This window comes from uncultured Tateyamaria sp. (assembly GCF_947503045.1).
Taxonomy (GTDB): Bacteria; Pseudomonadota; Alphaproteobacteria; order Rhodobacterales; family Rhodobacteraceae; genus Tateyamaria.
This window is the reverse complement of sequence record NZ_CANNCF010000002.1, coordinates 864,092-920,110: the sequence shown is the minus strand read 5'-3', so window position 1 is coordinate 920,110 and position 56,019 is coordinate 864,092. Positions and strand designations below refer to the sequence as shown.

The following is a 56,019-nucleotide window of genomic DNA, read 5'->3' as shown; positions in this document are numbered from 1 at the left end:
TGATGACGAATTCATGTGCCGGGACGAATTGCGCCCCGTCCGGTTGCAGCTGGAATTGCTCAAGCCGGAAATGCTGATGAACGAGGCGGGCATCGAATCCACCATCGTCATGTTCGGCGGCGCGCGCATCCCCGACCCCGTGGACAAGGACAAGGCACGCACCAAGACACTGGCGGACCTGTCGCATTTCTATGACGAGGCGCGCAGCTTTGCCCGGCTGATGACGGAAAAGTCGATGGAGTCTGGCGGCACCGAAAACGTCGTGGTCACGGGCGGCGGCCCCGGCGTGATGGAGGCGGGCAACCGCGGCGCCTATGATGCGGGCGGGCGGTCTATCGGACTGAACATCGTGTTGCCGTTCGAACAGGCGCCGAATTCCTTTGTGACTCCCGATCTGGCCTTCAACTTCCACTATTTCGCGATCCGCAAGATGCACTTTCTGATGCGCGCCCGGGCGATCTGCGTCTTTCCGGGCGGCTTTGGAACGCTGGACGAATTGTTTGAATCGCTGACCCTGATCCAGACCGGCCGGATGGAGCGTGTGCCCTTCCTGCTCTTTGGTCGTGAATTCTGGGAAAAGATCGTGAACTGGGGCGCGCTGGCCGATGCAGGCACGATTTCAGCCGACGATCTGGACCTGTTCCGATTTGTCGACAGCGCAGCCGAAGCCATCGACATCATCGACAATTGGGGCCCGACGGCAAAACGCGGCGAAGTGCCGGGCCGCTGACGCCCAATTCAGGTGTTCAGGCAGACAGTGCGGCGGGCAGGACGCAAATGTCCTTGGCCCCGATCAGGGATTGCACAACGTCGCCCGCGTCCGTTTCGCGGATAGCATAGCCAAAACCGGCCAGGCGGTGTTTCCACTCACGACGCGACAGGGTCTTGCTGCGCTCGGTGATGACAAATTCAAGGACTTGCGCCTGTGCAAATTCGTCTTGGTTCGAAATGATCGACATGGTTCTTCTCCAGATACGCAAAATGCGTGAAGGCACTTTTGCCGCGCAGCATGGCGACAATCGTTCACGTTCTGGAAATTGTTGGGACCAATTGTGTCCGGATCGGGAAGAATTTCAACCCAGGCCTGCATCCGCCGCAATTTGCGCCCGGCTTTTGCGGGCGCGTTCGGTCGCGGATTTCAACTGACCACAGGCGGCCATGATGTCCTCGCCCCGTGGCGTGCGGATCGGGCTGGCATAACCGGCCTTGTAGATGATGTCGGCAAAGGCGCGGATGCGGTTGTTTGAACTCCGAGTATAGGGCGCACCGGGCCATTCGTTGAACGGAATCAGGTTGATCTTGGCCGGAATGCCGTCGATCAGCTTGACCAGACGGCGCGCATCTTCGTCGCTGTCATTTACACCGTGCAGCATCACGTATTCGAAAGTGATCCGCTCGGAATTGCGCCCGCGTGGATAGGCACGCAGGGCCTCCAGCAGCACCTCGATATTCCAGCGTTTGTTGATGGGCACCAGCGTGTTGCGGACTTCGTCCGTGGTTGCATGAAAGGACACCGCCAACTGGCATCCGATCTCGTTTGCCGTGCGCTCGATTTCGGGCACGACGCCGCTGGTCGACAGGGTGATGCGACGACGGCTGAGCTGGATGCCCTCTTCGTCCATCGCGATCTTCATCGCGTCGCGCACGTTCTCAAAGTTATAAAGCGGCTCGCCCATGCCCATCAAAACGATGTTGGACAGCAACCGGGTTTCATCCTTGGGCGCGCCCGGCACGGGCCATTCGTTCAGATCATCACGGGCCATCATGACCTGCCCAATGATCTCGCCCGCCGTCAGGTTGCGCACCAGCTTTTGGGTGCCGGTATGGCAAAACGAACAGGTCAGGGTGCAGCCCACTTGGCTGGAAATGCACAACGTGCCGCGCCCTTCTTCGGGGATATAGACGACTTCAACCTCATGCCCGCCTGCGATACGGACCAGCCATTTGCGCGTGCCGTCCTCGCTCACCTGCTTGGACACGACCTCGGGGATTTCGATGACGAACTTCTCTGCCAGTTCGGCGCGATAGGCCTTGGACAGGTTGGTCATCACGGCAAAGTCGCGCACACCCCACTGATAGATCCATTGCCAGATCTGCCCGACCCGCATCTTGGCCTGCTTTTCCGGCGTACCATGGGCGATCAGCGCATCGCGCATCGCAGCACGTGTGAGACCGACTAGGTTCACGGGCCCATCCGGCAGTTTCCGGGGGATCGTCAAAACATCCTGAGTGATCGGCGCGTCAGCCATGGCAAAGGTCCAAACGGGTAAGGTGATGCGCCCCTATATAGGAATTCAGCGGACGATCAAAAGGATTCGCCGACAACACTTCGCGGACAACAGCGCCACAGGTCGGCGCGCGCCCAGACTGCAAAAGCGACCACACATGTCCGCACGACCGCTCACGCATCTGATATGTCAGAGGTGTCAGCCGCCGCAGCGGGACTCGGCATCCTCGACCGCCGCTGTAAAGCCAAGCAGCGAAAACGTGTCCTTGGTGGTGGTGCCGCGGCTGGAAACGCCGGTCACGATGGCATCCGCGCCACGTTTCATCGCGGTCACGATTTTGGAGTCATCCGCAGGGGTCGCAGGCCAAGCCCACTCACCGTCCGTGAACAGCTCGAACTCGTTGCCGCTGATGTTGACGTTGACGGTCGATCCCGACCGGAACGGATAGCCGCCGGTAAAGGCAACCTGTCCGTTGGCCTGCGCGGAGGGTCGGTAAAACACCATGAGCAGGATCTGCCCACGGGTGGCCGCAACAACGCGGCCCTCGCGGGTGTTGACCGTTTCCTTGGGCGTGGCGACGCCCCAGCATTCTGTCGGGTTGTCCTCGACAAACACGCTCCAATCCGTTTTTGCAGCGACACGATTGGTGCTCTGCTCCTGCGCGGCGGCGACGCAGGTCATAAGCGACAGCGCGCCCAACCCAAGTGCGATCTTTGAAATGAATCCCATTTTTACAGCCTCCAAGCTGTCCTAACCTCAACAACGGAACCGCGCATGTGGCACACCATTTTCGGTGCATTCTCTTGCATGGGCGGCAAATCTTCTCGACAAGTGGCACATTAGCGCGAAACGCGCGACGCGGGAATGGCCAATTGGCAGGTTTTCGCGCAGATGTGAGGGAAAATATGACACATCCGGCCCATGGCGCCGTCACACTGGCCGAAGTCTGGCGCGGCCCCTTTCTGGAAAGCGCCCATCAGGGCCATGCCGTTGTCTGTGACGAGACTGGGCAAATCGTGCAGGCTTGGGGTGTACCAGAGGCCGTAGTGCTGCCGCGATCCTCGTCCAAGATGCTGCAGGCGCTGCCCCTGATCGAAAGCGGCGCGGCGGCGGCTCATGAGCTGAACACCGAGCATCTGGCGCTGGCCTGTGCCTCGCATCAGGGCGCCGCGATCCACACCGAAAAGGTTGGCGCATGGCTTGATCATATCGGCTGCTGCGATGACGATTTTTGCTGCGGCCCGCAGGTGTCGCGCGATCACGAGGTCCGCGATGCCATGACCCGCGCCCACGAGGTGCCGCGCCGCATCCACAACAACTGTTCGGGCAAACACGCGGGCTTTCTGACCCTGACCAAGCATCTGGGCGGCGATCCGACCTATGTCGCTATGGATCACCCGGTGCAAAAGGCCTGCCTCGAGGCGTTTGAGCGGATGACAGAAGAAACCTCGCCCGGGCATGGGATCGACGGCTGCTCTGCCCCGAACTTTGCCTGCACCTTGCACGGCATGGCCCGCGCGATGGCGCGTTTCGCAGCCGCGCCCGATGACAGCCCACAGGGCCAGTTGCGCGCCGCCATGGCGCTGCACCCCGAGCTTGTCGCGGGCGAAGGGCGCGCCTGCACCCGGCAGATGCGCGCAGCAGGTGGGGGTGTTGCGATCAAGACAGGCGCCGAAGGCTACAACATCGCCATTCTCCCTGAACAGAGACTGGGTATCGCGCTCAAGATCACCGATGGCGGCACCCGCGCCAGCGAATGCGCCATGGCACAGATCCTTGTCAAATTCGGCGCACTTGACCCCAACCACCCCGAGGCGCTGGCCTATACAAACGGCCCGATCCAGAACTGGGACGGCCTGCACACAGGCTATCTGCGCGCAGCGCCCGCTTTGCTGTAGGGTCGCATGCGGGCTACATGTCGATTAGGGGCGCGACTTCGACCGACCCCGATCCATCCGCGACCATTGGACAGCCCTTGGCCATTTCACAGGCCACCTCCATCGAGGCTGTCTCGACCACCGTGTAACCGGACAAGGGGTTCGCACCGCCGTCACCCGCCACACCATGTGTCGAAACGGTCATCGACTGGCCTACAGGTGCGCCACCATCCACAACGGCATCGCCCATCTCGGCATACCAGTCATTCCACGCCGCCATGACGCGCGCGCCCTCTTCCGGCGTTTCCGGCATCCCACCACCGTGATAGGCAAATATGAATTTCGGCATGTTCAGGCTCCCTTCCCTGGTAAGTTTTGTGCAGTATATCACACATCATGCCGAAGCCACAGCACGGCCCTTGCCACTTCTCTGTTTTCAAAAAATCCCGGGGGAGTTCGCAGGACGGGGGCAGAGCCCCCTTCAGGCGCTCACAAATTCGGACCGCGCATAGCCCTGCAGGTACAAAAGTGCGGTCAGATCACCAAAGTTCACCCGCACGTCGCATTGGGCAGCAACGCTCGGCTTGGCATGCAGGGCCACACCCATACCTGCGCGATGCAGCATGCCCAGATCATTGGCCCCGTCGCCGACCGCTAGAACTTCCGCGTCCGCCAGTCCCAAACGGCCGGTGATCTGCGCCAGCGCGTCGACCTTGGCCTGCTGGCCCAGAATGGGCATGCCCACCTGCCCGGTCAGCACGCCGTCTTCGACCATCAAGGTGTTGGCGCGGTTCTCATCAAAGCCCAAAGTCCGAGCGACGGCGGCCGTGAACGCGGTGAACCCGCCAGACACGAGGGCGGCATAAGCCCCGTTGGCCTTCATCGTGGCAAGCAAGGTCGCACCACCGGGCATGTAGGTGATGCGGCTGGCCAGTACCTCGCTGATCACCGTTTCCGGCAGCCCTTGCAGCAAGCCAACGCGCTCGCGAATGGCTGCTTCGAAATCCAGCTCACCGTTCATGGCGCGGGCGGTGATGTCCTTGACCCGGTCCCCGACCCCGGCCACATCCGCCAGCTCGTCGATGCATTCCTGCTGGATCATGGTGCTGTCCATATCGGCCAGCAGCATCTTCTTGCGCCGCCCTTCGAACGGCAGGATCACCAGATCGACCCCCAGCGTTTGCAAATCACCCCAGACGTCCCAGCGATTGTCCGGCACAGTGGCGAGAGAAAAAGCCGCCGCCTCGTCCGGCGCCAGCCACTGCGCATCCCCCCCGCCCCAGGCATTGCGCAAGCTATCGACCAGCGCGGGGTCCAGCGTCGGCTTGGCAGGGTCGGTCAAAAGCGTGCAAACATACATCTCTGAACTGTCCGAAAGGCGACGGGCCATCGCAAAAGGGGTGCCCGAGCGGCGCTATAGCCGCCAATTCCACCCTGCACCAGCCCGCGCGGGGGCGCGCAATGACCAGAACCCGGGCTGACATGGTCCGCCTTTTCAGAAACAGTGGCACCAACACGGGCCCTAACGGACACCAAGCCACCATGACCGACGCAAAACACACCACCCACACCGCGGACGAGGATGCGCGCAACCGCGACATCAAGATCTATGTGAACGGCGATATCGTGCACCGCGACGACGCCAAGGTGTCGGTTTATGACAGCGGCTTCATGCTGGGTGATGGAATGTGGGAAGGAATGCGGCTCTATGAAGGGGTTTGGGCGTTCTTTGACGAGCACATGGACCGGTTCTTTGACTCCTGCAAATCGGTGTCATTGGACGTCGGAATGGACCGCGCAGGTATCCTCGACGCACTGACCCGCACCGCGGTTGCCAACAACATGACAACGGACGTGCATTGCCGCTTGATGCTGACACGCGGGATCAAGGTCAAACCGTTCCAGCACCCCTCGCTCAGCCAGTCGGGCCCGACGCTCGTGATCATCATGGAACATTCCAAACCAACCGAGGCTTTGCAATCCAAGGGCATCCGGCTGGCCACTGTCCCTCAGGTGCGCGGCCTGCCAACCAGTCAGGACGCCAAATACAACAGCCATTCGAAACTGAACTGCGTGATTGCCTGCCTGCAGGCCGAACAGGCAGGGGCGGACGAGGCGCTGATGCTCGATCCGTATGGGTTCGTGAACACCACCAACGCCTGCAACTTCTTCATCGTGCGCAAGGGAGCGGTTTGGACTTCAACGGGCGATTACTGCATGAACGGCGTCACCCGCCAAAAAGTGATCGACCTCTGCCGCGCCAATGACATCCCGGTGCTGGAAAAAAACTATTCGCTTTACGAAGCCTACGGCGCGGATGAGGCGTTTCTGACCGGCACGTTCGGCGCGCAAACACCCGTGGCCGAGATCGACGGCAAAGAGATCGGCAATGGTGAGCGCCCGGTGACGCAGCGCATCCGCACATTGTACAAAGAATTGATCGCACAGCACGTTGCCGAGAAGCGCTAGGTCAAAACACGCTCAGATCGCACGCGTTAGAGCCACTTTCAGACCGCGACCGTCACCAATAGATGCGCGGCACGCTTTGCAAAACCGCCTTGGTCACGAAACCCGCGCTCCACCCGGTCAGCTTGCGCAAGCGCGCCTCTTCCTTGCGCATCCGTGCCTTCTTGTCGCGCACATATCGCTGGCCTTCGGCGCATGTGATCTCGCCATCAAAGGGCTGGTTCATCACGTACCGGCCCTGAAAGTTGTTCCGATTGTCGGTCACCTTGAACACCACATCCTTGGGCATCTGATTCTTGGTGTATTGCGCATGATAGCGCGTCACATAAACGTCCTGCTGGGCCGTATTGTCCCCCTTGATCCACGATACCCCAAGGGCGCGCAAATCGTCATTGGGCAAGGGATCAGCCGCGCAAGGATCGCACCACGACATGTCCCAGGCGTATTCCATCGCAATCCCGCCACGTGACCCGACGGTGCGGTTGAACGCAGCCTTGTAGAACTGGGGAAAGTAATTCTCGACCAGTGGCGGCACGTTTTCGTCCGTGGGCAGGGCCTTGGCCTTGTAATTGGCCACCTCGACCCGGCCTTCGCGCGCCAGCATGAAAAACAGTGCATCCTGCGCCTTGTCCGCGTTCAGCTTGCCCAACTGGATCGGCAGCATGAACTTGTCTGCGCGAAAGCTGATCTGGAGCGGCGGCAACTCCTTCGTCTGTGACGCCGAATGACGGCCAAGGTTCACGCGGGCGACAAAGAACTTCATGCCCGCCTTGATATAGTCGCCCAGCACCGCCTCGGCCCCATCGGGTAATTTGTATCCTTCCTGCTTCAGAAAGATGGACAGACCATCGGATTGCTTGGCCTTCAGGATCAGGATGTCATAATTGCCAACGGCATATTCGGCAGCGATCCTGACGCCAAGTGCGGCAGCGCCAGCGCGCCGCGATGGTGCTGATCTGCGCGTTAACAAACCGGAATTAAACTCTGCGACAACGCCTCCTGGCTCGATAATGGGCCCGTCGCACGGGTCATGGTCAAAATACTCCACCAGACGTGGCGCAGTATAACTGTCCAGGTGGGCCACGATATCCGCGTCCACCGTATCAACCTGTTCACGGCGCAACACGCGCGGGGTCGGCACGATCATCGCGAAATCAGACGCCGCACCGCGATAATCCGACGACATGGTGATCGTCGATTTGCGACCATCGCGCACGAACACAACCTTGGAGGACTGATTGTAAAGCGACCCGTCCGCCTTTGCGACGTAAAAGCCGCAAAAGGCCTCTGCACTCAGCGAACACCCCAACACCAACGCAATGGCCAATACGATTTGCCTGAACATGACAGCCCCCAGTTTTACACAGCGTTCCATCAACCTGCCGCAGGCATACGGCCCCTGTCACCTCACGAATTGCGACCTTGGGTTACAGGCAAAGGTTTCCGATAGGCACCGAACCTGTCGAAAATTCTCGGCACATCGTCGGTTTCGGATCAATTGCCAGTTGCGCCCGCAGCGGCATCCGCATACCTCCATCCGCGGGACACCCTTCCCCAACGAAGGGCGATTATCTGTAAGGATAGCAGCAATGGCTACTCAAATACCGGCAACGCGGCCGGCGAATCCGCGTTTTTCCTCTGGCCCCTGTGCCAAGCCCCCCACACATGATCTGACCGCCCTGTCCGACGCGCCTTTGGGCCGTTCGCACCGCGCCGCCGTTGGCAAGGCCAAGCTCAAGCAGGCCATCGACGACACCCGCGACATCCTCGGCGTGCCAGACGATTACCGCATCGGTATCGTGCCCGCCTCGGACACCGGCGCCTATGAAATGGCCATGTGGTCCCTGCTGGGCGAACGGCCCGCAGAGATGGTCGCATGGGAGAGTTTTGGCGCAGGCTGGGTCACCGACGTGGCCAAACAACTCAAGATCGACCACACCGTTCACACCGCCGAATACGGGCAGATCGTGGATATGGCCGCGCTGAACTATGACAACGACGTCTGTTTTACCTGGAACGGCACGACATCGGGCGTACGGATGCCAAATGGCGATGCCATTCCCGCCAACCGCGCCGGTCTGACGCTGTGCGATGCGACCTCTGCCGCCTTCGCGATGGACCTGCCCTGGGACAAGCTCGATGTAACAACATTCAGCTGGCAAAAGGTGCTGGGCGGCGAAGCGGCGCACGGCATGCTGATCCTGTCACCCCGCGCCGTCGAGCGGCTGGAAAACTACACGCCGCCGTGGCCCATGCCCAAGATTTTCCGCCTGACCAAAGGTGGTAAACTGATCGAAGGGATCTTTGTCGGCGAAACCATCAACACGCCGTCCATGCTGGCGGTCGAGGATTACCTGTTTGCCCTCGACTGGGCACGTTCGGTTGGCGGGTTGCAAGGATTGATCGCGCGGGCAAATGCCAACGCAAACGCGATTTCCGCCTTTGTAGAGACGCATGACTGGATTGAAAACCTCGCTGCCGATCCGGCGACGCAGTCCACAACGTCGGTCTGCCTCAAGTTCACCGATGATCGGATCACTGACGGTGCTGCATTCGCCAAGGCTGTTGCAAAACGGCTGGCCGATGAAAACGTCGCCCTCGACATCGGGGCCTATCGCGACGCCCCTCCGGGCCTGCGCATCTGGTGCGGCGGCACAGTCGAAACCTCCGATATCGAAGCGATGTTGCCCTGGCTTGCCTGGGCGTTCGAGGCCGAAATCAACGCATGATCATTGGTGGGCAGATTGCCCACCGCCGACCCGCAAAAGGACCACCATAATGGCCCCCAAAGTACTCATCTCCGACAAACTCTCCGAAGCCGCCATTCAGATCTTCCGCGACCGCGGGATCGAGGTCGACTTCGAACCCGATCTCGGCAAGGACAAGGACAAACTGGCCGCGATCATTGGCGACTATGACGGCCTCGCCATCCGCTCGGCCACGCGGGTGACCCCGACGATCCTCAACAACGCCAAGAACCTCAAGGTCATCGGGCGCGCCGGGATCGGCACCGACAATATCGACAAGGAAGCGGCCTCCAAAAAAGGGGTGATCGTCATGAACACGCCCTTCGGCAACATGATCACCACGGCCGAGCACGCCATCGCGATGATGTTCGCCGTGGCGCGGCAAATCCCCGAAGCGTCGGCCTCGACCCACGCGGGCAAATGGGAAAAGTCCAAGTTCATGGGCACCGAACTGACCGGCAAGACGCTGGGCGTGATCGGCGCGGGCAACATCGGCGGGATCGTGTGTGACCGTGCACGTGGGCTCAAAATGAAGGTGCTGGCATTCGATCCCTTCCTCAGCACCGACAAAGCCAACAAGATGGGCGTAGAAAAGGTTGAGCTGGACGACCTGATCAGCCGGGCGGATTTTATCACCCTCCACGTGCCCAAAACCGAACAGACCGCCAACATGATCACCGCCGAACGTATCGCGATGATGAAACCGGGTGTGCGTCTCATCAACTGCGCGCGTGGGGGCCTCGTGGACGAGGTCGCGCTGGCCGAGGCGCTCAAATCCGGCCACGTGGCCGGGGCCGCCTTTGACGTCTTTGCCGAGGAACCGGCCAAGGACAACCCGCTGTTCAACCTGCCCAACGTGGTGGTCACCCCCCACCTCGGGGCCGCCACAACCGAAGCACAGGAAAACGTCGCCCTTCAGGTCGCAGACCAGATGGCGAACTACCTGCTGACGGGGGCGGTCGAAAACGCGCTCAACATGCCATCCGTCACGGCTGAAGAGGCCAAGGTGATGGGCCCTTGGGTCAAGCTGGCCGGCCACTTGGGCAGCTTTGTGGGCCAGATGACAGACGAACCGATCCGAGCGATCAACATCCTATATGACGGTGTCGTGTCTGACATGAACCTCGAAGCACTCAATTGCGGCGTGATCGCAGGCATCATGAAACGCGCCAACCCGGACGTGAACATGGTCAGCGCGCCTGTTGTCGCCAAGGAACGCGGGATCAAGATCTCGACCACCAATCAGGACAAATCGGGCACCTTTGACGGCTATATCAAGGTCACCGTGGTCACCAGCAAACGCGAACGCTCTGTCGCCGGAACCGTGTTCAGCGACGGCAAACCGCGCTTTATCCAGATCAAGGGCATCAACATCGACGCCGAGATCGGGGCGCACATGCTTTACACCACGAACGAGGACGTGCCGGGCATCATCGGCCTCTTGGGCAACACGATGGGCAAGAACGGCGTAAACATCGCGAACTTTACCCTTGGGCGGAACGCGGTCGGCGGTGAGGCGATTGCCCTGCTTTACGTCGACAATCCGATCCCTGGCGATGTGCTGAAAACGCTGGATGGCACCGGCATGTTCACGCAAGTGAAACCACTGGCCTTCGACGTCGCCTGACAGTGACTGCGCAAGGCGGGGTAACGCCCTGCCTTGCGTTCGGCATCTTCGCGGACAAGACTGCCCGCCATGCCTGGACCCGATGCCTATATCCTGTGCACCACACCGCGCAGCGGCAGCACACTGCTCTGTGGCTTGCTGCGCGACAGCGGCGTGGCGGGAAACCCGCAATCCTATTTCCACCGGCCCGATGTTGCGACATGGCGTGCGGATCTCGACCTGGACAAAAACGCAGCTCTCTCTGACATTCTGGCAGCGGCACAGCAGGCCGGGCGGCGGGGCACGGACATCTTCGGACTTCGACTGCAACGCCATAGTGCCGATTTCTTCTTCAGTCAGCTGTCCCAACTTCATCCGGGCAAGCACACCGACGCAGAGCGCGTCACCACAGCATTCGGTCTCACGCGATACATATACCTCACGCGCGATGACAAGGTGGCGCAAGCCGTGTCCCTGGTGCGCGCACAGCAAAGCGGATTGTGGCACCGCAATGCGGATGGCACCGAACACGAACGGACCGATCCCGGTGAACCTTTGCACTATGATGCGGACGCGATTGCGGCGGAGCTGGACACCCTAACCGGTTACGATGCTGCATGGCGGGATTGGTTCGTGCGAGAGGGTATTGAACCACTGCACCTCACCTACGCGGACTTGGTGCAAGATCCACAGAATACACTGCTGAAAATCCTGCATTTTCTGCAGATTGATGTGGCAGCCCTTCCGCCGGTCGCATTGTCCATGGGCAAACTGGCGGACGCAACCAGTGACGCGTGGATTGCCCAATTCAACGGCAACAGGGGCGGCATTTAAAAACTGTGGCATCCCACGCCTTACATCTGCCACCGAATCCGGATACGCGACAGACATTACACGTTCGTTGCCCGGTAGATCATGTCAGACCCCATTTACGCCATCGGAGATATTCACGGCCAACAGGCTGAACTGGACCGAGTCCTTGCATTGATCGAGGCGGATGGCGGGGTGGATGCGCCCGTGGTGTTTCTGGGCGACTATACCGATCGCGGGCCGGACAGCCGCGCCGTGCTGGACACGCTGGTCGCAGGCCAGCAAGCGCAGCGCAATTGGACCTTCCTCAAGGGCAATCACGACCGCATGTTCGAATGGTTCATGCAGCGCCCGATCCTGCATGACCCTTACATGATGGTCGAACTATACTGGCTGCACCCGCGCCTTGGCGGCGACACGACGCTGGCCTCTTACGGTGTCGATGCAGGTCCGCGCCGCCGCGAAAAGGACGTGCAGGCCGATGCGCGCGCCGCGGTTCCGAAATCGCACGTGACCTTCCTCGAAGGGCTGAAACTGTCACACACGGTGGGTGATCTGATGTTCGTCCATGCCGGGATTCGCCCCGGCGTGCCACTTGACCAGCAGGACGAAGAAGACCTGTTGTGGATCAGGAACGAGTTCCACGATGTCACCGCGCCGCACCCCAAGGTGATCGTGCACGGCCACACGCCGATCCGCACCGCCACGCATTACGGCAACCGCGTGAACCTCGACACAGCCGCAGGCTATGGCGAGCCGCTGACCGCCGCCGTTTTCGAAGGGACCGAGGGCTGGTTGCTGACCGAGACCGGGCGCAAACCGCTGCACCGCGAGGTTGTGGCGGCCTGAGCCGCGCTCAGGTCCAGTCCAGAACCACCTTGCCTGACGAGCCAGACTTCATTGCCGCAAAGCCTTGCGCAAAGTCGCGCGCATGAAAGCGGTGGGTGATGACGCCCGACACATCCAACCCGTTCTGCAACATCGCAATCATCTTGTACCAGGTCTCAAAAATCTCGCGCCCATAGACACCCTTTATGGTGAGGGCCTTGAACACGATACGGCTCCAATCCACGGGGCTTTTGCCCGGCGGGATGCCCAGCATCGCGATGCGCCCGCCCATGGTCATCGCCTCGACCATCTGATCAAGCGCCGCCTGATTGCCGGACATTTCAAGGCCGACGTCAAAGCCCTGCTTCATCTTCAGCCCCGGCATGATGCTGGCCAGATCCTGTTCCAGCACATTGACGGGCACCACGTCAGCCACGCGCGCCGCGAGCGCCAGACGGTCGGGGTTCACATCCGTGATCACCACGTTGCGCGCGCCCACATGGCGCGCGACGGCGGCGGCCATGATTCCGATGGGTCCCGCACCAGTGACCAGCACATCCTCGCCCACCAGATCAAAGCTGAGCGCGGTATGCACGGCATTGCCCAGTGGGTCGAGGATCGCCCCGATATCGTCACTGATCTCATCCGGCAGCGGTACCACGTTAAAGGCAGGCAGGCGCAGGTATTCGGCAAAGGCGCCCTGTTCATTCACCCCGATTCCGCGCGTTGCCGGGTCCAGATGAAACTTGCCCGCCCGGCTCTGGCGCGAGGTCTTACCAATCAGGTGCCCCTCGCCGGAACAGCGTTGTCCAAGAGCCAAATCCTGCACGTTAGAGCCGATTTCAACGATCTCGCCCGCAAATTCATGGCCCGTGATCATCGGCGTCGGTACAGTCTGCGCCGCCCAGTCATCCCAATTCCAGATGTGGATGTCGGTGCCGCAAATCCCGGTCTTGTTGATGCGGATCAGTACGTCGTCCGGGCCGATTTGCGGCACGGGGGCAGTCACCTGCCACAACCCTTCGCGGGGATGCGTCTTTTCCAGCGCGATCATTTCGTTGGTCATGACAACACGCCTACGGCCTTGCCCGCAGCCTCGAACGCGGCGAGGCCCCGGTCCAGATCATCCCGCGTCAGGCTCGCGTTCATCTGTGTACGGATGCGCGCCTGCCCGCGCGGCACCACGGGAAAGAAAAAGCCCGAGACATAGACACCTTCCTCGAACAATCGCGCGGCCATGTCCTGCGCGACCTGCGCCTCGCCCAGCATAACGGGAATGATCGGATGCTCGCCGGGCAACAGCTCGAATCCCAGATCGCTCAGACCCGCCCGCCAATAGGCCGCGTTGTCGAACAATTGGGCGCGCAGGGCGTCGCCTTCTTCGACCAGCCGGATGGCCTCGATCCCGGCGGCGACAATGGCCGGAGGCAGGGAGTTGGAAAACAAATAAGGCCGTGCGCGCTGGCGCAGCAGGTCGATCACAGGTTGCGGCCCCGCGATATAACCACCGATGGAGCCGCCCAGCGCCTTGCCCAGTGTCCCCGTCAGGATGTCCACATCGACCCCGGCATGGGCAGGCGTGCCCGCCCCTTTCGGCCCCATGAACCCGGTCGCGTGGCAATCATCCACCATCACCAGCGCATCATAGCGCGACGCCAGTTCGTTAATCTCGGGCAGTTTGGCCAGATACCCGTCCATCGAAAATACACCGTCGGTCGCGATCATGATGTGCCGCGCTCCAGCGGTACGGGCCGCCTGCAATTGTGTCTCTAAATCGGTCATATCGCTGTTTGCGTAGCGGTAGCGCTGCGCTTTGCACAGCCGGATACCATCAATGATCGACGCATGGTTGAGCGCGTCCGAAATGATCGCATCTTCAGGTCCCAAAAGCGGCTCGAACAGGCCGCCGTTGGCGTCAAAACAGGCGGCGAACAGGATGGCGTCGTCCTTGTTCAGAAAGGCCGCAAGCCGCTGTTCCAATTGCCGGTGCAGATCCTGCGTACCGCAGATGAAGCGGACCGAGGCCATGCCAAACCCGTGACTGTCCATCGCGCCCTTTGCGGCGGCGATCAGGTCGGGGTGATCGGCCAGACCAAGGTAGTTGTTCGCGCACAGGTTCAGAACCTCGCGATCCCCAACTGCGATCCGCCCGCCCTGGGGGGAGGTGATCATGCGCTCGCGCTTGGTCATGCCATCCGCGTCGATCTGCGCCAGTGTATCCGTGATATGAGAGAGAAACGCTTGGGTCATGTCAGGGCTCCTTTGCGGGCGCATCTAACATACCGGATGTGATTCCGAAATACGGGATTTCATAATATCGGACAAAAATCCGTGAAAACGGAAACCTCAGGCGTCCTGCACCACCAAAAAGGCGCGAGACGGGTGCAGCGCCTCGATCCGGTGGGGCACATCGGCGGCATAACGCGCCGTGTCGCCCTGCCCAATCCGTTCCGTCGCCCCGCCGCTGGTGACGGACAGGCGACCGTCGATCACCGTCAGATGCTCGCGCGCACCCCGTCGATGCGCCTGACTGTCCAGCACGCCACCCTCGACAAAGCGCAATTCATAAACCTCGTGCCGCCCGGCCTCCTCTGGCGCCGAAAGGATACGGATCGTGCACCCGGCCCCGCGATTTTCGATGCTTGGCACATCCGCGGTGCGCAGCACTTCGATGTTGCTGGCAGGTCCGTCCTCAAGCAGTCCGGCAAAGTCGACCTGCAGCGCCCGTGTGAGGTTCCACAGGGTCGCGATAGTGGGCGAGGATTCGCCTCGTTCAATCTGGCTGACCATCGACCGGCTGACACCTGACAGTTTGGCCACAGCGTCCAGCGACAGGCCCTGCACCCGCCGCGCCTCTTTCAGGCGTGCAGGCAAGAGCGATAAGATAGCGTCCGTTTCATCCGTCATGACGGACAGTTGCCCGTGCCGTTGCGTCGCTGTCAAGGTCCGGGCTTTCATTGCCCACCCCGCACCGCCATCATGCATCGAAAGAGGGAGAGCATCATCATGACCCAAGACATCGTAATTCTGGGCGGCGCACGCACGGCCATTGGTACCTTCGGCGGCGCGCTTGCCGGAACACCGCCGATCGAACTGGGCACCGTGGCGGCCAAGGCAGCGCTTGAGCGGTCAGGCGTCGAGGGTGGGCAGATCGGCCATGTCGCCTTTGGCCACGTGATCAACACCGAACCGCGCGATATGTATCTCAGCCGCGTCGCGGCGATGCAGGCGGGCGTGCCGGACACGACCCCGGCGATGAACGTAAACCGCCTGTGTGGGTCCGGCGTGCAGGCGATTGTATCTGTCATACAGTCTCTGATGCTGGGGGATTGCGACTTTGGCCTTGCCGGTGGGGCCGAGAATATGTCGCGCTCGCCCTTTGTCATTCCCAGCCAGCGCTGGGGCGCCAAGATGGGGGATGTGCGCACGCTCGACATGATGCTGGGCGCGCTCAACTGCCCCTTTGGCACCGGCCATATGGGTGTGACCGCAGAAAACGTCGCCGCCGAACACGGCATCACCCGCGCCGCTCAAGATGCCTTTGCGATGCAAAGTCAGGAACGCGCCGCAGCCGCCATTGCGGACGGGCGGTTCGCCAGCCAGATCACCCCGGTCGAGGTGCGCGTGAAGCGCGATACCGTGAATTTCGAAGTCGATGAACATCCCAAGGCGACCAGCCTCGACGCGCTTGGCGGTCTGCGGCCGGTGTTTCAAAAGGACGGATCGGTGACGGCTGGCAACGCCTCGGGCATCAACGACGGTGCCGGCGCGGTTGTGCTGGCAACGGCGGAGGCCGCGGAAAAGTCGGGGCTGAAACCAAAGGCCCGCATTCTGGGTTACGCCCATGCCGGAGTGCGCCCCGAAGTGATGGGCATCGGCCCGATCCCTGCCGTGCGCAACCTGCTTGATCGCACAGGTTTGTCCGCGAACGACTTTGACGTGGTTGAATCAAATGAGGCCTTTGCCGCACAGGCGCTGGCCGTCTCAAACGACCTCGGCTTTGATCCTGCGCGTGTGAACCCGAACGGCGGCGCAATCGCATTGGGTCATCCCGTCGGGGCAACAGGTGCAATCATCACGGTGAAGGCGCTGTATGAACTGGAACGGATCGGCGGGTCCAAGGCGCTGATCACGATGTGCATCGGCGGCGGGCAAGGGATCGCATTGGCCATTGAAAGAGTAGTCTAAGCCGCACTGTCGCCAGGGCGCGCATATTTCGCCTTGATCGCCAACGCCTCTGTTCTGCATGCCGCAAGCTGCGCATCCAGTTTGAGATTTCGCAGAGAGTCGTCACTGCCCGGCATCCGCAACATCAGGCAATAACTGGCAAGGTCGATATATTGCACAAAGGCCTGTTCATAGGATTCAAACGCGGCGTTGCCCGTGCCTTCGACTGGCCGATCCGTTGCATCGATCAAAAGCCCCAGATGCGGCAACTCCAGCAATCTGTCCCAGGCGCTGTGTGATATGTCGCGTTCATCCTCATCGGGGTGCCGTTCCGCAATCAATTCCCGCGTCAGCTTGTTGTCGGCCTCGTCCTGCGATTGCAGCCGCGACACATCTAGGTAGTGATCGCGGTATTCCTCGATCAGACCCTTGAGGAACCGCGTGCAAAAGAAAATCGGCCCTTCGAGCCCCTCATACAGATCAGGAAATCCCTGTTGCGTCGCCCGTTTAATGTTGTGAAGCAGGATCACCGCATCCGTTCGCCATAGGTCTTGGCCGACTTGTGGGCGGTGATCAGGAACCGGCTCCGCTCAACCGTGTTGTAGACGGTTTTGAAATCTTCGGGCAGTTGCGTGTAGTAGGCGTTCTGCGCCTCGATCGCAGTTTTGCGGTCATCCCAAGCATCAAACAGCTTTTTGACGATGCCGCCCAGAACCCCGCCAAAAGCAAGGGCAAGGCCAGCAGACCCGACCGCAACCAGCAGCCGCGGCCCGTCCTCGCCCCCATTTGTGAGCCAATATACGGCCGCCCAAAGTGCAATCCCGACCACAAAGGCGCAGATGATCCACAGAAAGACAGGCAAGGCGGATTTTGCCGGGCGATTGGGCGTATGCATGCCCCGCTCTCCAATTGATTTGATCCAATGGGCGGCAGCCTAGCATGATTCGATGCGCTGAAGGTCAGAGCATCGCTTCGATCAGCGCCAAAATACCTGCGCCCAGCGCCGTACCTGCAAGACCTGCCAGCACAATCCAGCGCCAGAAACCGCGCCGTTGTTTCTGGGCTGGGTTCGCCTGATTGATCAGCGCCGCCTCGACCAGCCCGGGCAGGCGCGGGCCGAAACGGGTCAGCACACGCGCGGTCTTGTATAGATCGGTCACGATGGCCTTGGGCCCAATGGATTTCTGGATGTAGTCGGTGACGATGGGCGATGCGACCTGCCAGATGTTCATATTGGGGTTAAGCGAACGCGCCACCCCTTCGACCACGACCATGGTGCGCTGCAGCAGGATCAGTTCGGTGCGTGTCTCCATGCCGAAGCGTTCCGTAACTTCAAACAGGTAGCTCAGCAAACGGCCCATCGAGATTTTGGACGCATCCATGCCAAAGATCGGCTCGCCCACAGCACGCAGGGCACGGGCGAATTCGTCCACGTCCTTGTCCGCGGGCACATATCCCGCCTCGAAATGCACCTCGGCCACGCGCTTGTAGTCCTTGCGGATAAAGCCAAACAGGATCTCGGCATAGACCCGGCGCGTGTATTCATCGATGTGGCCCATGATCCCGAAATCATAGGCGATGATGTCACCATTGGCCGCGACCTTGAGGTTGCCCTGATGCATGTCGGCGTGGAAATAACCGTCGCGCAGCGCGTGAAGCAGGAACAGTTTCAGCACCCGTTCGGACAGATCGACACGGTTGTGACCGGCCGCATCAATCGCGGCATTGTCGCCCATCGGCACACCGTCTGCCCATTCCAGCGTCATGACGCGGCGGGCGGAATGCTCCCACCTGATCTTGGGCAGGTCAAAGCCTGCGTCGTCCTTGGTGTTGGCGGCAAATTCTCCGGCGGCAGAGGATTCAAGGCGCAAATCCAGCTCGCCCTGCACGACGCCATCGAAATGCTCGATCACTTCCATTGGGCGCAAACGACGCGCGCCGGGGGCAAAGATTTCGACAATGCGCGCGGCCAAGTAGAACGCATCGACATCCCGCTTGAAGGCGCGTTCGATGTTGGGGCGCAGCACCTTGACGGCCACTTCGTCGCCGCCATCCGCGAGCCGGGCCTTGTGCACCTGCGCGATGGACGCGGCGGCCACGGATTCGCTGAACTCGGAAAAGATCGTGTCGGCGGGCTGACCCAAGGCGCGTTCGACCTCTGCCTTGGCCTCTTCCGTTGAAAAGGGCGGCAGCTTGTCTTGCAGGACGCGCAATTGCACGGCCAATTCATCGCCCACCACATCAGGACGGGTGGACAGGACCTGACCGAACTTGATGTAGGCCGGGCCAAGGGCGGTCAGCGCGCGGGTGGCGGGCGGCATGGATGGATCGCCCTTGTAGCCCAGCCAGCGAAACGGCTTGCCCAGCGCCTTGGCGACGAATCGCAGGGCGGGCGGGGCCTCGAACGCGTCCAGAACGACGTTCATCGCGCCGGTCCGTTCCAGCGTCGCGCCTGTGCGGATCAGCCGGATGATGTTGTGGGGGCCACGCACGTTACAGCTTCCAACCCGAATGCAGGCAGGCGACGCCCATGGTCAGATTGCGGTACTTGGCCTGTTCGAATCCGGCGTCGCGGATCATGGCCAGAAAGGTTTCCTGATCAGGAAACTTGCGGATCGATTCGACCAGATACTGATAGCTGTCGCGATCCCCGGCGATCATCTGGCCCATGCGCGGAATGACGTTGAAGCTGTATAGATCATAAAGCTTTTGCATCCCGTCATTGGGCAACTGGCTGAATTCCAGCACCATCAGGCGGCCACCGGGCTTGAGGACGCGGTAGGCCTCGGCCAGCGCATCGGCGGGCCGGGTCACGTTGCGAATGCCAAAACTGATCGTGTAGACATCGAATGTGTTGTCCTCGAAGGGCAAGGCCATCGCGTCACCCACCACCCAATCAAGACTGTCGGCCATTTTGTCGGCTTCGGCGCGTTTGCGTCCCTCGATCAGCATCGGTTCGGTCAGATCCAGCACGGTGGCATGGCCGTGGCCCGCACGTTTGAGGAACTTGAACGAGATATCGCCTGTGCCACCAGCGACATCCAGCAGGGTTTGCCCGGCACGTGGCGCCAGCCAATCCATCATCGCCTCTTTCCAGATGCGGTGGATGCCGACGCTCATCACGTCGTTCATGATGTCATACTTGGAGGCAACGGAGTTGAACACGCCCTGCACGCGGCCTGCCTTTTCCCCTTCGGGCACCGTCTGATATCCGAAATGGGTGGTCTTTTCGTCGCTCATGGCCTTGGTCTTTCCGTTTCTTCAGGCCTTGTTATAGAGCGCATGCGGTCATACACAACGTAGCCCTTTTGACGCAGGACCCAAGCGATGCCCGAACTGCCCGAAGTCGAAACCGTCCGCCGTGGGCTGAGCCCTGCGATGACGGGTGCCGTGATCGCGCGCGCGGATGTGAACCGGCCCGATCTGCGCTGGCCGTTTCCGCCGCAGATGGCCGAGCGGCTGAGCGGGCAACAGGTTCTGGGGCTGCGGCGGCGGTCGAAATACATCCTGGCCGATCTGTCCTCGGGCGAGACATTGTTGATCCATCTGGGCATGTCGGGGCGGATGCTGGTGTCAGGCGACCCGCTTGGGCAGTTCGTGCGGGACCACCCTGCGGCCGAGAAACACGACCATGTGGTGCTGCACATGGACAATGGCGCGCGCATCACCTTCAACGACCCGCGCCGCTTTGGCGCGATGGATTTGATGGCAACCGATGGGGCAGACCAGCACAAGCTGCTGGCGGTCCTTGGCCCGGAACCCTTGGGCAATGATTTCCACGAGGGACACCTGATACAAGCGTTTGCGGGCAGGAACACACCGGTCAAATCCGCGCTGCTGGATCAGAGAATCGTCGCGGGATTGGGCAATATCTATGTCTGTGAGGCACTCTATCGCGCCCGAATTTCGCCGCTGCGCAAAGCCGGGCGGATTGCCAAACCCCGCGTTGCGGCGCTCGTTCCGATCATCCGCGAGGTCTTGTCCGAGGCCATCGAGGCCGGTGGTTCGTCTTTGCGCGATTTCCGCCAAGCCGATGGGGAGCTTGGATATTTTCAGCACAGCTTTGACGTTTACGGGCGCGAGGGTGACCCCTGCCGCACCCCCGACTGCGGCACCCCGATTGCGCGTGTGGTGCAGTCGGGCCGGTCGTCTTTCTACTGCAGGTCGTGCCAAACTTAGCTTGAAACAGGCTCGGGCCATGGTAATGCTCGGCCCTCAACGGCAACTATTGGATAGATCCTTATGGCCTATGAGACGATCATCGTCGAAGTTGAAGATCACATTGCGAAGGTGACCCTGAACCGGCCGGACGCGCTCAACGCGCTGAACGACCAGTTGATGAGTGAACTCGCGGATGCCATGGCCGCCGCACAGGCAGACAGCAAAGTGCGCTGCATTGTTCTGACCGGCTCGGAGAAGGCGTTCGCCGCCGGGGCCGACATCGCCATGATGAAGGACAAGACCTATGTCGAGGCCTTTACCGAAGACCTGTTTGGCCCGGAAACCGACGCCATTGGCCGCGTGCGCAAACCAATCATTGCCGCCGTGTCCGGCTATGCGCTGGGCGGAGGGTGCGAATTGGCGATGATGTGCGATTTCATCATTGCATCCGAAACCGCGAAATTCGGCCAGCCCGAGGTGAACCTCGGCGTGATGGCCGGAATCGGCGGCACGCAGCGCCTGACCCGCGCCGTGGGCAAGGCCAAGGCGATGGACATGAACCTCACGGGCCGCTTCATGGATGCGGTCGAGGCGGAGCGTTCCGGGCTGGTCAGCCGCGTGGTCTCGCCCAAGAAGCTAATGGAAGAAGTGATGGCCGCCGCCCACAAGATCGCCGAGAAATCGATGATTTCGACGATGGCGATCAAGGAAGCGGTGAACAAATCCTTTGAAGTGCCCCTGCGCGACGGATTGCTGTTCGAGCGGCGCGTGTTTCATTCGCTGTTCGCGACAGAAGACCAGAAAGAGGGCATGGAAGCCTTCCTTGAAAAACGCACGGCGCAGTTCCGCGACAGATAGGGGCTTTGCCCCCGGCCCTGCGGGCCTCCCCCATGGTATTTTCAGTCAGAAGAAGATGCGGGGACCAGTTTGTTTCTTCTGACCGGAAATACCACGGGGGAGCGTCAGCGGGGGCAGCGCCCCCTCCGCACCCTCCATCTGCTTGACAGGCGGGTGAGTCGCGCCTAAAGACCGGGACTTCTGAAACTACCGCACCAATATTGGGACGAGATAAAATGGCAAATTCGCCTCAGGCCAAAAAGCGGGCCCGTCAAAACGAAAAACGCTTTCAAGTGAACAAAGCGCGCCGGTCGCGCATCCGCACCTATCTGCGCCGCGTCGAAGAGGCGATTGCCTCGGGTGACAAGGATGAAGCAGGCGCCGCACTCAAGGCGGCTCAGCCCGAACTGATGCGCGGCGTGACCAAGGGTGTCTATCACAAGAACACCGTATCGCGCAAAATGTCGCGCCTATCGGCACGCGTGAAAGCGCTGGGCTGACACAACCCAAACATGCAAAACCAAAGCGTCGCAATTTTGCGGCGCTTTTTGCGTTTTCCTTATAAAAACAAGGCTCGGAGAGATTCTTTTTTAAGAAAGACCGAGTCAAGTCGCAAGATAAGTAGACGGCCTGCGAACGAACTTGATACCACCGGTATGCGATCAGGAATCGCCTTGGGGGGACAGGCCGGGAGAGGGTGCATGCTGCAATGTATCTGCGACTGGTTCGGGACATGCTACTGCGAGTATTGCCCGTGTTTTAGTGCACACTATGGTGCTGCTGCTGAACCTGTCAAAATAGATTGGTGAGCGGAAGACGCGTGAAAGATGCCCGTCAAAGGGTACTACCACGTGTGTGATCTGTGATTTCCAACTGGACCGGATGCGCTGTCGCAAGACAGCGCAGGGATGATGGTCTGCCCCTTGTGTACGGGATGGGCAATTACGGCGAGCCGATGATCGCCGGTAAGAGGTGGCGGAAAGGATGATAGTGCGCACATGACACAACAAGAATGGGGACAGCTGAGAAAACGGCTGCTTAAGACTGTAGGCCAGAATAACTACACGACGTGGATCGAACCACTCGAGTTTCGGGGGCTGACGGATGGGATCGTCACCTTTGATGTACCGACAAATTTTATGGGGAATTATGTCAGCCAGAACTTTTCTGATCTGATTCTGCATGAGCTGAAATCTGAATATGACAGCGTGCGCCGTCTCAGCTTTTCAGTGGCTGCCAACTCGCAGGCGCGCCCGTCTGCTCTGGATGCGCCGACACCGGCCGCGACGGCACCCGCTGCACAAAGCGCCTCATCAGCGCTGTCCGCAGCCGCACTCGACAAACGGTTCACCTTTGACAGCTTTGTCGTGGGCAAACCCAACGAACTGGCCCATGCCGCCGCGCGCCGCGTGGCTGAGGGCGAGCCGGTCACCTTCAATCCACTGTTTCTCTATGGTGGCGTTGGCCTCGGCAAAACCCACCTGATGCACGCCATCGCCTGGGAATTGCGCGCCCGCCAGCCCGGCATGAACGTGCTTTACCTGTCGGCTGAACAGTTCATGTACCGCTTTGTGCAGGCTCTGCGCGACCGCAAGATGATGGACTTCAAAGAACTGTTCCGCTCTGTCGATGTACTGATGGTCGATGACGTGCAGTTCATCGCAGGCAAGGACAGCACGCAGGAAGAGTTCTTTCACACGTTCAACGCGCTGGTCGATCAGAACAAACAGATCATCATTTCTGCCGATCGCGCCCCTGGCGAGATCAAGGACCTCGAAGAGCGCGTGAAATCGCGCCTGCAATGCGGCCTGATCGTCGATTTGCACCCCACCGATTACGAACTGCGTCTGGGCATCCTGCAGTCCAAGGTCGAACAGCAGCAGCTGGTCTATCCCGATCTGCGGGTCGAAGACGGCGTGCTGGAATTCCTCGCGCTGCGCATTTCCAATAACGTGCGTGTCCTCGAAGGAGCGCTGACCCGGCTGTTCGCCTTTGCGTCTCTTGTCGGACGCAAGATCGATCTGGATCTGACGCAGGATTGTCTGGCTGACGTGCTGCGCGCTTCGGAGCGCAAGATCACCGTCGAAGAAATCCAGCGCAAAGTGTCCGAACACTACAACATCCGCTTGTCCGACATGATCGGGCCCAAGCGGTTGCGCAGCTATGCCCGTCCGCGGCAGGTGGCGATGTATCTGTGCAAGCACCTGACCTCGCGCAGCCTGCCCGAGATTGGCCGCCGCTTTGGCGGGCGCGATCACACCACGGTCATGCATGGGGTCAAGCGGATCGACGAATTGCGCCAACAGGACGGCCAGATCGCCGAAGACCTCGAATTGCTGCGGCGCGCGCTGGAAGCGTAAGCGACCACAAACACCAGAACCAAAGCGGCGCTCTCGGGCGCCGTTTTTTTCATTTGGGGCAGGCGATGATTACAACTCGTGTGTGATCGGCGTGTTCAACAGCTCTTCGAGCCGGGCGTTGAAGGCCTCAACCTCCATCGACGGATCAAGATCGTTCAGCGGGCGCAGATCCATCGTGACATGGCGCCGCCCCTTCTTGATGCCCAGAAATGTCCAGAAACTGTCATAGGACGCGGTCTGAAACCGTCCCAACCCATCAATCCTCAGCAGCATGACGGGTGTGTCCGGCTCGGCCCGCAGGATGTCGTGGACGCCCGTCAGATAGGCCGGCACGCGTTCCTGTTCTTCGCGGCGCACGCGGCCAGCCGGAAACAGCAGCACCGAATTGCCCTTGGCCAGCACCTTGTGCACGATCTTGAGGACGGTGTCCTTGCGCGCCTTGCGCCGTTCATCCGGCCAGGATTTCGGCGAACTCATCGGAATGGCCGAGGCGATGAACATCGGAACGAACTGGGACCAGTTGTAATACTCGTTATAATGCACGGTCGGGCGGATGCGCTTGGTCGCATAGAGGATCGCGGCGATCAGCGGCCCGTCATGGCGGCTGACATGGGTGGCAAGGATCAGCGTGCCGGGCTGATCCTGCAACAGGTGTTTGCCCGCACAACTGATGTTGAAAAACAGCGCGTAATACGTACGCACCAGCACAAACAGGAAATGGCGCAGCCACCGTCCCAGCGTGGCATCAAGAAACCGGATCATCGCGGCACGTTACTCTGAAACACAAAAATCATGAAATCGCCCTTTGAAACAACGCATCCGATGTATGTTCCGGGCAGAGTCGGACAAGGTGATTTGTGCGTCAATGGTCATTTACCGCTGATTTTCCCCCCGAGGTGGTGCGCTCGTCTTTGCGCCACCTGCGATATTTTGCCCGCAAGGCCGTCTACCTTGACTTGACGCCCCCCGCGATCCAGCGGAGAAAACAATAAAATACTTGTGATGCCGCGTGGTTGGGCTAGGGTGCCCCTCCCTGCACAGCGGATGGGGATCGATGGGAGAGGGATCATGAAAATCAGTGTCGAACGCGGCGTACTGCTCAAGGCCGTAAGCCAGGCCCAATCGGTGGTCGAGCGGCGCAACACGATCCCGATCCTCGCCAACGTGCTGATCGAGGCCGAGGGCTCGGATGTGACGTTCCGCGCCACTGATCTGGATATCGAAGTGGTCGACAGGGCCCCCGCACAGGTCGAGCGGGCCGGGGCAACCACCGTATCCGCCACGACCCTGCACGAAATCGTGCGCAAACTGCCCGATGGCGCGCTGGTCTCGCTGACCGCCGACAGCGCCGCTGGCCGCCTGACGGTTGAGGCGGGGCGCTCGAACTTCTCGCTTGCCACGCTGCCGAAAGAAGACTTCCCGGTCATGGCAAGTTCCGAATATGCCTCGAACTTTTCCATTGAGGCGCCCAAGCTGCGTCGCCTTTTCGACAAGTCCAAATTCGCGATCTCGACCGAAGAGACGCGGTACTATCTGAACGGCGTCTACATGCATATCGCCGATGGCGATGAAGGGCGCGCGTTGCGCTGCGTGGCCACCGACGGCCACCGTCTGGCCCGCATCGACAGCGATCTGCCCGAGGGTGCCGCCGACATGGCGGGCGTGATCGTGCCCCGCAAGACCGTTGGTGAGCTGCGCAAGCTGCTGGATGATGACGACATGAAAATCGCCGTCAGCGTGTCCGAGACCAAGGTCCGCTTTGCCACGCCCGACATCACGCTGACCTCCAAGGTCATCGACGGCACCTTTCCTGACTACACCCGCGTCATCCCGGCGGGCAACACCCGCAAGATGGAAGTGGACGCCTCGGACTTTGCCAAGGCCGTGGACCGGGTTGCCACCGTCAGTTCCGAACGCTCACGCGCGGTGAAACTGCAACTGGACGAAGACCGCCTGATCCTGTCCGTGAACGCTCCGGATTCCGGCGCTGCGGAAGAAGAACTGGCCGTGGCCTATGCTGACGAAAAGCTGGAAATTGGGTTTAACGCCAAATACTTGCTGGAAATCGCGAGCCAGGTGGATCGCGAGAACGCGGTGTTCCTGTTCAACTCCTCCGGCGATCCGACCCTGATGCGCGAGGGCAATGATCTGAGCGCGGTCTATGTCGTCATGCCGATGCGCGTTTGATTTCTTGCCTCCGGCGGGCATATTTTAAGAACAATGAAGGGACGCGATGGCGCTGCATCTGACATCGTTGCTGCTGTCCCATTTCCGCTCACACAAGGTGGCGCGGCTGACGCTTGATGCCCGGCCGGTCGCGATTTACGGACCCAACGGCGCGGGCAAGACCAACATTCTTGAGGCGGTGTCGCTCTTGTCCCCTGGACGCGGGCTGCGGCGCGCCTCTGCCGAGGATATGACCCGCCGCCCCGAGGCTGTGGGCTGGAAGCTGACCGGCGTTTTGCACTCCCTCCATCAGGTGCACGAGATCGAGACCTGGTCGGAAAACGGGTCTGCCCGGCAGGTGCGCATTGATGGCAAGACTGCCGCACAGACTGCGCTGGGCCGCATTGCCCGCGTCCTTTGGCTGATCCCGTCGATGGACCGGCTGTGGATCGAAGGGGCGGAGGGGCGGCGGCGGTTTCTGGATCGCATGACCCTCAGCTTTCTGCCCGATCACGCGCAGGTGTCGCTGGACTATGACAAGGCCATGCGCGAGCGGAACCGCCTGCTCAAGGACATGGTGCGTGATGCGCATTGGTACAGCGCGCTGGAACAACGCATGGCCGAAACGGGGGCTGCCATCCATGCCAATCGGTTGAGCGCGCTGGCCGCACTGGCCGAGGCGCAAGGCGATGCACAAACCTCCTTTCCAGCCGCAACGCTGACCCTGCAACCGGGCGAGCTGGGCCTACCAGAAACGGCCGAAGACCTGCGCGCCGCCCTTGCCGACGGGCGCAAGCGCGATCTGGCTGCCGGGCGCACCCTGATCGGGCCGCACCGCGCCGATCTGTTCGGGGTCTACGCGGCCAAGGACGTGCCCGCCAAGGACTGTTCCACCGGCGAGCAGAAGGCGCTGCTGGTGTCCCTGATCCTCGCCAATGCCCGCGCCCTCGCGCGCGACTTTGGCGCGCCTCCCCTGCTGCTGCTGGACGAGGTCGCCGCCCATCTTGATGCAGACCGGCGCGCGGCCCTTTATGACGAGATTTGCGCGCTTGGAGCACAAGCGTGGATGACCGGCACCGAAACGCAGCTGTTCGAAAGCCTCGGTGCGCGCGCGCAATATGTTGAAGTGACCGACACAGACGGTGAAAGCACCGTGACCGGGCCATGACACTCGGCCCATGGGACATCGCGCTTTATGCGGGCGCGCTGCTGGTGCTGTTTCTGACGCCGGGGCCGGTTTGGGTTGGCCTGATTGCGCGCAGCCTGTCTGGTGGCTTTCACGCCGCTTGGCCGCTGGCGCTGGGCGTGGTGGTGGGGGACGTGCTGTGGTCGCTTCTGGCCATCTTTGGCGTCACCTGGGTCCTGTCGGTCTATGGCGGCTTTCTTGAGGCGCTGAAATGGGTCGCAGCAGCGATGTTTGTGGTGATGGGGGCGCTGGTGATCCGGCACGCCGGGGACAAGATCGACACCGACAGCCGCCTGACGCGCCCCGGCATGTGGGCGGGGTTCATGGCGGGGCTGGTTGTGATCCTCGGTAATCCCAAGGCGATCCTGTTCTATGCGGGCATGCTGCCGGGCTTCTTTGACCTGACCCGGCTCACGGGCCTCGACATCGCCACCATCGTCGCCCTGTCGATGGTTATCCCACTGCTTGGCAACCTCACCATGGCGCTGTTCATCGACCGCGCACGGCGCCTGTTGCAGCGCCCCGAAGCCCTGCGGCGGATGAACATCATCGCAGGCGTTTTGCTGATCTGCGTCGGTCTTGTCATCCCCCTGACCTGAAACGCAAAATCTTGTGTCAGTGGCGTGACAATCCCCCTGAAAAACCGTATATTTAGCGGAACAGAACAAGAGGCCGGATCATGGCAGAAAACGAGCAAGCCCCAGAAGAATACGGCGCGGATTCCATCAAGGTTCTCAAGGGCTTGGAGGCCGTGCGCAAACGTCCGGGCATGTATATCGGTGACACCGACGATGGCAGCGGTCTGCACCACATGGTCTACGAGGTCGTCGACAACGGCATCGACGAGGCGCTGGCCGGTCACGCAGACGCGGTCACAGTCACGATCCACGCGGATTCCAGTGTGTCTGTCAGCGACAACGGCCGCGGCATTCCGGTCGGCATTCACGAAGAAGAAGGGGTGTCAGCCGCCGAGGTCATCATGACCCAGCTGCACGCGGGCGGGAAGTTCGACAGCAACTCTTACAAAGTGTCGGGCGGTCTGCACGGCGTGGGTGTTTCGGTGGTCAACGCGCTTTCCGACTGGCTGGAACTGCGCATCTGGCGCGACGGCAAGGAACATGTGGCGCGCTTTGAGGGCGGCTTTACCGCCAAGCATCTCGAGGTTGTCGGTGACGCGGGCGGGCGCACCGGAACCGAGGTGCGCTTTCTCGCGGCCACCTCCACCTTCTCCAACCTCGAATACTCGTTCGAGACGCTGGAAAAGCGGCTGCGCGAACTGGCGTTCCTGAACTCCGGCGTGCGGATCATCCTGACCGACGAACGCCATGTTGAGACGCTCAAATCCGAACTGTTCTACGAGGGCGGCGTGCGCGAGTTCGTGAAGTATCTCGACCGCTCCAAATCCTCGGTCATGCCTGAGCCGATCTTTATCCACGGCGAAAAGGACGACATCGGCGTCGAGGTCGCGATGTGGTGGAATGACAGCTATCACGAAAATGTCCTGCCCTTTACCAACAACATCCCGCAGCGCGATGGTGGCACCCACATGGCGGGCTTTCGCGGGGCGCTGACGCGCACGATCAACAACTACGCACAGGCGACCGGCATCGCGAAACGCGAAAAGGTCAGCTTTACCGGTGACGACGCCCGCGAGGGGCTAACTTGCGTGCTGTCCGTCAAGGTGCCTGACCCCAAGTTCAGCAGCCAGACCAAGGACAAGCTGGTCAGTTCCGAGGTCCGCCCCGCGGTTGAGGGTCTGGTCAACGAAAAGCTGTCCGAGTGGTTCGAGGAGAACCCGAACGAGGCCAAGATCATCGTTGGCAAGATCATCGAGGCGGCGTTGGCGCGCGAGGCGGCGCGCAAGGCCCGTGATCTGACGCGGCGCAAGAACCCGATGGACATGAACTTCCTGTCCTCCAAGCTCAAGGACTGTTCAGACAAGAACCCCGCCAATACCGAGATTTTCCTTGTCGAAGGTGACAGCGCCGGCGGCTCTGCCCAGACGGGGCGCGATCGGAAAACCCAAGCCATTCTGCCGCTCAAGGGCAAGATCCTGAACGTGGAACGGGCGCGGTTTGACCGGATGCTGGGCTCTCAGGAAATCGGCAACATGGTCATGGCGCTCGGCACCGGGATCGGGCGGGACGAGTTCAACATCGAAAAACTGCGCTACCACAAGATCGTCATCATGACGGACGCCGATGTGGACGGGGCGCATATCCGCACGCTCTTGCTGACCTTCTTCTACCGCCAGATGCCCGAACTGATCGAGGGCGGGTACCTCTATATCGCGCAACCGCCCTTGTACAAAGTGGCGCGCGGCAAATCCGAGGTCTATCTCAAGGACGAAGCCGAGATGCAGGACTACCTGATCCAGCAGGGCATCGACGGTGCCATGCTGCGCCAGGGCAATGGCGAGGAAATCGCCGGGCAAGACCTCGTGCGCGTGGTCGATGAGGCGCGACAGTTGCGTCGTGTGCTGCAGGCCTTCCCGACACATTACCCGCGCCATATCCTCGAACAGGCGGCGATTGCCGGGGCCTTTGTGCCCGGTGCCGTCGACGGCGACCTGCAAGGCGTGGCCGACAAGGTGGCCGAACGGCTGAACCTGATCGCGCTGGAATGGGAACGCGGCTGGGCAGGCCGGATCACGCAGGACAAAGGCGTGCGACTGGCCCGCATCCTGCGCGGCGTCGAAGAGGTACGCACGCTCGATGGGCGCATGTTGCGCTCTGGCGAGGCGCGCAAGACCGGCACCTTTACCCAAAGCCTGCAGGACGTCTACGGCACGCCTGCCAGCTTGCACCGCAAGGACAAAAGCGTCGAAATCATGGGGCCAATGGACCTGTTGGATGCGATCCTTGCCGAGGGCGAAAAGGGTCTGTCGCTGCAACGCTACAAGGGTCTGGGCGAAATGAACCCGGATCAGCTGTGGGAAACCACGCTGGACCCGGATGCGCGCACACTGCTGCAGGTGCGGGTCGAGGATATGGCCGAGGCGGACGATCTGTTCACCAAGCTGATGGGTGATGTGGTCGAGCCGCGCCGCGAATTCATCCAGCAAAACGCGCTGAGCGTCGAAAACCTCGACTTCTAAAACACCTCGACACAACGCATAAGTCGCCGGTCGCGCAGGAAAAATCCTGCCGACGGCACCATTTTTCACCATTTCTGCCCCAGTTTCGCCCGTGTTTCCGGGCCAGTTGTGCTGAACAAGGCAACTGGAAACGAGGCGAGGCATGTCACAGGACGTCTTTGCAGCACGATTGGAACGGCTGAACGGCAAGCACGCACAGCACGCCCAAAGCATCAAGGCCGAGGCGCAGGCCCAGCGCGGACCGATGCCAGAATGGGTGCGCAATATCGGCTATCCCGGCTCTTTGGTGGCGGCCTGCCTCATCGGCGTTCTGACGGTGCTGCTGTCGCGCTACGTGATGTTTCACCTCAACGGCGTGCCCGACCCTGAGGCCGACGCCGACATGACGATGCTGATCGACGGGGGCCTTGCCGCCGCGCTGGCCTTCGTGATCCGCAGCGCGCTCAACATGACCTCCAAGGAACACCTCGCCTGCAAGGCGGCGGGCATCTGGATCGCGCTGACCTGCATGCACAACGCGGTGCACGCCTATCCGGCGATCTGGGCCACTACCTTTTCGCCCGAATGGGTCGAACGGACCACCGAAATGACCAAACCCCGGTCCTTTTACATCTCCGGCATGAGCTTTGAGATCGGTGGCGCAAAAGACGCCACCACCCCCCAAGATGGGCCTGCCCCGGCCGGAAAAGAGATCAAGATCAACCGCCATTGAGGCTCACAGGGAAATCCCACCGGACATTCCCCCTGAAAATCTCTTTGTGCAGGGAAAGTTTCCCGCTAACCTGCGCTCACACAATTGTAATGACACGCGTCGCCGAAACATCGGGGCGCAAAACACCGGTGGGAGAATTGAAGATGGGCAAACGCGACGACCTGATCGCGCAGTATGCGGACGACCTCAAGAACAAGTGCGGCATGACACCAGACATGGATCTGCTGACAAAGGTGACGATTGGCTGCGGTCCGTCGATTTACAACGCGGATGCATCCACCGTTGCGGGCAGCCAGAAATCCGAATTGGAAACCGTGAAAGAGAACTTTCTGATGAAGAAACTCGGCCTCAAGGATGGCCCCGAGTTGATGGAAGCGATCGACAAGGCCATCGAAACCTACGGCAAATCCGAGCGCAACAAGTACCGCGCCGTGGTCTACTACATGCTGACCAAGCATTTCGGCAAGGAATCGGCCTACAGCTGATCTGCCTCAAAACCCGAACACCAGAGCACCCGCTGAACCAGCGGGTGTTTCTGTTTTGACTCCAATCCTAAGGACTTTGGATTTGCGTTGAGACACGTTTTTTCCTAAGTCTGATTGGTCAGACCAGAAAGGTCAGACCCTGTTTTCAGTACACGTGCGGTGGCTCTTGGGAGTGCGTGCCGAGGGTGAAGGGGTTCTGATCATTTCGGGTCAGGACCCTTTTTTCCGTCAAAACAGCATCAGAACCGTGCCGATGACCGTGCATCCGAATGTGGCATAGCCCCCGTCGATCAGTGTCAGGCGAAAGGGCCGCGCGCCAAAGGCGTAAAAGGTCGCAATCCACGGGCTGACCAGAAACAGACCGACACCAAATCCGGACACCAGCCCTTCGCCCAGCGTATCAATCCCGCTCAACACAAAGACGTGGCGCATCATGCCCGCCACCAGAATGCCGCCCAAAAGGCTGGTGATATAGGGGATCGGATCGGCCCGGTTGGCGGGCGCGTCCCCCGCCTCGTTCAGCGGCACTCCCGATGCGGCCATCCACGCTTTGGCCATGATCGTGTACCAAACCGCCCCGAACATGAATCCCGCGATGCCCGCGACCACAACTGCCAGAAATCCCATTTGTCCCTCCGTCTCTGCACTTTAGTGCAATTTGCCAGACAAGGACCGGAACGCCAAATGTTTATGTGGGCACCCCTGCCATGGCGCAGACAATGCGCCATTCCTCGGCGCTCACCGGCTGCACCGACAGGCGCGAATTGCGGATCAGGACCATCTCGGACAGGCGGTCATCCGCCTTGACCATCTCAAGCGTCACCGGCGTCTTGACCGGCGCAATCGCCTTGATGTCCACGCATTCCCAGCGATCATCGTCTGTGGTGCTGTCCGGGTGCGCCTCAGCAATGACTTCGACAATCCCGACGACGGCCTTTTCGGTCTGCGAATGGTAAAAGAACCCGCGATCCCCGACCGCCATGTCGCGCATGAAATTGCGCGCCTGATAGTTGCGCACGCCATCCCATTCTTCGCCCGCATCACCCTTGGCCACCTGCTGGTCCCAGCTCCAGGTGCTCGGTTCGGATTTGAACAGCCAGTATTTCATGCCCCGATCACCTGTTTCCAAGCGCTGATTGTGACCTCGCGAAAAAGTCCGGCCTTGGCGTAAGGGTCATTGTCGGCCCACGCCTGGGCGGCATCCATATCCGCAACGTCCAGCACGATCAGCGACCCGCTGGGTTGACCATCGCCGTTCAGAAACGGCCCGGCCTGCCGCACAACCCCTGTGCTATCCAGATAGGCCAGATGATCGGGCCGGTTGTCCATGCGCACATCCAGCGCGCCGTCCTTGTCCCAGGCCATCAGCGCAAAAAACATCTTATTCCTCCTTCAGCGGACGGGCGAGCAATGTGCCAATCGCCGCTTTCATGTCTATGTTGCCGTCCACCAGATCAGCCACCGTCCGGCACAGGGGCAGATCAAGGTCCCGATCCGCCATCACATTGCGCAATGCCCGCGCCGTGCTAGCACCCTCGACCGTCAGACCCGTATCAAAGTCCGTTCCCGCCCCAAGGGCAAGGCCCAGCCGGTAATTGCGCGACTGATCCGAAGTACAGGTGAGCGTCAGATCGCCCAGCCCACTCAGCCCCATCAGCGTCTCGGCCTGCGCACCAAAGGCGGCGGCGAGGCGCTGCATTTCGGAAAACCCCCGCGTCATCAGCGCCGCACGCGCACTGTCACCCAGACCCGCGCCCATCACTGCGCCACAGCCAATCGCGATCACGTTTTTCAACGCCCCACCCAGCTCTGCCCCGATCACATCCGTGCTGCGATATAGGCGCAAGGTGGGGGTGGAGAGTTGCGCCTGCAACGCCCGTCCAACGCCCTCATCAGCGCAAGCCAGCGTGAGCGCCGTCGGCAAGCCGCGCGCGATATCAGCGGCAAAGCTGGGCCCGGTCAGAACCGCCACATGCCGCGCCGCGCCAAGAATGGCGGACGGGCCTGCACCGCTGTTCAGGTCAATGCCCTTGCAGCAGGCCACCACAGTCTTACCGCTCAGATCATGGGCCGCCACAAAAGCGCCCAGCGCCTGCATCGGCACGGCCATCAGCACAGTCTGGGCCGACAAAGCAGTCTCTAAATTGGCGGAAACAGACAAACCTTCAGGAAACGGAACCCCCGGCAGACGACGCGCATTCTCCCGCTCCACATCCATCTCCCCAACATCCCGCGCCCACAACCTCACCGGACCATTCTGTGCCAGTGTAACGGCCAGCGCCGTGCCAAATGCGCCTGCCCCGATCACGGACACGCTCATGCCTTGGCCCCCTTCTTGCCCGATCCCAACATCGCCGCGCTTTGCGTATCAAGCGGCATGCGGGGCCGCGCCGACAGGTCCATGCCATCGGGCGCACGCACCTGCATCTGCTCGATCCCCGCCGCGGCAATCATCGCGGCATTGTCCGTGCACAGCGCCAGTGGCGGGGCAAGGAACGCCGCGCCATATTCAACAGAAACCGTCTCTAACGCCCCACGTATGGTCATATTCGCCGCAACCCCACCGGCCACACAAAAGGTCGGGTTCGACGGCGAAAGTGCCAGATAGGCCGCCAGCGCACGCGCGCTCTTGCCCGCCAGACTATCGGCAACCGCCGCCTGAAACGACGCAGCTAGGTCCGCCTGATCCTGCTCGTGCAACCCACCGGCCTCGGCCACCAGATCGTCCCGCGCCCGCAACACCGCGGTTTTCAACCCGGAAAAGCTCAGATCACATCCCGGCTTGTTCGCCAGCGGCCTCGGGAAAGCAAACCGCGCCGCATCACCGTCGCGCGCCGCCTCTTCGACCGCAGGCCCGCCCGGTTGTCCCAGTCCAATCAGGCGCGCGACCTTGTCAAAGGCTTCGCCCGGCGCGTCGTCGATGGTGCCGCCCAACCGCTCGAACCGGTCCGGGCCATGGGCGATCAGGAACTGACAATGCCCGCCCGACACCAGCAGCATGAGGTAGGGAAACTGGACCCCATCCGACAGGCGCGGCGTCAGCGCATGACCGGCAAGGTGGTTCACCCCGTAAAGCGGCTTGCCCGTCGCCATCGCCAACCCCTTGGCCGTCATCACCCCCGATACCACCCCGCCAATCAGGCCGGGGCCGCAGGTCACTGCGATGGCGTCCAAGTCCGACAGTGTCATTTCAGCCTGTTCCAGCGCGGCAACGATGCTCACATCCAACCGCTCGGCATGGGCGCGCGCCGCGATTTCCGGCACAACCCCGCCATAGGCTGCGTGCAAGTCGGTTTGCCCGTAAACAACCGAGGACAGCACCACCATATCCCCCGGCACGCCACGCACCACGGCGGCAGCGGTGTCATCGCAGCTGCTTTCGATTCCCAGAAAAGTGTGGGCGCGGGTCATGGGCCAAGTTCCGTTGCACCTGATCTCTGCGCGAGGTAACACTTTGAACTGTGGCAAACAATGCACCTGTCCCCCTGATCATGACGCGCCCCCGCGCCGCGTCAAAGACGTTTTTGGCCGACCTGCCCGCCACTTTGATGGTCCACCTCTCACCAATCTTCAGCCCGCTGATCCGCATCGAACAGCTGTCGCCGCAACTCGATATGGGGCCCAAAGACAGCGCCGTCTTTTCCTCGGCCAACGGCGTCGCGGCGGCACCTGACGGGCTGGGCCGCGCTGCGTATTGCATCGGCCCTGCCACCACCAAGGCCGCTCTGGCCCGGGGCTGGGAGGCGACCCAGGCCGGACAGGACGCCGACAGCCTCGTCGCCGCCATGCAGACCATCCGCCCCGACAACACCCTGTTGCACCTCGCCGGGGTGCACACACGCGGCAACATCGCCGGCCGCTTGTCCCGCGCGGGCATGACGATCCGCCATGTTGCACTATATGACCAAGTGTTGGGCACTTTGACCGACGAGGCGACGCAGATCATCGCCTCCGCACCATGCGTCATCGTCCCGCTGTTTTCACCGCGCACCGCCGCGCAATTTGCCAAGCTGACACCGGCCAGCGAAACGGTACACATCATCGCGCTGAGCCCTACGATTGCACAGGAGCTGACCCCGACCCACTTCGCCAGTCTCACCGTCGCAAAACGCCCAAATGCACAGGCAATGGGCGATGCGCTGTCAGAGGCGGTTACGCGGAACCGATTGTAATCCAGCGGGTTGAGGGGCAAGAGCACGCAGAGTAGAGTTTGAGACGGCGCGCTGCGCGCCAACAGAATCGGAAGGGGGAGACGACCTTGGCTAAACGCAAACGCCCAATCAAGGCCACCAAGGGCGAGTCACCTGCCGAATCCTCCGCCACAGATGAAACGATCATCGAAGGTACCGTTGTCGATGAAACGCCCGAGGATGCGCCAAAGGCCGACGAGACCCCATCCGAACCCGAAATGGCTGAGGCCGCGCCTGAATCGGACGTTGTGACCGACACCGACGCGTCCACAAAAGACACAAGCGAAACGCCTGAGCCTGAGCCTGAGCCTGAGCCTGAGCCTGAGCCTGAGCCTGAGAGCACACTCCTGCCCGCACCCACACCTGTCCAGCCGGAACCCGAGCGCGCCTCGGTCGTTCCGATGATTTTTGCGGGCATCCTCACCGCCCTCCTCGGCTTTATCGCCGGACGCAGTGACCTGCTGCCGGGGGGGCCGCCACCAGCACCACCCGCTGACCCGGCCATTGCGCAAGGAATCGCGGATGCAAACGACCGTCTTGCCAATCTTGAAACCGCCTTTGCCAACCTGCCCGAACCGCTGCCGGTGACAGATGGCGCCATTGATCTCAGCCCGCTCACCGCGCAACTGGCTGACGTCTCTGCGCAAGTGGCCGAGCTTGGCCTCCTGAACGAACAAATCGAGGTGCTCAGTGCGCGGGTCGATGCGCTGGTCGCACAACCCAGCAAAATGGTCGAAGTGCCGGACGAAGCGCTTGATGCCGCCATGGCCGAACTGCGCGCGGTCGCCGCAGCACAACAGGCCGAGATCGACCAACTTCTGGCCAATGCCCAATCGATCCAGAACGACGCCACAGCCGAGGCGACAGCCACATTGATGCGCGCCGCCATGACGCGGATCACGGCCGCCATCGACACCGGCGCGCCCTTTGCCACGGCGCTGGGTGATCTGGAACAGGCCGGGGCGACCGACATCCCCGACGTGCTGCACTCAGTCGCCGCTGATGGGGTCACACCCCTTGCCACCTTGCAGGACAACATCCCCGATGCCGCCCGCGCAGCCCTCGCCGCCGCGCGCGGTGCCGCCGAGGACAGCACCGGCCTTGGCGGGTTCCTGCAACGCCAGCTTGGCGCCCGCGCTGTTGAACCGCGCGAGGGATCAGACCCGAATTCAGTTCTGTCCCGGGTCGAGGCGGCTGTCCGGGCCGGACGGCTGGGCGACGCCCTGGCCGAGGCCGAAGCATTGCCCGAACCCGCACGGAACGCCATGGGATCATGGCTGGAACAGGCGCAATCGCGCCAAGACGCCGTCACAGCGGCAAACGCATTGGCAGAACGCCTGTCTGCACTCTGAAGGGGCCTCTATTCATGATCTGGTCATTGGTTAAAATTGTCGTCTTCATTGTGGCTGTGGCCGCACTCGCCCTCGGGGCTGGCTATCTGCTGGAGGCCGAAGGCGGGGTGCGCATCATCGTGGCCGGTCAGGAATTCACGCTGGGCCCACTGGAATCCGTGGTCGGGCTTATCGTTCTGGTGCTGGCGATCTGGATCGGCCTCAAGATTCTTGGCCTGCTGGTGGCCGTGTGGAAATTCCTCAACGGCGACGACACGGCCCTGTCGCGCTATTTCGCGCGCAACAAGGCCGCCAAAGGCTTTGACGCGCTGGCCGAAGGCATGATGGCGCTCGCCTCGGGCGAAGGGCGCGTGGCGCTCGCCAAGGCGGAAAAGGCCGACCGCTATCTGAACCGCCCCGAACTGACCAACCTGCTGACCGCGCAGGCCGCCGAAATGGCCGGGGATCGCAAAAAGGCAGAAGAAACCTATCGCAAGCTGGTGCAAAACGACTCCACGCGCTTTGTCGGCGTTCGGGGCATTATGAAACAAAAGCTGGCGGATGGGGACACCGACACCGCCCTGAAACTGGCGCAAAAGGCCTTTGCGCTAAAACCCAAACACGAGGACACGCAGGACGTTCTGCTGAAATTGCAGGCCGGACACGAGGATTGGGCAGGCGCCCGCCAGACCCTGTCGGCCAAGCTGAAATACGGCAACCTGCCGCGCGATCTGCACAAACGCCGCGACGCCGTGCTGGCGCTGAGCGAGGCCAAGAAGGTGCTGGACAAGGACGAGACCATCGAGGCGCGCGAGGCCGCGATTGCCGCCAACAAACAGTCTCCCGATCTGATCCCCGCCGCCGTCATGGCCGCCGAAGGCTATATCGAACAGGGCCAAAAGAAATACGCCACCCGCGTGCTGAAAAAAGCGTGGGAGGCCCGGCCCCATCCAGACCTCGCCGCCGCCTTTGCCGCGATCGAGCCAAACGAGACGCCGGCAGCGCGGCTCAAGCGCTTTGCCCAACTGTCACGCAGCCACCCGAACGATCCGGAAACGCGGATGCTGATGTGCGAACTCAACATCGCGGCCGAAGATTTCCCGGCCGCACGCCGCGCCCTTGGCGATTTGTTTGAAACCGACCCAACCACGCGCTCGGCCACGCTGATGGCGGCCATCGAACGGGGTCAGGGCGCAAGTGATGCGGTTGTGCAGGGCTGGTTGACCCGCGCCTTGTCCGCGCCGCGCGGGCCGCAATGGGTCTGCGACAATTGCCAGAACATCCACGCCGAATGGACCCCGATCTGCACCAACTGCGCCGCCTTTGACACGCTGTCGTGGAAACGCCCGCCCAGCGCCGAAATCGCGATGCCGGGGGGCACGGAAATGCTGCCGCTCCTGGGCGCACAAAGCGCGGATCCCGCCGCCAACGCCATCGCGGTGGTCGACAGCACCAGCACCGACGCCGAGGTGATCGAGGCCGAAGATCTGGGCAATCCTCCGAAAAAGAGCGCCTGACACGCTGAACATCCTGCCGGGGCCGCGCAGCCCTTGCAGGCCCTGATCCTCGCGTTATACGTGTTTTATGTCGTCTTACTGGGCGCGGCGCCGGATCATCCCGGACAGACCGCCACCCACAAGGCCCGGGGGAACATGTGTGGTGCGGCTATTTCTGAACAGATGTCTGGCAATTGGCCTCATCCTTGCCCTTGGGGCCTGCACCCTGCCGCGCGGCGCTGCCATCCAAAGCGAAGTGGTGCGCAGTCAGGATGACGCCGCCGCCAGCTTTTCCGTCGTTCCCGTGACCCCGGCCAATATCGGCCAGTTGCGCACATGGCCGGTGACGGGCTGGGTGGGCCATTATCACTGGTTCAGCGGCACGCGCGGCCCCAAGTCCAACCTTATCCGGCCCGGCGACGTGATTGACCTCGTGATCTGGGACAATCAGGACGGCTCTCTGCTGACGTCGCCGGGCAACAACAATGTCACGCTGTCGGGTCTGCGGGTATCCCCGACGGGCACGATCTTTGTGCCCTATATCGACGAGGTGGCGATCGGCGGGTCCACCCCCGAAGCTGCTCGCGCCAGGATCGAGGACCAGCTTGAGGCCGTCGTGCCTGCAGCGCAGGTCCAACTCACCCTGCAGTCGGGCCCCGACAATTCGGTCAGCGCGGTGCGCGGGTTCGGCGCGCCGGGTACCTATCCTATGCCCAACCGCGACTTTTCCATCCTCAACCTGATCTCGACCGCCGGGGGGATCAATGACAGCCTCGAAAACCCGCTGGTCCGGGTGATCCGCGACGACCGGTCGTACGAGATCAGGGCGGACACGCTGTTCTCGCGCCCATCGGCCAATGTGGTGCTGCGCGGTGGCGACAGCGTCATCGTCGAAGAAGACGACCGCTATTTCGTCGCCCTCGGTGCCACCGGATCAGAGGCGGTTGTGCCGTTCGGGCAGGAACACATCACCGCAATCGAGGCGCTGGCGCTGCTCGGTGGGCTCAACGACACACGGGCCAATCCCAAGGGCATCCTGATCCTGCGCGATTACCCGCAAAAAGCCTTGCGTAGTGACGGTTCTGGCCCGCCAAAGGCCCAAGTGGTGTTCACCATCGACCTGACCTCGGCCGAGGACATTTTTGCCGCGCGCAAATTCCAGATCAATCCAAACGACCTGGTGATGGCCACGGAAAGCCCGGTGGGATCGGTGCGCACCGTGTTCGGACTGGTCGGGTCCATCGTCGGTGTCAGTAACGCGGTTTCGGACTAAGCGAACAGAAAAAGGCCCCAACGCAACTGCGCGGGGCCTCTTCTTTCGTCCGTAGGGTGGGGTTTCACCCCACCACGCACATCAATACCGGTAATGCTCGGGCTTGAACGGACCCTCAGGCGCGACGCCAATATAGGCCGCCTGAACGCTGTCGAGCTGGGTCAGCTTGACGCCAATCCGATCCAGATGCAGACGCGCCACTTTTTCATCCAGATGCTTGGGCAGGATGTAGACGTCGTTCTTATACTGGTCCGTGTTCTGCCACAGTTCGATCTGCGCCAGCACCTGGTTGGTAAAGCTGGCCGACATCACGAAAGACGGGTGGCCCGTGGCGTTGCCAAGGTTCAGCAGACGCCCTTCGGACAGCAGGATCAGACGATTGCCATTCGGCATCTCGATCATGTCCACCTGTTCCTTGATGCTGGTCCACTTGTGGTTCTTGAGGGCCGCAACCTGAATTTCGTTGTCGAAGTGGCCTATATTGCCGACGATGGCCATGTCCTTCATCTGGCGCATATGCTCGATGCGGATCACGTCCTTGTTGCCGGTGGTGGTGATGAAGATGTCGGCGCTGTCGACAACATCCTCAAGCAGCACAACCTCGAACCCGTCCATGGCAGCCTGCAGCGCGCAGATCGGGTCAACCTCGGTCACCTTCACGCGGGCGCCTGCACCGGACAGGCTGGCGGCGGAGCCTTTGCCCACATCGCCATAGCCCATGACGACGGCGACCTTACCGGCCATCATGGTGTCCGTGGCGCGGCGGATGCCGTCCACCAGCGATTCCTTGCAGCCATATTTGTTGTCGAACTTCGACTTGGTCACCGAATCGTTCACGTTGATCGCAGGGAAAGGCAGTTGCCCGTCGCGGACCAGTTCGTAAAGGCGGTGCACGCCTGTGGTGGTCTCTTCGGACACGCCCTTGATCTGGTCGCGGATCTTGGTGAACCAGCCGGGGGTTTCGGCCATGCGCTTGGCGATCTGCTTCTTGATCACCTCTTCTTCTTCGGATGTGGGGACGGGGATGATGTCTTCGCCCGCTTCAGCGCGGGCACCCAGCAGGATGTACAGGGTGGCATCACCACCATCGTCCAGGATCATGTTTGGCCCATCGGCAAACTGGAACGACTTGTCGAGGTAATCCCAATGCTCTTCCAGCGACTGGCCCTTGATGGCAAAGACCGGTACGCCGCTTTCGGCGATCACAGCCGCCGCATGGTCCTGCGTCGAAAAGATGTTGCAAGAGGCCCAGCGCACATCCGCGCCCAGCGCCACCAGCGTCTCGATCAGAACAGCCGTCTGGATGGTCATGTGGAGCGAGCCGACAATGCGGGCACCGGACAGCGGCTTGCTTTCGCCATATTCCGCGCGGCAGGCCATCAGGCCCGGCATTTCGGTTTCCGCGATGTCCAGTTCCTTGCGGCCATACCCGGCAAGCGCGATATCTTTTACAACGTAGTCATTCGCCATGTGCGTCATCCCTATGAAAGTTGGGGATGCGCTACCAGACAATGCGATCAGGCTCAATGCGGCTTTGCGTCAGACTTAACGACCCGTATCCAAACCCGCCACCAGCAGGTCTTCACTGACCTCACTGCCCCAATCATGGCCCTGCGCCAGCACACAGCTTTGGCCATCGGCAAGGTATTGCACAAGCGTCCATGTGCCGGTTTCCTCCGAGGCCCAGATCGCGGTGGATTCTGTGCGGGACTCTTCGACCGGAGTTTCGCCGTACCAATCAACCAGACTGGCCTCCATCTCGGGGGCGGACATGCACACGTCCTGTGCCGCCAGCGACGTGGCGGACAGGGTGAGGGTTGCGGCGATCCATATTGCGGGTTTCATAACGGTCTCCTTCGTGGAAAAAACGTCGAAGGATCAAAATGGTTCCCGATGCGAAAAAGGTGAGGCGCCCGAACATGGCCAAACAACCCCGTGCATGGCAGCGCATGTTGTCAGGTCGGCGTCTCGATCTGCTCGACCCCACGCCGATGGATATCGAGATCGAGGACATCGCCCATGGCCTTGCCTTCGTGGCGCGCTGGAACGGGCAGACCGTGGGGGACTTTGCCTACTCCGTGGCCGAACATTCCCTTTTGGTAGAGACGCTTTTTGGCCGGATCGCTCCCAAGGCCCCGCCGAAATGGCGGCTCGCAGCGCTGCTGCACGATGCGCCCGAATATGTGATCGGCGACATGATTTCCCCGGTCAAGGCGGCGGTGGGTCCGGGTTACGGCGCGCTGGATGAACGGCTCGAGGCGGCGGTGCATATCCGCTTTGGCCTGCCCGCCAAGGTGCCTGTGGCGATCAAGAAACAGATCAAGAAGGCCGACAAGATCAGCGCATGGATGGAAGCAACCCAGATCGCAGGCTTTACCGAGGCCGAGGCGACGCGCTTTTTCGGCAAACCGCCCGGCGACATGATCGCCGACCTCACGATCCTGCTGCGCCCGCCGCTTGAAACCCGCCACGCCTTCACCGCGCGACACGCCGCCTTGCTGGAGCAATGCACATGATCAACGTCCGCCCCGCCATCGCCCTTGATGCGTCTTCCATGGCGCGCCTGTTGAACGCGATCATCGCCGAAGGGGGCACAACGGCAATCACCACCGAAGTCTCCGCCGACGACCTGTCCGGCTGGATGCGGTCAAATGACGGGCGCACCGCTTGGCATGTCGCCGTCAATGCAAGCGAGGAAGTGGTCGGTTTTCAATGGATCGACGCGGCCGACTACTTGCCGCCCGAGGCCGCCGAAATCGCCACATTCGTGCAGATCGGGCAGACCGGGCTGGGGATCGGATCAAAGTTGTTCGACGCCACCCGCAAGGCGGCCAGGGACATTGGATATTCCTGGATCAACGCCAACATCCGCGCCGACAACGAGGGCGGGCTCATCTACTACCAGTCCCGCGGATTTCAGGACTACGGGCGGATCGAAGGCTACGAAATGGCCAACGGTCAGCGCGTGGACAAGATCCTCAAACGCTACGACCTCTAGCCCGTTAACGACTTGGCAAGAATTGTGCACCAAGGCGGTGCACAGTGTGTGCACGCGGTGTGCACAGCCTCTGTACGTCCAAAATCGGCCCCCGAAACACGAACACGTCCCACTTCTCTGATTTCAAAAAATCCTCGGGGGGAGGCGCAGCCGGGGGGCAGACAGCCCCCCTCCCGCCCTCTCAGCGTGGCGAGCGTTTGGCCAGAATGCGCTGCAATGTCCGACGGTGCATATTCAGCCGCCGGGCCGTTTCCGACACGTTGCGATCGCACAATTCATAGACCCGCTGGATGTGCTCCCAACGCACGCGATCCGCGCTCATCGGGTTCTCCGGAGGTGGGGGCAAATCATCGCCCGTGGCCAGCAACGCGTTGGTGATATCGGTGGCATCAGCGGGCTTGGACAGGTAATCCGTTGCCCCGATTTTCACGGCAGCCACCGCCGTCGCAATCGCACCATATCCGGTCAGCACAACCACGCGGGCATCGGGGCGCTTGTCCCGCAAAACCTCGACCACATCGAGGCCATTGCCATCCTCAAGGCGCAGGTCAACCACCGCATATGCGGGCGGGCGGGCCGTCGCAATCGCCTTGCCACCCGCAACACTGTCCGCCGTCTCGATCTCGAATCCGCGTTTCTCCATCGCCTTGGCAAGGCGGCGCAGAAAGGGTTCGTCATCATCAACCAGCAAAAGGGTTTTGTCAGTGCCTAGTTCCGGCAGTGCGGCGTCAGCCATGTGGTGCTCCAATTCCCGTATTTCGACCTGTTCGGCTGCGGTTAGATATGGAGCGCACCGCGGCTGGCGTCAAATTTTTCCGCCTTTTCAGGCGTTTTCAACGAAACACGAAACACTGTCTGCCATCGCCTCGGCGCTGGTATCTCTGCGATAAAACTCAACAAATCCCAATTCGGGCAGCACAAGATAGGTAAAGGTCGAATGATCCACCAGATAGAACTCGTCCGAGGTGTCATGGGCCTTGTAATAGGTGCGATAGGCCTCTGATGCGGCCTTGATCTGCGCGGGCGACCCGGTCAGGCCGATCATCTTTTCATGCAGGTTAAAGGCGAAATCGCCCACCAGTTCCGGCGTATCGCGTTCGGGGTCGATGGTGATGAACACAGGCGTGACAGACATCCCCCGCTCCTCCAGCAGATCGACCGCCTCGGCATTGCGGGCCGTGTCCAGCGGGCACACGTCGGGGCAGAACGTATAGCCGAAATAGATCAGGCTTGGTTCGGTAATCACATCCTTGTCCGTCACGGTCGCACCTTCGGCATTGACCAGTTCGAACGGTCCGCCAATCTGGTTGCCGTCACCCGCAATTGTCGTGGCCGAACACTGCGCGAGACCGGTCTTCTCGCCCCCTGTCGTCATCCACCAGGCTCCGGCAATAAATACGGCGGCGACAAGTGCGGCGATGGGTGCGATGATGCGGGTCATGGTTGTCCTCGGGGCGTCAGTATTGATGTCCTTGCTATCAACCTTACACTCCAGTGCAACCAACGAAGTAGTGACATGATGGCGCAATCAGAATTTGGCCTGGTGACCGGGCAACAACGCTCCAACTGGATAAGACTGCGCACCATGATCCTGCTGCGCTGGGTTGCCATCGTCGGCCAGCTTGTCGCGCTGACGGTGGCGCAGCGCATGTTTGGGCTGCAGCTGGAAATTGGCCTGTGTTATCTGGCGGTTGGCATATCCGTTGTCGGCAACCTTGTGGCAATTTTCGTGTTTCCCGAGAACAAGCGCCTCGCCGAATCCGAGAACCTCTTGATGGTGCTGTTTGACCTGTTGCAGCTTGGCTTTCTACTCGCGCTGACGGGCGGGCTGAACAACCCCTTTGCCCTTCTGATGCTGGGCCCTGTGACGATTTCGGCGGCGGTTCTGACCACCCGGTCGACGATCCTGATCGGGGCGACCGCCATCATCATCGTCACGCTGCTGTCGGAATATCACCTGCCCCTGCGCACGCAGGACGGGGCCGTGCTCAGCATTCCGGACCTGTTTGTCTTTGGCAACTGGATCGCGCTGGTGATCGCGGTCTGTTTCATCGGCCTCTATTCCCGGCGTGTCACCTTTGAAATCCACTCGATGTCCGACGCGCTGTCGGCCACCCAGCTTGCCCTGTCCCGCGAACAGAAACTGACAGATCTAGGGGGCGTGGTCGCCGCGGCTGCGCATGAGTTGGGCACACCCCTGGCGACAATAAAACTGGCCAGTGGCGAGTTGATGGAGGAGTTGTCGGACCTGCCCGAACTGCGCGAGGATGCTGCCCTGATCCGCGAACAGGCCGACCGCTGCCGCGACATCCTGCGCGACATGGGCCGGGCGGGCAAAGACGATTTGCACCTGCGTCAGGCTCCACTCATGGCCGTGGTGCAAGAGGCCGCCGAGCCGCATATTCACCGCGGCAAAGAGGTCAAATACACCCACGATCCGGATGCCGGTGTCGAGATTGACCAACCCGCAATCCTGCGCCAACCCGAGATCATCCACGGCTTGCGCAATCTGGTGCAGAACGCAGTCGACTTTTCCCGCTCCACCGTCTGGATCGAAGCGCATTGGACGGACGAAAAGATCACCTTGCGCATCATGGACGATGGCCGTGGCTTTCCGACGCAGGTGTTGGGGCGCATTGGCGATCCGTTTGTCCGTTGGCGCAAAGCGGGTGGCGCACGAGTGGAGCGCCCCGAATACGAAGGCATGGGCCTGGGCCTGTTCATCGCGAAAACGCTGCTGGAACGGTCCGGTGCCGAACTCACCTTTGCCAACGGCACTGACCCCTATGCCAGCACTCCGGTCGATGGCCAGCATCTGGGTGCCATCGTCGCCGTTGTCTGGCCTCGGCACAAGATCGACGCCCGCCGCGGCGAAAACGCAGTGCCCCAAGGCCAGAACGAAAAAATAAAAGCATGATCCGGCGTTCGGCACGCCAAAGTTAACGGCGTGTTAACCTAAGTGAAGCATAGGTAAAGCCTCGCGTTTGAAAGGTGACGAAGCGTGCCTGTTGTCGAGATCATTGTTGCGTTTGTCTGTGCGGCCACCGCTGTCGGTATGGGGCTCGTGTTTTTGGGTGCGCGGCGCACATCCGAAATCGCGATGGCGCAGCCCGGCCCTCAAGGCATGCATTTCCTGTTCTGCGATCTGGATCTTGAGCATGCAACAGATCAGGCCCGCGCGGTCCTGTTCAAGGAAAGTGGCGAAACCGATTGGCATGCGCTGCGTGCGGCGCTGACGGCGCGCTTTCCCGGATTGCCCGACGCCGACGCCCTGCGCACACTGGATTCCCTGACGCTCCACTCCGCCGCGCTGGATGATACTGCTATCCTGCATCTGGACCGCGAACGGGAAATGACCCGCGTGGTCATCAAGGATGAATCCGTCACTGACGCCACTGCCGTGCATGAAATCAAGTCGATTGAGGCCGAATTGGGGACGCTTCGACTTGCAGCTGCCGCATCGCCCTATCCGATCTGGCTGGTTGGTGCGGACGAGACAATCCAATGGCACAACACGGCCTACGCCACCCTGTCCGAAGCGGCGCAACCGGAACAGGACAGTGTGAACAAACCCCTGTTCGAACTGGATCAGGACCTTCTGGACGAAAAGCAGACCATCCGTGTCCCGGTCAAGATCGCCAGCACCGGAACGACTGAGTGGTACAACGTAACGGCCACCCGCGTGACCGGAAACATCATCTACCACGCTATCGACATCAACGCGGTGATCGAGGCCGAAGTGGCGCAGCGCAACTTTGTCCAGACGCTGGCCAAGACCTTTGCCCATCTGTCCATCGGCCTCGCCATCTTTGATCGCAACGGGCAGTTGGCCCTGTTTAACCCGGCGATGGTCGATCTGACCTCATTGCCAGTTGAATTCCTCAGCGGACGGCCCGATCTGTTGGCCTTTTTCGACCGGCTTCGCGACAACCGGGTGATGCCGGAACCCAAGAATTACAGCTCGTGGCGGCAAGAGATTTCCGACATGATCGCCGCCGCCACCCATGCCAGCTATCAAGAGACGTGGACCCTTAACACCGGCCACACCTACCGCGTCAGCGGGCGTCCCCATCCGGATGGGGCCGTGGCCTTTCTGATCGAAGATATCACGGCAGAAATCTCGCTGACCCGCAACTTCCGCGCAGAGCTGGAACTGGGTCAGTCGCTAATGGACACGTTCGAGGATGCGCTCGCGGTGTTTTCCTCGGCCGGAGTGCTGACGTTCTGCAACATCGCGTTTCGCGAGATGTGGAAGATGGACCCAGATTGCAGCTTTGCCGATGTCACAATCGTCGATTCAATCAAGGAATGGCAGTCTCAGACCGCGCCAAATCCGGCATGGGGCGACATGCGTGAATTCGTGATGAAACTGAGCGAACGCGCCCCGTGGGAAGCGGACATCATTCATCACACCGAGGGGCCGTTCACCGTGCGCCTGTCACCAATCGCATCCGGCGCGACGGTGGTGCGTTTCACGCAAAACATACCCCTGCCCGCACGCGCCACTCAGGTCAAAGCCTAGGTCATTCTGCTTGCAGCGGCGCGCGATGCCGATAGTTTGGCGACATGACGCCAAGCCCGCTGACCCTCGACTGGCCTGACCCTGATGCGACAGCCCGGTGTGCCGTCGCACTTGGCACATCCTTGGACCCCGGCGACGTGATCTTGCTGGCTGGTCCGGTGGGGGCGGGGAAAACACATTTTGCCCGCGCATTGATCCAATCGCTGCTGATCACGCCCGAGGACGTCCCCTCGCCCACTTTCACGCTGGTGCAGACCTATGACACGCAGGCCGGTACGCTATGGCACGCGGATCTCTACCGTGTGTCGATGGATACCGAGGTGGATGAACTCGGGCTGCTCGAAGCCTTTGAAGACGCCATCTGTCTGGTCGAGTGGCCGGATCGGTTGGGCCCGCTGACGCCGCCTGACGCGCTGCATCTTGAGATCGCCGCCGTGGGTGACGGGCGGGTGGCCCGGTTGACCTGGTCCGATCCCAAATGGTCGGATCGACTGGCGGATGTGGTGCAACATGTCTGAGCGCGGCAAAACCATATCCGCTTTTCTTGACGAGGCGGGCTGGGGCGGCGTGCCGCGCACCCTTGTTGCGGGCGATGCCTCGAACCGTCGATACGAACGGTTGCAGCGCTCCGCCCAAGACAGCCTGATCCTGATGGATGCGCCCGCGGAAAAGGGCGAGGATGTGCGCCCCTTTGTCGAAATCACCAACCACCTGCGCCGCGTCGGCCTGTCCGCGCCCGAGATTATTGCCGAAGACCCTGTCAACGGCCTGCTGCTGATCGAAGACCTAGGCGATGATCTGTTTGCCCGCGTAATGACAGCTGATTCTTCGCTGGAACAGCCGCTTTATCAGGCAAGCGTCGACGTGCTGTTGCATCTGCACCGATCTCAAGCCCCGGCGTTGCCGCGCTATGATGCGGACGTGATGACGGACAAAGCGGCGCTGGCCTATGACTGGTATCAGCGCGGTACGCTGGGCACCGTCGATGCGGGAACCAAAACGACATTCGAGACCGCATTTCACGCCCTCCTCGCCCCGCTGGATGCGATGACCCCTGTGCTGATCCAGCGTGACTACCACGCAGAAAATCTGATCTGGTTGCCTGAACGGGACGGTGTGAAACGGGTTGGCTTGCTCGACTATCAGGACGCAATGCTGGGGCATCCCGCCTATGATCTGGTGTCGATTGTGCAGGATGCCCGGCGCGATGTCAGTCCCAAAACGGCTGACGCGATGATCCAACACTATGTTGATGGCTCCGGAGTTCAGAGCGACGCGTTCATGGCGGCCTACGCGCTTTTGGGCATGCAACGCAACATGCGGATTCTGGGCGTCTTTGCCCGCCTGTCCATGCATTTCGGCAAGCCGCTCTATGTTGACCTAATCCCACGTGTGTGGGGGCACATTCAGACCAATCTGTCTCACCCGTCGCTCTCGACCATCAAACCGCTGATCGACACGGACCTGCCCGAACCGACACCTGCCCTTTTACAAAAGCTCAAAGATCAATGCGCCACGATTCCATCCCTCTGATGCTGTTCGCCGCCGGGTTTGGAACACGGATGAAGCATTTGACGGCGCACCAGCCCAAACCCATGATCCCTGTGGCGGGGCGGGCGCTGATCGACCACGCGCTTGCGCTGGCCCATGACGCACAGGCCGACCCGATTGTCGCCAACCTGCACTATCTGCCCGACATGCTGGAACGGCACCTTGCGGGCACTGGCGTTCGCACAATTCGCGAAGAACCGGAGATACTGGAAACCGGCGGTGGGCTGCGCAATGCCTTGCCGCACTTGGGTTCAAACCCGGTGCTGACGCTGAACTCTGACGCCGTTTGGTCCGGGTCAAACCCGCTGAAACTGCTGGTCGAGGCTTGGAATCCATCGATTATGGACGCACTATTGATCTGTGTGCCGCTGCAGCGTGTTCACGGGCGCGAAGGCAAGGCAGATTTTGACATCGACCCCGCTGGCCGCCTGCATCGCGGCGGCGACACTGTCTACGGTGGCGCGCAGATATTGAAGACTGATCTGCTGAAAACAGTCTCTGATCAGGCGTTTTCACTGAATGTAGTCTGGAACATGATGGCTGACGAACAGCGGCTGTTCGGCCTCGAATATCCCGGCCACTGGTGTGACGTCGGCCATCCGGGCGGCATTGCGGAGGCCGAGGCGATGCTGGACAGACACGATGTTTGACCCCTCCGCGTCCCCTCGCGTGTACGGATGCGCATTGGGAGTGGATTTTCCGGCTGCTGTCATTCGCGGGCTTGATCAACGGTTGCAACACGCCGCCCCCGAGGATTGGGCGCGAGTCACGCTGTTGGTCAACACGCGACGCATGGCGCGCCGCCTGCGTGATTTGTTCGATGCAGGCCCTGCACGTTTGCTGCCGCGAATCCGGATGATCACGGATCTCGACGACCTGTTGCCTGACGGCCCAATGCCTGACCCCGCTTCAGGTTTGCGGCGTCGGTTGCAGCTGGTCGCCCTGACCAACAAACTGATCGAGCAACAGACCGGCTTTGCCCCGGACACCGCCGGGTTCGATATGGCGGACAGCCTTGCCGCACTCATGGATGAAATGCAGGGCGAAGGCGTGAGCGCGGCAGACATCGCTGCCCTGGATGTATCCGACCAATCCGGGCACTGGGCGCGCGCGCAAGAGTTCATCGCAATCGCGCAGTCCTATATTGATGCATCCGGTGATGCGCCAGACGCCGAAGGACGGCAACGAGATACTGTCGTGCGTTTGGCCGCCCATTGGGCCGAATACCCTGTGTCAGACCCTGTTTTGGTTGTCGGCTCCACCGGATCGCGCGGCACGACACAGCTGTTGATGCAGGCGGTCGCTGCGTTGCCACAGGGGGCCGTGATCCTGCCCGGATTCGATTTCGACATGCCCCATGTCTGGGAACGGATGGCAGAGAACAAGGCGGACGAGGATCATCCCCAGTTCCGGTTCCTAAGGCTGGCGCAGGCCGTGGGGATCGACCCGGTTCACATTGCACACTGGTCCGATAACGCCGCACCAACAACGGCGCGCAACCGGCTGGTGTCTCTGGCCCTGCGCCCTGCTCCGGTGACCGACGCCTGGCGCATCGAAGGACCGCAACTGCAGGATCTGGACATGGCCACCGCACCGATCACCCTGGTCGAGGCCGACACGCCCCGTGCCGAGGCCATCGCCATCGCAATGCGTTTGCGCGAGGCCGCCGAGGTTGGACAACGCGCTGCGCTGATCACGCCGGACCGGATGCTGACACGACAGGTCACGGCGGCCCTCGATCGCTGGAACATCCTGCCCGATGACAGTGCGGGAACGCCGCTGCACCTTTCGCCGCCCGGTCGATTCCTGCGCCATGTGGCCAGCCTGTTTGATCGACCGCTGGATGCCGAGGCGCTGCTGACGCTGCTCAAACATCCGCTGACCCATTCCAGCCACGACCGAAACGAACACGTGCTGAAAACGCAGAAATTGGAATTGCGCATGCGCCGGCAAGGCCTGCCCTATCCCGACGCGCCCGGCCTGCTGCACTGCGCCCGGCTTGCGGACAAAGCGGAGCCTGACGCGATGGAGCATTGGGCGACATGGGTGGCAAGGCAGACCTGTGACCAGACCGTTCCGGGCAAATTGCCGCTTTCCGATTGGGTCGCGCGGCATATCGCATTGGCAGAGGCCATTGCCAACGGACCCGAGGGCACTGATACGGGCGAGCTGTGGCTGAAAAAAGCCGGGCAAGAGGCGCAAAAGACCATGGCCGCCGTGCAGGACGAGGCCGCGTTTGGCGTTGACCTGACGGCTGCGGACTATGCGAATCTGATCGGCGGCATCCTCAGTCAGGGCGAGGTACGGGATCGCGATTCACCTCACCCTACGATCATGATCTGGGGCACCCTCGAGGCGCGGGTTCAAGGGGCCGACCTCGTCATTTTGGCGGGTTTGAACGATGGCACCTGGCCCGAAGCGCCCAAACCCGATCCGTGGTTGAACCGAAAAATGCGTCTCGATGCAGGGCTTTTGCTGCCGGAACGGCGGATCGGCTTGTCCGCGCATGACTTCCAACAGGCCATCGCCGCACCCGAGGTGTGGCTGACCCGATCCATCCGCTCGGACGATGCGGAAACCGTACCATCACGCTGGATCAACCGCCTGAAAAACCTGTGCGTTGGTCTGGCCGCGCAAGGCTGGCGGGATGTCTGGGCGGAGATGGGGGATCGCGGGTCGATCTGGCTGGATCGCGCGCGCCAACTGGACGCCGCGCCCGAGGTCGAGAGGGCAAAGCGGCCCGCGCCCTGCCCTCCTGTGTCTGCACGTCCGCGTCGTTTGACCGTGACCGAAATTCAGACTCTAATCCGCGACCCATTCGCCGTTTATGCCAAACACTGCCTGCGGCTGCGTGCGCTCAAACCGCTGGTGCAGACTCCAGATGCCCTGCTGCGTGGGATCCTGTCGCACGACGTGATGGAAGGTTTTGTCAGGGCAACCCTGGACGATCCCAGCGTCATGACGGTTGAGGCATTGATGGACCATGCTCGCGAAGTATTGCAGAGCGATGTGCCCTGGCCCGCCGCACGCGCCCTATGGCTGGCGCGGTTCGAACGCGCCGCGTCGTGGATCGTCGAAACCGAGGCGCAGCGGCAATCCATCGCAACGCCAACACTGTTCGAAGAAGAGGCCAAGGGCCGCCTCATCCTCCCCTCCATCGCGACGACGCTGGAAGGGCGCGCGGACCGAATCGACATTGACCCGGCCGGTGATGTCATTCTTTACGATTACAAATCCGGCGCTCCACCCAGCAAGGACAAGCAAAAACACTTTGACAAGCAACTGCTGATCGAGGCCGCGATGGTCGAGGAAGGTGCGTTTGAAAAGCTGGGGCCTCGCAGCGTCAAAGCAGCCCAATTTGTAGGATTAGGGTCGAATCCAAGGATCGAGGACGCACCAATCGACGACGAATCGAGCCGGACGATCCTCGCCGAACTGGTCAGCCTTTTGTCGGCCTATCTTGAAGGCGACAAGGGCTACACCTCGCGCCGCGCCATGGAAAAGGATACGGATGCGCGCGACTACGACCAACTTGCGCGCTTCGGTGAATGGGATGTGTCCGCCGACGCGCACCCAGAGGTGCTGACATGACCCCGCTGAACGAAGCAACGCGACGTCAGCACAGCGCGGCGGAACCGATGGCATCCACCTGGTTGTCGGCCAATGCGGGCTCGGGCAAGACCCGCGTGTTGACTGATCGGGTGGCCCGCTTGTTGTTGGAAGAGGTCGAACCGCAGCACATCCTGTGCCTGACCTACACCAAGGCCGCCGCCTCGGAGATGCAAAACCGGCTGTTCCAGCGGCTTGGAGCGTGGGCAATGCTGGACGATGCAGATTTGCGCGGCTCGCTCGCTGAATTGGGCCTTGATCGCGCACCCCAAGACGACGATCTGCGCCGCGCCCGCACCTTGTTTGCCCGCGCCATCGAAACGCCCGGTGGTTTGAAAATTCAAACGATCCACTCGTTCTGTGCGTCTCTGTTACGGAGGTTTCCACTCGAAGCGGGGGTCAGTCCGCAGTTTACCGAGATCGAAGATCGCGCCGCCGATCTGTTGCGGGCGGAACTGGTCGATCAGATGGCCGACGGGCCGGATGCAGACTGCCTTGCCGCGCTGGCCCGCCATTATACGGGCGAGGATTTTCTGAAGCTGACCAAAACGATGGTCGGCATGTCAGACGATTTCACTGACCTGACTATGGGCGACGCGCTTGCGCTGTTTGATCAGCTCGCCTCACTCACCCACACCAGCATCGAAAGCGCCACTTTTGCACCCAGCGACTGGGAGCTCCTGCAAGACCTGATCCCCGCACTGGTCGCGCGTGGGGGCAATGACGGCAAGGCTGCAGCAAAGCTGAGTACGCTGAACGAACTCAACTGTGCGACTTTGCCGGATTTGATGGACGTCTTCCTTTATGGCGCCAACACCAAAGCGCCATTTGCGGCGAAAACGGACAGATTTCCAACCAAGGACACGCAAAAGGCCGTGCCCCATCTGATCGAGCCGCTCCACGATCTGATGCGGCGGGTGGCGGATGCGCGCGCGCCGTTTCTTGCGCTTGCTGTGGCCGAACGAACAGTCATCCTGCATCAATTCGCGCGGCGCTTTTCAGACCTCTACGCAACGGCCAAGCAAAGGCGCGGGTGGCTCGACTTTGACGATCTGATCCAGAAGGCGCGCCAATTGCTCAGCGATGATCGCGTGGCGGCGTGGGTGCTTTATCGGTTGGACGGCGGAATCGACCATATTCTGGTGGACGAGGCCCAGGATACCAGCCCGGCGCAATGGGATGTGATCCGCCGTCTGGCCGAGGAGTTTTCAAGCGGGGAAGGCGCCCGCGCCGATGTGACGCGCACCATTTTTGTCGTCGGTGACAAGAAACAGTCGATCTATTCCTTTCAAGGCGCCGACCCGCGCGAGTTTGATCGGATGCAGCGTGAATTCGGCTCTAAACTAAGCGAATCCGGGCAAGTCCTGCGTGACTCCACCCTTGATCATTCGTTCCGATCATCGCCTGCGATCCTTCGATTGGTGGACGAAGTGTTTCGCGGCGCAGGTTCAGCCGGGTTCGATGGCGGTCAGCATATCGCCTTCAACACTGATCTGCCCGGCCGGGTGGATCTGTGGCCGCTGGTGCCCAAGCCCGAAAAAGAGCCTGATCAGGATTGGTTTGACCCGCTGGACCGGCGCAGCCCCGAGCATCAGTATCGCATTCTTGCGCGTCAGATCGCGGGCCAGATCAAGACGATGATCGACGACAAGGTGCGCATACCTGATGCCAAAGGTGCCCGCCCCGCGCAGCCGCGCGATTTTCTGATCCTTGTGCAACGCCGCGGCGGTATCTTTCCCGACATTATCCGCGCCTGCAAAGAGGCCGGATTGCCCATTGCGGGTGCCGATCGTCTCAAGGTCGGGGCGGAAATCGCGGTGCGCGACCTTGGGGCGTTGTTGTCTTTTCTGGCCACGCCCGAGGATAGCCTGTCGCTGGCCACTGCGCTACGCTCACCACTGTTCGGCTGGTCCGAGCAGGACCTGTTCACCCTGGCCCACCACCGGGAGGATGAATTCCTTTGGTCTGATCTGCGCAAAAAACGTGACGTCCATCCCGAAACAGTCTCTGTCCTGTTTGATCTGCGCGACAATATCGATTTCCTGCGCCCCTACGATCTGATCGAACGGATGCTGACCCGGCACGGCGGCCGCAAACGTCTGCTGGCGCGTTTGGGCTCAGAGGCCGAAGACGGAATCAACGCGCTGCTATCTCAGGCATTGGCCTATGAACGCGCCTCCGTGCCCAGCCTCACCGGTTTTCTGGCGTGGATGGAGACGGACGAGCTGGAGGTCAAACGCCAGATCGACAGCGCCTCCAACCAGATCAGGGTGATGACGGTACATGGATCAAAAGGACTGGAGTCGCCCATCGTGATCCTGCCCGAATGCGGCAAACGCGATGTTGTGATCCGGGATGAGGTCATTGCGGTGAAGGGCGTTCCGGTCTGGAAAATGCCAAGCGCCAGCCAGCCGGATCAGATGGCAGAGCGCATCGACGAGATGAAAACGGCCCAGCGCGAAGAGTCGCTGCGCCTGCTCTATGTGGCTCTGACACGGGCGGAAAAGTGGTTGATCGTCGCGGCGTCCGGTGAATTGCACAAGGACGGTGACGACTGGCACCAACGGGTCGAGGCCGGGATGCGCGCAAGTGGGGCGTTTGATCTGGACACACCGGTTGGTCCGGGTTTGCGGATGGAGCACGGGTCGTGGGACTTTACTGAAGACATGCCCGAACCGCCTCACCTTTCCGAACCCGCCCCGCTGCCGGATCACTTTTCCGCGCCCGCCCCAGCACTGCCCACACAAACGCAAACCCTGTCGCCTTCTGATCTCGGCGGGGTCAAGGCGCTGCCCGGCGACGGGTTGGATGAGGCGACGGCCAAGGCCTACGGAACATGGGTTCACCACTTGTTGGAAACGGGCGGCGTCCAAACCTCCAAACCGCCCCCGGAACTGACCGATGTGCTGCAGGATGAGGGACAACGCGAGGCCGAGGCGATTTTGCGTGATACGCACCTCGCGGAGATATTTGCCGCAACCACCTTGGCCGAGGTCGCGATCACAGCGCCGTTCGGCAAGGACCGGCTTCACGGCACGATCGACCGGCTGATCGTCACACCCGATCACGTCCACATCGTTGATTTCAAAAGCAATCGCGTGGTGCCTGACGCGCCGGCGGACTGTCCCGACGGCGTCTTGCGCCAGATGGGCGCCTATGCGCATGCCATTGCGCAGGTCTATCCCGGACGCGCCCAAACCCTGAGCATCCTTTGGACACGGACAGGAATTCTCATGTCCTTGCCGCACGATATAGTGATGAGCGCCCTTGCACGCACGCCATATCTTGACGATGACAAGGCGGATACATAGGTTCC

The 56,019-nt window shown here is 61.2% G+C and carries 54 protein-coding genes (1 of these 54 running past the window's edge); 31 read left to right on the top strand and 23 right to left on the bottom strand.

What is annotated here, in order from left to right:
• Nucleotides 1–730: the 3' portion of an LOG family protein gene (locus Q1A89_RS12915; RefSeq protein ID WP_299728591.1), read on the top strand. 113 nt of this gene lie to the left of the window's left edge; only the last 730 of its 843 coding nucleotides appear in the window; its start codon lies off the left edge, out of view; the stop codon is at nt 728–730.
• Nucleotides 731–746: 16 nt separating this feature from the next.
• On the opposite strand, the gene Q1A89_RS12910 is transcribed toward Q1A89_RS12915, so the two are convergent.
• The 3 genes from Q1A89_RS12910 to Q1A89_RS12900 all read right to left on the bottom strand — a co-directional run bounded on the left by Q1A89_RS12910 (nt 747) and on the right by Q1A89_RS12900 (nt 2,957).
• Nucleotides 747–959: a hypothetical protein gene (locus tag Q1A89_RS12910; protein ID WP_299728589.1), complete on the bottom strand. Its 213-nt coding sequence runs from the start codon at nt 957–959 to the stop codon at nt 747–749.
• A gap of 114 nt (nt 960–1,073) precedes the next feature.
• Entirely contained in the window at nt 1,074–2,249 is a 1,176-nt protein-coding gene (gene rlmN, locus Q1A89_RS12905) for a 23S rRNA (adenine(2503)-C(2))-methyltransferase RlmN (protein WP_299728587.1), read from the bottom strand.
• Between the two features lie 177 nt (nt 2,250–2,426).
• Nucleotides 2,427–2,957 (bottom strand): invasion associated locus B family protein, encoded by a 531-nt coding sequence (locus Q1A89_RS12900; protein WP_299728584.1) that lies wholly within the window; start codon nt 2,955–2,957, stop codon nt 2,427–2,429.
• A 176-nt stretch (nt 2,958–3,133) separates the two neighbouring features.
• On the opposite strand from Q1A89_RS12900, the gene Q1A89_RS12895 reads away from it, so the two are divergent.
• On the top strand, nt 3,134–4,126 hold the full coding sequence (locus Q1A89_RS12895; RefSeq protein ID WP_299728581.1) for an asparaginase: 993 nt from the start codon (nt 3,134–3,136) through the stop codon (nt 4,124–4,126).
• Between the two features lie 13 nt (nt 4,127–4,139).
• Here the strand turns inward: Q1A89_RS12895 and Q1A89_RS12890 are convergent, their stop codons facing one another.
• The gene (locus Q1A89_RS12890) at nt 4,140–4,454 is read right to left on the bottom strand and encodes a hypothetical protein (protein WP_299728578.1); all 315 of its coding nucleotides are present in this window, start codon (nt 4,452–4,454) and stop codon (nt 4,140–4,142) included.
• 132 nt (nt 4,455–4,586) lie between these two features.
• Nucleotides 4,587–5,465: a phosphoserine phosphatase SerB gene (gene serB, locus Q1A89_RS12885; RefSeq protein WP_299728575.1), complete on the bottom strand. Its 879-nt coding sequence runs from the start codon at nt 5,463–5,465 to the stop codon at nt 4,587–4,589.
• Nucleotides 5,466–5,647: 182 nt separating this feature from the next.
• On the opposite strand from serB, the gene Q1A89_RS12880 reads away from it, so the two are divergent.
• Nucleotides 5,648–6,574 (top strand): aminotransferase class IV, encoded by a 927-nt coding sequence (locus tag Q1A89_RS12880; RefSeq protein WP_299728572.1) that lies wholly within the window; start codon nt 5,648–5,650, stop codon nt 6,572–6,574.
• 52 nt (nt 6,575–6,626) lie between these two features.
• Here the strand turns inward: Q1A89_RS12880 and Q1A89_RS12875 are convergent, their stop codons facing one another.
• Nucleotides 6,627–7,916, bottom strand: coding sequence for a DUF2330 domain-containing protein (locus Q1A89_RS12875; RefSeq protein WP_299728569.1), 1,290 nt, complete (start codon nt 7,914–7,916; stop codon nt 6,627–6,629).
• A 244-nt stretch (nt 7,917–8,160) separates the two neighbouring features.
• Between Q1A89_RS12875 and Q1A89_RS12870 the strand changes: the two genes are divergently transcribed.
• The 4 genes from Q1A89_RS12870 to Q1A89_RS12855 all read left to right on the top strand — a co-directional run bounded on the left by Q1A89_RS12870 (nt 8,161) and on the right by Q1A89_RS12855 (nt 12,583).
• Nucleotides 8,161–9,300: a phosphoserine transaminase gene (locus Q1A89_RS12870; protein ID WP_299728566.1), complete on the top strand. Its 1,140-nt coding sequence runs from the start codon at nt 8,161–8,163 to the stop codon at nt 9,298–9,300.
• A 49-nt stretch (nt 9,301–9,349) separates the two neighbouring features.
• Nucleotides 9,350–10,945 carry a phosphoglycerate dehydrogenase gene (serA, locus tag Q1A89_RS12865; RefSeq protein WP_299728563.1) on the top strand — a complete coding sequence of 532 codons (1,596 nt, stop codon included), beginning with the start codon at nt 9,350–9,352 and terminating at the stop codon, nt 10,943–10,945.
• 69 nt (nt 10,946–11,014) lie between these two features.
• Entirely contained in the window at nt 11,015–11,758 is a 744-nt protein-coding gene (locus Q1A89_RS12860) for a Stf0 family sulfotransferase (RefSeq protein WP_299728560.1), read from the top strand.
• 81 nt (nt 11,759–11,839) lie between these two features.
• Nucleotides 11,840–12,583: a metallophosphoesterase family protein gene (locus Q1A89_RS12855; protein WP_299728557.1), complete on the top strand. Its 744-nt coding sequence runs from the start codon at nt 11,840–11,842 to the stop codon at nt 12,581–12,583.
• A gap of 7 nt (nt 12,584–12,590) precedes the next feature.
• On the opposite strand, the gene tdh is transcribed toward Q1A89_RS12855, so the two are convergent.
• From tdh to Q1A89_RS12840, 3 genes are all read right to left on the bottom strand, one after another.
• On the bottom strand, nt 12,591–13,628 hold the full coding sequence (tdh, locus tag Q1A89_RS12850) for an L-threonine 3-dehydrogenase (RefSeq protein WP_299728554.1): 1,038 nt from the start codon (nt 13,626–13,628) through the stop codon (nt 12,591–12,593).
• On the bottom strand, nt 13,625–14,812 hold the full coding sequence (locus Q1A89_RS12845) for a glycine C-acetyltransferase (RefSeq protein WP_299728551.1): 1,188 nt from the start codon (nt 14,810–14,812) through the stop codon (nt 13,625–13,627). Before Q1A89_RS12845 ends, tdh begins: the two co-directional genes overlap by 4 nt.
• Before the next feature lie 96 nt (nt 14,813–14,908).
• Nucleotides 14,909–15,469, bottom strand: a complete 561-nt coding sequence (locus Q1A89_RS12840; RefSeq protein WP_299728548.1) for an XRE family transcriptional regulator — start codon at nt 15,467–15,469, stop codon at nt 14,909–14,911.
• A gap of 99 nt (nt 15,470–15,568) precedes the next feature.
• Between Q1A89_RS12840 and Q1A89_RS12835 the strand changes: the two genes are divergently transcribed.
• Nucleotides 15,569–16,750: an acetyl-CoA C-acyltransferase family protein gene (locus Q1A89_RS12835; RefSeq protein ID WP_299728545.1), complete on the top strand. Its 1,182-nt coding sequence runs from the start codon at nt 15,569–15,571 to the stop codon at nt 16,748–16,750.
• On the opposite strand, the gene Q1A89_RS12830 is transcribed toward Q1A89_RS12835, so the two are convergent.
• From Q1A89_RS12830 to ubiE, 4 genes are all read right to left on the bottom strand, one after another.
• On the bottom strand, nt 16,747–17,259 hold the full coding sequence (locus Q1A89_RS12830; protein WP_299728543.1) for a hypothetical protein: 513 nt from the start codon (nt 17,257–17,259) through the stop codon (nt 16,747–16,749). The two genes, Q1A89_RS12835 and Q1A89_RS12830, sit on opposite strands and share 4 nt — an antisense overlap.
• Nucleotides 17,256–17,624 (bottom strand): hypothetical protein, encoded by a 369-nt coding sequence (locus tag Q1A89_RS12825; RefSeq protein WP_299728540.1) that lies wholly within the window; start codon nt 17,622–17,624, stop codon nt 17,256–17,258. The genes Q1A89_RS12830 and Q1A89_RS12825 overlap by 4 nt, the downstream gene beginning before the upstream one ends.
• A gap of 64 nt (nt 17,625–17,688) precedes the next feature.
• Nucleotides 17,689–19,221 carry a 2-polyprenylphenol 6-hydroxylase gene (gene ubiB / locus Q1A89_RS12820; RefSeq protein WP_299728537.1) on the bottom strand — a complete coding sequence of 511 codons (1,533 nt, stop codon included), beginning with the start codon at nt 19,219–19,221 and terminating at the stop codon, nt 17,689–17,691.
• A 1-nt stretch (nt 19,222) separates the two neighbouring features.
• Nucleotides 19,223–19,969, bottom strand: coding sequence for a bifunctional demethylmenaquinone methyltransferase/2-methoxy-6-polyprenyl-1,4-benzoquinol methylase UbiE (ubiE, locus tag Q1A89_RS12815; RefSeq protein ID WP_299728534.1), 747 nt, complete (start codon nt 19,967–19,969; stop codon nt 19,223–19,225).
• An 87-nt stretch (nt 19,970–20,056) separates the two neighbouring features.
• On the opposite strand from ubiE, the gene mutM reads away from it, so the two are divergent.
• The 4 genes from mutM (at nt 20,057) to dnaA (ending at nt 24,087) form a co-directional block, all read left to right on the top strand.
• Nucleotides 20,057–20,908 (top strand): bifunctional DNA-formamidopyrimidine glycosylase/DNA-(apurinic or apyrimidinic site) lyase, encoded by an 852-nt coding sequence (gene mutM, locus Q1A89_RS12810; protein ID WP_299728531.1) that lies wholly within the window; start codon nt 20,057–20,059, stop codon nt 20,906–20,908.
• A 63-nt stretch (nt 20,909–20,971) separates the two neighbouring features.
• Nucleotides 20,972–21,748, top strand: a complete 777-nt coding sequence (locus Q1A89_RS12805) for an enoyl-CoA hydratase (RefSeq protein WP_299728528.1) — start codon at nt 20,972–20,974, stop codon at nt 21,746–21,748.
• 215 nt (nt 21,749–21,963) lie between these two features.
• Entirely contained in the window at nt 21,964–22,227 is a 264-nt protein-coding gene (gene rpsT, locus Q1A89_RS12800) for a 30S ribosomal protein S20 (protein ID WP_299728525.1), read from the top strand.
• A 498-nt stretch (nt 22,228–22,725) separates the two neighbouring features.
• Nucleotides 22,726–24,087, top strand: a complete 1,362-nt coding sequence (gene dnaA / locus Q1A89_RS12795; protein WP_299728522.1) for a chromosomal replication initiator protein DnaA — start codon at nt 22,726–22,728, stop codon at nt 24,085–24,087.
• 69 nt (nt 24,088–24,156) lie between these two features.
• On the opposite strand, the gene Q1A89_RS12790 is transcribed toward dnaA, so the two are convergent.
• Nucleotides 24,157–24,849 (bottom strand): 1-acyl-sn-glycerol-3-phosphate acyltransferase, encoded by a 693-nt coding sequence (locus Q1A89_RS12790; protein WP_299728519.1) that lies wholly within the window; start codon nt 24,847–24,849, stop codon nt 24,157–24,159.
• A gap of 306 nt (nt 24,850–25,155) precedes the next feature.
• On the opposite strand from Q1A89_RS12790, the gene dnaN reads away from it, so the two are divergent.
• From dnaN to Q1A89_RS12760, 6 genes are all read left to right on the top strand, one after another.
• Nucleotides 25,156–26,274, top strand: a complete 1,119-nt coding sequence (gene dnaN, locus Q1A89_RS12785) for a DNA polymerase III subunit beta (RefSeq protein ID WP_299728516.1) — start codon at nt 25,156–25,158, stop codon at nt 26,272–26,274.
• Between the two features lie 46 nt (nt 26,275–26,320).
• Nucleotides 26,321–27,421 carry a DNA replication/repair protein RecF gene (gene recF / locus Q1A89_RS12780; RefSeq protein ID WP_299728513.1) on the top strand — a complete coding sequence of 367 codons (1,101 nt, stop codon included), beginning with the start codon at nt 26,321–26,323 and terminating at the stop codon, nt 27,419–27,421.
• Entirely contained in the window at nt 27,418–28,038 is a 621-nt protein-coding gene (locus Q1A89_RS12775; RefSeq protein WP_299728510.1) for a LysE family translocator, read from the top strand. Before recF ends, Q1A89_RS12775 begins: the two co-directional genes overlap by 4 nt.
• A gap of 80 nt (nt 28,039–28,118) precedes the next feature.
• Nucleotides 28,119–30,536 (top strand): DNA topoisomerase (ATP-hydrolyzing) subunit B, encoded by a 2,418-nt coding sequence (gyrB, locus tag Q1A89_RS12770; RefSeq protein WP_299728507.1) that lies wholly within the window; start codon nt 28,119–28,121, stop codon nt 30,534–30,536.
• 142 nt (nt 30,537–30,678) lie between these two features.
• Nucleotides 30,679–31,248 (top strand): hypothetical protein, encoded by a 570-nt coding sequence (locus Q1A89_RS12765; protein WP_299728504.1) that lies wholly within the window; start codon nt 30,679–30,681, stop codon nt 31,246–31,248.
• Nucleotides 31,249–31,391: 143 nt separating this feature from the next.
• Nucleotides 31,392–31,733: a DUF2853 family protein gene (locus Q1A89_RS12760; RefSeq protein ID WP_299729167.1), complete on the top strand. Its 342-nt coding sequence runs from the start codon at nt 31,392–31,394 to the stop codon at nt 31,731–31,733.
• Between the two features lie 228 nt (nt 31,734–31,961).
• Here Q1A89_RS12760 and Q1A89_RS12755 read toward each other — a convergent pair whose 3' ends face one another.
• The 5 genes from Q1A89_RS12755 to tsaD form a co-directional block, all read right to left on the bottom strand.
• Entirely contained in the window at nt 31,962–32,360 is a 399-nt protein-coding gene (locus Q1A89_RS12755; protein WP_299728501.1) for a DUF1761 domain-containing protein, read from the bottom strand.
• Nucleotides 32,361–32,421: 61 nt separating this feature from the next.
• Nucleotides 32,422–32,841 carry an EVE domain-containing protein gene (locus Q1A89_RS12750; protein WP_299728497.1) on the bottom strand — a complete coding sequence of 140 codons (420 nt, stop codon included), beginning with the start codon at nt 32,839–32,841 and terminating at the stop codon, nt 32,422–32,424.
• Nucleotides 32,838–33,113, bottom strand: coding sequence for a YciI family protein (locus tag Q1A89_RS12745; protein WP_299728494.1), 276 nt, complete (start codon nt 33,111–33,113; stop codon nt 32,838–32,840). The genes Q1A89_RS12750 and Q1A89_RS12745 overlap by 4 nt, the downstream gene beginning before the upstream one ends.
• 1 nt (nt 33,114) lies before the next feature.
• Nucleotides 33,115–34,053, bottom strand: coding sequence for an NAD(P)H-dependent glycerol-3-phosphate dehydrogenase (locus Q1A89_RS12740; RefSeq protein WP_299728491.1), 939 nt, complete (start codon nt 34,051–34,053; stop codon nt 33,115–33,117).
• Nucleotides 34,050–35,144 carry a tRNA (adenosine(37)-N6)-threonylcarbamoyltransferase complex transferase subunit TsaD gene (gene tsaD, locus Q1A89_RS12735; protein WP_299728488.1) on the bottom strand — a complete coding sequence of 365 codons (1,095 nt, stop codon included), beginning with the start codon at nt 35,142–35,144 and terminating at the stop codon, nt 34,050–34,052. The genes Q1A89_RS12740 and tsaD overlap by 4 nt, the downstream gene beginning before the upstream one ends.
• A gap of 80 nt (nt 35,145–35,224) precedes the next feature.
• On the opposite strand from tsaD, the gene Q1A89_RS12730 reads away from it, so the two are divergent.
• The 4 genes from Q1A89_RS12730 (at nt 35,225) to Q1A89_RS12715 (ending at nt 40,023) form a co-directional block, all read left to right on the top strand.
• Nucleotides 35,225–35,905: a uroporphyrinogen-III synthase gene (locus Q1A89_RS12730; protein WP_299728485.1), complete on the top strand. Its 681-nt coding sequence runs from the start codon at nt 35,225–35,227 to the stop codon at nt 35,903–35,905.
• Between the two features lie 86 nt (nt 35,906–35,991).
• Nucleotides 35,992–37,275, top strand: coding sequence for a hypothetical protein (locus Q1A89_RS12725; RefSeq protein ID WP_299728483.1), 1,284 nt, complete (start codon nt 35,992–35,994; stop codon nt 37,273–37,275).
• Nucleotides 37,276–37,289: 14 nt separating this feature from the next.
• A complete protein-coding gene (locus Q1A89_RS12720; RefSeq protein ID WP_299728480.1) occupies nt 37,290–38,771 on the top strand; it encodes a heme biosynthesis HemY N-terminal domain-containing protein in 1,482 nt (493 codons plus the stop codon).
• Between the two features lie 142 nt (nt 38,772–38,913).
• Nucleotides 38,914–40,023 carry a polysaccharide biosynthesis/export family protein gene (locus Q1A89_RS12715; protein ID WP_299728477.1) on the top strand — a complete coding sequence of 370 codons (1,110 nt, stop codon included), beginning with the start codon at nt 38,914–38,916 and terminating at the stop codon, nt 40,021–40,023.
• Nucleotides 40,024–40,104: 81 nt separating this feature from the next.
• Here Q1A89_RS12715 and ahcY read toward each other — a convergent pair whose 3' ends face one another.
• Together ahcY and Q1A89_RS12705 are read right to left on the bottom strand one after the other, a co-directional pair.
• A complete protein-coding gene (gene ahcY, locus Q1A89_RS12710; protein ID WP_299728475.1) occupies nt 40,105–41,493 on the bottom strand; it encodes an adenosylhomocysteinase in 1,389 nt (462 codons plus the stop codon).
• A 75-nt stretch (nt 41,494–41,568) separates the two neighbouring features.
• Nucleotides 41,569–41,868 carry an S-adenosyl-L-homocysteine hydrolase gene (locus Q1A89_RS12705; protein ID WP_299728472.1) on the bottom strand — a complete coding sequence of 100 codons (300 nt, stop codon included), beginning with the start codon at nt 41,866–41,868 and terminating at the stop codon, nt 41,569–41,571.
• A 74-nt stretch (nt 41,869–41,942) separates the two neighbouring features.
• Here Q1A89_RS12705 and Q1A89_RS12700 point away from each other — a divergent pair, with 74 nt between their 5' ends.
• Both Q1A89_RS12700 and Q1A89_RS12695 read left to right on the top strand, forming a co-directional pair.
• Nucleotides 41,943–42,539: an HD family hydrolase gene (locus tag Q1A89_RS12700; protein ID WP_299728469.1), complete on the top strand. Its 597-nt coding sequence runs from the start codon at nt 41,943–41,945 to the stop codon at nt 42,537–42,539.
• Complete coding sequence (locus tag Q1A89_RS12695) at nt 42,536–43,021, top strand: GNAT family N-acetyltransferase (RefSeq protein ID WP_299728466.1); 486 nt, start codon at nt 42,536–42,538, stop codon at nt 43,019–43,021. Before Q1A89_RS12700 ends, Q1A89_RS12695 begins: the two co-directional genes overlap by 4 nt.
• Nucleotides 43,022–43,202: 181 nt before the next feature.
• Here Q1A89_RS12695 and Q1A89_RS12690 read toward each other — a convergent pair whose 3' ends face one another.
• Both Q1A89_RS12690 and Q1A89_RS12685 read right to left on the bottom strand, forming a co-directional pair.
• Nucleotides 43,203–43,757, bottom strand: a complete 555-nt coding sequence (locus tag Q1A89_RS12690; RefSeq protein WP_299728463.1) for an ActR/PrrA/RegA family redox response regulator transcription factor — start codon at nt 43,755–43,757, stop codon at nt 43,203–43,205.
• Nucleotides 43,758–43,844: 87 nt separating this feature from the next.
• On the bottom strand, nt 43,845–44,462 hold the full coding sequence (locus tag Q1A89_RS12685) for an SCO family protein (RefSeq protein ID WP_299728460.1): 618 nt from the start codon (nt 44,460–44,462) through the stop codon (nt 43,845–43,847).
• Nucleotides 44,463–44,540: 78 nt separating this feature from the next.
• On the opposite strand from Q1A89_RS12685, the gene regB reads away from it, so the two are divergent.
• The 7 genes from regB to addA all read left to right on the top strand — a co-directional run bounded on the left by regB (nt 44,541) and on the right by addA (nt 56,014).
• Nucleotides 44,541–45,938 (top strand): sensor histidine kinase RegB, encoded by a 1,398-nt coding sequence (gene regB, locus Q1A89_RS12680; RefSeq protein ID WP_299729164.1) that lies wholly within the window; start codon nt 44,541–44,543, stop codon nt 45,936–45,938.
• An 84-nt stretch (nt 45,939–46,022) separates the two neighbouring features.
• Nucleotides 46,023–47,543 carry a PAS-domain containing protein gene (locus Q1A89_RS12675; protein ID WP_299728458.1) on the top strand — a complete coding sequence of 507 codons (1,521 nt, stop codon included), beginning with the start codon at nt 46,023–46,025 and terminating at the stop codon, nt 47,541–47,543.
• Nucleotides 47,544–47,587: 44 nt separating this feature from the next.
• Entirely contained in the window at nt 47,588–48,061 is a 474-nt protein-coding gene (gene tsaE / locus Q1A89_RS12670) for a tRNA (adenosine(37)-N6)-threonylcarbamoyltransferase complex ATPase subunit type 1 TsaE (protein ID WP_299728455.1), read from the top strand.
• The gene (locus Q1A89_RS12665) at nt 48,054–49,076 is read left to right on the top strand and encodes a phosphotransferase (protein ID WP_299728452.1); all 1,023 of its coding nucleotides are present in this window, start codon (nt 48,054–48,056) and stop codon (nt 49,074–49,076) included. The genes tsaE and Q1A89_RS12665 overlap by 8 nt, the downstream gene beginning before the upstream one ends.
• Entirely contained in the window at nt 49,052–49,744 is a 693-nt protein-coding gene (locus tag Q1A89_RS12660; protein WP_299728450.1) for a nucleotidyltransferase family protein, read from the top strand. Before Q1A89_RS12665 ends, Q1A89_RS12660 begins: the two co-directional genes overlap by 25 nt.
• On the top strand, nt 49,737–52,685 hold the full coding sequence (addB, locus tag Q1A89_RS12655; RefSeq protein WP_299728447.1) for a double-strand break repair protein AddB: 2,949 nt from the start codon (nt 49,737–49,739) through the stop codon (nt 52,683–52,685). The genes Q1A89_RS12660 and addB overlap by 8 nt, the downstream gene beginning before the upstream one ends.
• Nucleotides 52,682–56,014, top strand: coding sequence for a double-strand break repair helicase AddA (gene addA, locus Q1A89_RS12650; RefSeq protein ID WP_299728444.1), 3,333 nt, complete (start codon nt 52,682–52,684; stop codon nt 56,012–56,014). Before addB ends, addA begins: the two co-directional genes overlap by 4 nt.
• Nucleotides 56,015–56,019 lie beyond the last annotated feature (5 nt).

Excerpts from the sequence above, each read along its gene's own strand:
- Q1A89_RS12910 (WP_299728589.1), bottom strand. The coding sequence starts at position 959 with ATGTCGATCATTTCGAACCAAGACGAATTTGCACAGGCGCAAGTCCTT.
- regB (WP_299729164.1), top strand. The coding sequence starts at position 44,541 with ATGGCGCAATCAGAATTTGGCCTGGTGACCGGGCAACAACGCTCCAAC.
- Q1A89_RS12660 (WP_299728450.1), top strand. The coding sequence starts at position 49,052 with ATGCGCCACGATTCCATCCCTCTGATGCTGTTCGCCGCCGGGTTTGGA.
- Q1A89_RS12690 (WP_299728463.1), bottom strand. The coding sequence starts at position 43,757 with ATGGCTGACGCCGCACTGCCGGAACTAGGCACTGACAAAACCCTTTTG.
- ahcY (WP_299728475.1), bottom strand. The coding sequence starts at position 41,493 with ATGGCGAATGACTACGTTGTAAAAGATATCGCGCTTGCCGGGTATGGC.
- Q1A89_RS12745 (WP_299728494.1), bottom strand. The coding sequence starts at position 33,113 with ATGTTTTTTGCGCTGATGGCCTGGGACAAGGACGGCGCGCTGGATGTG.
- Q1A89_RS12845 (WP_299728551.1), bottom strand. The coding sequence starts at position 14,812 with ATGACCCAAGCGTTTCTCTCTCATATCACGGATACACTGGCGCAGATC.
- Q1A89_RS12700 (WP_299728469.1), top strand. The coding sequence starts at position 41,943 with ATGGCCAAACAACCCCGTGCATGGCAGCGCATGTTGTCAGGTCGGCGT.
- Q1A89_RS12840 (WP_299728548.1), bottom strand. The coding sequence starts at position 15,469 with ATGACGGATGAAACGGACGCTATCTTATCGCTCTTGCCTGCACGCCTG.
- Q1A89_RS12880 (WP_299728572.1), top strand. The coding sequence starts at position 5,648 with ATGACCGACGCAAAACACACCACCCACACCGCGGACGAGGATGCGCGC.
- dnaN (WP_299728516.1), top strand. The coding sequence starts at position 25,156 with ATGAAAATCAGTGTCGAACGCGGCGTACTGCTCAAGGCCGTAAGCCAG.
- Q1A89_RS12760 (WP_299729167.1), top strand. The coding sequence starts at position 31,392 with ATGGGCAAACGCGACGACCTGATCGCGCAGTATGCGGACGACCTCAAG.
- Q1A89_RS12870 (WP_299728566.1), top strand. The coding sequence starts at position 8,161 with ATGGCTACTCAAATACCGGCAACGCGGCCGGCGAATCCGCGTTTTTCC.
- Q1A89_RS12835 (WP_299728545.1), top strand. The coding sequence starts at position 15,569 with ATGACCCAAGACATCGTAATTCTGGGCGGCGCACGCACGGCCATTGGT.
- tdh (WP_299728554.1), bottom strand. The coding sequence starts at position 13,628 with ATGACCAACGAAATGATCGCGCTGGAAAAGACGCATCCCCGCGAAGGG.
- Q1A89_RS12775 (WP_299728510.1), top strand. The coding sequence starts at position 27,418 with ATGACACTCGGCCCATGGGACATCGCGCTTTATGCGGGCGCGCTGCTG.
- dnaA (WP_299728522.1), top strand. The coding sequence starts at position 22,726 with ATGACACAACAAGAATGGGGACAGCTGAGAAAACGGCTGCTTAAGACT.
- Q1A89_RS12860 (WP_299728560.1), top strand. The coding sequence starts at position 11,015 with ATGCCTGGACCCGATGCCTATATCCTGTGCACCACACCGCGCAGCGGC.
- Q1A89_RS12720 (WP_299728480.1), top strand. The coding sequence starts at position 37,290 with ATGATCTGGTCATTGGTTAAAATTGTCGTCTTCATTGTGGCTGTGGCC.
- Q1A89_RS12755 (WP_299728501.1), bottom strand. The coding sequence starts at position 32,360 with ATGGGATTTCTGGCAGTTGTGGTCGCGGGCATCGCGGGATTCATGTTC.
- serB (WP_299728575.1), bottom strand. The coding sequence starts at position 5,465 with ATGTATGTTTGCACGCTTTTGACCGACCCTGCCAAGCCGACGCTGGAC.
- Q1A89_RS12750 (WP_299728497.1), bottom strand. The coding sequence starts at position 32,841 with ATGAAATACTGGCTGTTCAAATCCGAACCGAGCACCTGGAGCTGGGAC.
- Q1A89_RS12790 (WP_299728519.1), bottom strand. The coding sequence starts at position 24,849 with ATGATCCGGTTTCTTGATGCCACGCTGGGACGGTGGCTGCGCCATTTC.
- recF (WP_299728513.1), top strand. The coding sequence starts at position 26,321 with ATGGCGCTGCATCTGACATCGTTGCTGCTGTCCCATTTCCGCTCACAC.
- Q1A89_RS12900 (WP_299728584.1), bottom strand. The coding sequence starts at position 2,957 with ATGGGATTCATTTCAAAGATCGCACTTGGGTTGGGCGCGCTGTCGCTT.
- Q1A89_RS12695 (WP_299728466.1), top strand. The coding sequence starts at position 42,536 with ATGATCAACGTCCGCCCCGCCATCGCCCTTGATGCGTCTTCCATGGCG.
- mutM (WP_299728531.1), top strand. The coding sequence starts at position 20,057 with ATGCCCGAACTGCCCGAAGTCGAAACCGTCCGCCGTGGGCTGAGCCCT.
- tsaE (WP_299728455.1), top strand. The coding sequence starts at position 47,588 with ATGACGCCAAGCCCGCTGACCCTCGACTGGCCTGACCCTGATGCGACA.
- serA (WP_299728563.1), top strand. The coding sequence starts at position 9,350 with ATGGCCCCCAAAGTACTCATCTCCGACAAACTCTCCGAAGCCGCCATT.
- Q1A89_RS12875 (WP_299728569.1), bottom strand. The coding sequence starts at position 7,916 with ATGTTCAGGCAAATCGTATTGGCCATTGCGTTGGTGTTGGGGTGTTCG.
- tsaD (WP_299728488.1), bottom strand. The coding sequence starts at position 35,144 with ATGACCCGCGCCCACACTTTTCTGGGAATCGAAAGCAGCTGCGATGAC.
- Q1A89_RS12890 (WP_299728578.1), bottom strand. The coding sequence starts at position 4,454 with ATGCCGAAATTCATATTTGCCTATCACGGTGGTGGGATGCCGGAAACG.
- gyrB (WP_299728507.1), top strand. The coding sequence starts at position 28,119 with ATGGCAGAAAACGAGCAAGCCCCAGAAGAATACGGCGCGGATTCCATC.
- addA (WP_299728444.1), top strand. The coding sequence starts at position 52,682 with ATGACCCCGCTGAACGAAGCAACGCGACGTCAGCACAGCGCGGCGGAA.
- Q1A89_RS12765 (WP_299728504.1), top strand. The coding sequence starts at position 30,679 with ATGTCACAGGACGTCTTTGCAGCACGATTGGAACGGCTGAACGGCAAG.
- Q1A89_RS12705 (WP_299728472.1), bottom strand. The coding sequence starts at position 41,868 with ATGAAACCCGCAATATGGATCGCCGCAACCCTCACCCTGTCCGCCACG.
- rpsT (WP_299728525.1), top strand. The coding sequence starts at position 21,964 with ATGGCAAATTCGCCTCAGGCCAAAAAGCGGGCCCGTCAAAACGAAAAA.
- Q1A89_RS12740 (WP_299728491.1), bottom strand. The coding sequence starts at position 34,053 with ATGAGCGTGTCCGTGATCGGGGCAGGCGCATTTGGCACGGCGCTGGCC.
- ubiE (WP_299728534.1), bottom strand. The coding sequence starts at position 19,969 with ATGAGCGACGAAAAGACCACCCATTTCGGATATCAGACGGTGCCCGAA.
- Q1A89_RS12895 (WP_299728581.1), top strand. The coding sequence starts at position 3,134 with ATGACACATCCGGCCCATGGCGCCGTCACACTGGCCGAAGTCTGGCGC.
- Q1A89_RS12805 (WP_299728528.1), top strand. The coding sequence starts at position 20,972 with ATGGCCTATGAGACGATCATCGTCGAAGTTGAAGATCACATTGCGAAG.
- Q1A89_RS12685 (WP_299728460.1), bottom strand. The coding sequence starts at position 44,462 with ATGACCCGCATCATCGCACCCATCGCCGCACTTGTCGCCGCCGTATTT.
- Q1A89_RS12825 (WP_299728540.1), bottom strand. The coding sequence starts at position 17,624 with ATGCATACGCCCAATCGCCCGGCAAAATCCGCCTTGCCTGTCTTTCTG.
- Q1A89_RS12730 (WP_299728485.1), top strand. The coding sequence starts at position 35,225 with ATGACGCGCCCCCGCGCCGCGTCAAAGACGTTTTTGGCCGACCTGCCC.
- addB (WP_299728447.1), top strand. The coding sequence starts at position 49,737 with ATGTTTGACCCCTCCGCGTCCCCTCGCGTGTACGGATGCGCATTGGGA.
- Q1A89_RS12855 (WP_299728557.1), top strand. The coding sequence starts at position 11,840 with ATGTCAGACCCCATTTACGCCATCGGAGATATTCACGGCCAACAGGCT.
- Q1A89_RS12665 (WP_299728452.1), top strand. The coding sequence starts at position 48,054 with ATGTCTGAGCGCGGCAAAACCATATCCGCTTTTCTTGACGAGGCGGGC.
- rlmN (WP_299728587.1), bottom strand. The coding sequence starts at position 2,249 with ATGGCTGACGCGCCGATCACTCAGGATGTTTTGACGATCCCCCGGAAA.